This window comes from Streptomyces sp. NPDC005808 (assembly GCF_042871385.1).
GTDB lineage: Bacteria > Actinomycetota > Actinomycetes > Streptomycetales > Streptomycetaceae > Streptomyces.
In genome coordinates this window covers 1-56746 of record NZ_JBIAIK010000011.1, presented here as the reverse complement: position 1 = coordinate 56746, position 56746 = coordinate 1, and the positions used below count along the sequence as shown (strand labels likewise).

The 56746-nt window shown below is 70.3% G+C and carries 49 protein-coding genes and 2 pseudogenes (1 of these 51 cut by a window edge); 25 read left to right on the top strand and 26 right to left on the bottom strand.

The window, feature by feature from the left end; translation table 11 throughout:
- The 4 genes from ACFYPC_RS23845 to ACFYPC_RS23830 all read right to left on the bottom strand — a co-directional run.
- Positions 1-36, bottom strand: the 5' end (the start) of a protein-coding gene (locus ACFYPC_RS23845; protein WP_388679605.1) for an NUDIX domain-containing protein. The gene continues 438 nt to the left of window position 1, outside the view; only the first 36 of its 474 coding nucleotides appear in the window; it begins with the start codon at positions 34-36; the stop codon falls past the left edge of the window.
- Positions 37-70: 34 nt separating this feature from the next.
- Positions 71-1705: an apolipoprotein N-acyltransferase gene (lnt, locus tag ACFYPC_RS23840; protein ID WP_388679603.1), complete on the bottom strand. Its 1635-nt coding sequence runs from the start codon at positions 1703-1705 to the stop codon at positions 71-73.
- A 256-nt stretch (positions 1706-1961) separates the two neighbouring features.
- Positions 1962-2507, bottom strand: a complete 546-nt coding sequence (locus ACFYPC_RS23835) for a hypothetical protein (protein ID WP_388679601.1) — start codon at positions 2505-2507, stop codon at positions 1962-1964.
- A 126-nt stretch (positions 2508-2633) separates the two neighbouring features.
- On the bottom strand, positions 2634-3419 hold the full coding sequence (locus ACFYPC_RS23830) for a glutamate racemase (protein WP_388679599.1): 786 nt from the start codon (positions 3417-3419) through the stop codon (positions 2634-2636).
- Positions 3420-3477: 58 nt separating this feature from the next.
- On the opposite strand from ACFYPC_RS23830, the gene ACFYPC_RS23825 reads away from it, so the two are divergent.
- A complete protein-coding gene (locus ACFYPC_RS23825; protein ID WP_388679597.1) occupies positions 3478-4653 on the top strand; it encodes a glycosyltransferase in 1176 nt (391 codons plus the stop codon).
- Positions 4654-4657: 4 nt separating this feature from the next.
- Here ACFYPC_RS23825 and ACFYPC_RS23820 read toward each other — a convergent pair whose 3' ends face one another.
- Entirely contained in the window at positions 4658-5998 is a 1341-nt protein-coding gene (locus tag ACFYPC_RS23820; protein ID WP_388679594.1) for a TerD family protein, read from the bottom strand.
- Between the two features lie 280 nt (positions 5999-6278).
- Between ACFYPC_RS23820 and ACFYPC_RS23815 the strand changes: the two genes are divergently transcribed.
- The 4 genes from ACFYPC_RS23815 to ACFYPC_RS23800 all read left to right on the top strand — a co-directional run bounded on the left by ACFYPC_RS23815 (position 6279) and on the right by ACFYPC_RS23800 (position 11001).
- Entirely contained in the window at positions 6279-6716 is a 438-nt protein-coding gene (locus tag ACFYPC_RS23815) for a DUF6643 family protein (RefSeq protein ID WP_388679592.1), read from the top strand.
- A 63-nt stretch (positions 6717-6779) separates the two neighbouring features.
- Positions 6780-7604: an MOSC domain-containing protein gene (locus ACFYPC_RS23810; RefSeq protein WP_388679590.1), complete on the top strand. Its 825-nt coding sequence runs from the start codon at positions 6780-6782 to the stop codon at positions 7602-7604.
- Between the two features lie 195 nt (positions 7605-7799).
- Entirely contained in the window at positions 7800-8405 is a 606-nt protein-coding gene (locus ACFYPC_RS23805) for a hypothetical protein (RefSeq protein WP_388679588.1), read from the top strand.
- A 157-nt stretch (positions 8406-8562) separates the two neighbouring features.
- Positions 8563-11001: a right-handed parallel beta-helix repeat-containing protein gene (locus ACFYPC_RS23800; RefSeq protein WP_388679586.1), complete on the top strand. Its 2439-nt coding sequence runs from the start codon at positions 8563-8565 to the stop codon at positions 10999-11001.
- Here ACFYPC_RS23800 and ACFYPC_RS23795 read toward each other — a convergent pair.
- Positions 10971-13373, bottom strand: coding sequence for a hypothetical protein (locus ACFYPC_RS23795; protein ID WP_388679584.1), 2403 nt, complete (start codon positions 13371-13373; stop codon positions 10971-10973). The genes ACFYPC_RS23800 and ACFYPC_RS23795 overlap by 31 nt on opposite strands.
- Before the next feature lie 271 nt (positions 13374-13644).
- On the opposite strand from ACFYPC_RS23795, the gene ACFYPC_RS23790 reads away from it, so the two are divergent.
- Positions 13645-14475: a DeoR/GlpR family DNA-binding transcription regulator gene (locus ACFYPC_RS23790; protein ID WP_388679582.1), complete on the top strand. Its 831-nt coding sequence runs from the start codon at positions 13645-13647 to the stop codon at positions 14473-14475.
- 107 nt (positions 14476-14582) lie between these two features.
- Positions 14583-15062: an SRPBCC family protein gene (locus tag ACFYPC_RS23785; RefSeq protein WP_388679580.1), complete on the top strand. Its 480-nt coding sequence runs from the start codon at positions 14583-14585 to the stop codon at positions 15060-15062.
- A 218-nt stretch (positions 15063-15280) separates the two neighbouring features.
- On the opposite strand, the gene ACFYPC_RS23780 is transcribed toward ACFYPC_RS23785, so the two are convergent.
- On the bottom strand, positions 15281-16414 hold the full coding sequence (locus ACFYPC_RS23780) for a PLP-dependent cysteine synthase family protein (RefSeq protein ID WP_388679578.1): 1134 nt from the start codon (positions 16412-16414) through the stop codon (positions 15281-15283).
- Positions 16415-16761: 347 nt separating this feature from the next.
- Here ACFYPC_RS23780 and ACFYPC_RS23775 point away from each other — a divergent pair, with 347 nt between their 5' ends.
- Entirely contained in the window at positions 16762-17085 is a 324-nt protein-coding gene (locus ACFYPC_RS23775; protein WP_385728938.1) for a hypothetical protein, read from the top strand.
- Between the two features lie 248 nt (positions 17086-17333).
- Positions 17334-17849: an ATP-binding protein gene (locus tag ACFYPC_RS23770; protein ID WP_388679575.1), complete on the top strand. Its 516-nt coding sequence runs from the start codon at positions 17334-17336 to the stop codon at positions 17847-17849.
- A gap of 26 nt (positions 17850-17875) precedes the next feature.
- Here ACFYPC_RS23770 and ACFYPC_RS23765 read toward each other — a convergent pair whose 3' ends face one another.
- The 3 genes from ACFYPC_RS23765 to ACFYPC_RS23755 are packed head-to-tail and all read right to left on the bottom strand — an operon-like array spanning position 17876 to position 21479.
- Positions 17876-20437, bottom strand: coding sequence for an ABC transporter permease (locus ACFYPC_RS23765; RefSeq protein WP_388679573.1), 2562 nt, complete (start codon positions 20435-20437; stop codon positions 17876-17878).
- The gene (locus ACFYPC_RS23760; protein WP_388679571.1) at positions 20434-21192 is read right to left on the bottom strand and encodes an ABC transporter ATP-binding protein; all 759 of its coding nucleotides are present in this window, start codon (positions 21190-21192) and stop codon (positions 20434-20436) included. The genes ACFYPC_RS23765 and ACFYPC_RS23760 overlap by 4 nt, the downstream gene beginning before the upstream one ends.
- On the bottom strand, positions 21189-21479 hold the full coding sequence (locus ACFYPC_RS23755) for an SHOCT domain-containing protein (protein WP_388680060.1): 291 nt from the start codon (positions 21477-21479) through the stop codon (positions 21189-21191). Before ACFYPC_RS23755 ends, ACFYPC_RS23760 begins: the two co-directional genes overlap by 4 nt.
- 184 nt (positions 21480-21663) lie before the next feature.
- Here ACFYPC_RS23755 and ACFYPC_RS23750 point away from each other — a divergent pair, with 184 nt between their 5' ends.
- Genes ACFYPC_RS23750 through ACFYPC_RS23735 form a run of 4 tightly spaced genes read left to right on the top strand, consistent with a single transcriptional unit; the run spans position 21664 to position 24157 of the window.
- The gene (locus tag ACFYPC_RS23750; RefSeq protein ID WP_388679569.1) at positions 21664-22260 is read left to right on the top strand and encodes a TetR/AcrR family transcriptional regulator; all 597 of its coding nucleotides are present in this window, start codon (positions 21664-21666) and stop codon (positions 22258-22260) included.
- Between the two features lie 19 nt (positions 22261-22279).
- The gene (locus ACFYPC_RS23745) at positions 22280-22864 is read left to right on the top strand and encodes a DUF4865 family protein (RefSeq protein WP_388679566.1); all 585 of its coding nucleotides are present in this window, start codon (positions 22280-22282) and stop codon (positions 22862-22864) included.
- Positions 22861-23769 carry a phosphotriesterase gene (locus ACFYPC_RS23740; RefSeq protein WP_388679563.1) on the top strand — a complete coding sequence of 303 codons (909 nt, stop codon included), beginning with the start codon at positions 22861-22863 and terminating at the stop codon, positions 23767-23769. The genes ACFYPC_RS23745 and ACFYPC_RS23740 overlap by 4 nt, the downstream gene beginning before the upstream one ends.
- Position 23770: 1 nt before the next feature.
- On the top strand, positions 23771-24157 hold the full coding sequence (locus ACFYPC_RS23735) for a tautomerase family protein (protein ID WP_388679560.1): 387 nt from the start codon (positions 23771-23773) through the stop codon (positions 24155-24157).
- A 114-nt stretch (positions 24158-24271) separates the two neighbouring features.
- On the opposite strand, the gene ACFYPC_RS23730 is transcribed toward ACFYPC_RS23735, so the two are convergent.
- Both ACFYPC_RS23730 and ACFYPC_RS23725 read right to left on the bottom strand, forming a co-directional pair.
- Positions 24272-25510: an ROK family protein gene (locus ACFYPC_RS23730; protein WP_388679557.1), complete on the bottom strand. Its 1239-nt coding sequence runs from the start codon at positions 25508-25510 to the stop codon at positions 24272-24274.
- A 48-nt stretch (positions 25511-25558) separates the two neighbouring features.
- Positions 25559-26203, bottom strand: a complete 645-nt coding sequence (locus ACFYPC_RS23725) for an alpha-ketoglutarate-dependent dioxygenase AlkB family protein (protein ID WP_388679554.1) — start codon at positions 26201-26203, stop codon at positions 25559-25561.
- Between the two features lie 66 nt (positions 26204-26269).
- Here ACFYPC_RS23725 and ACFYPC_RS23720 point away from each other — a divergent pair, with 66 nt between their 5' ends.
- Positions 26270-27403, top strand: a complete 1134-nt coding sequence (locus ACFYPC_RS23720; protein WP_388679551.1) for a methyltransferase — start codon at positions 26270-26272, stop codon at positions 27401-27403.
- A gap of 142 nt (positions 27404-27545) precedes the next feature.
- Here the strand turns inward: ACFYPC_RS23720 and ACFYPC_RS23715 are convergent, their stop codons facing one another.
- Positions 27546-28397, bottom strand: a complete 852-nt coding sequence (locus tag ACFYPC_RS23715; protein ID WP_388679548.1) for a ketose-bisphosphate aldolase — start codon at positions 28395-28397, stop codon at positions 27546-27548.
- A 33-nt stretch (positions 28398-28430) separates the two neighbouring features.
- Positions 28431-29321, bottom strand: a complete 891-nt coding sequence (locus ACFYPC_RS23710; RefSeq protein WP_388679545.1) for an SIS domain-containing protein — start codon at positions 29319-29321, stop codon at positions 28431-28433.
- A 132-nt stretch (positions 29322-29453) separates the two neighbouring features.
- On the opposite strand from ACFYPC_RS23710, the gene ACFYPC_RS23705 reads away from it, so the two are divergent.
- The 3 genes from ACFYPC_RS23705 to ACFYPC_RS23695 all read left to right on the top strand — a co-directional run bounded on the left by ACFYPC_RS23705 (position 29454) and on the right by ACFYPC_RS23695 (position 33009).
- The gene (locus ACFYPC_RS23705; protein ID WP_388679542.1) at positions 29454-30233 is read left to right on the top strand and encodes a DeoR/GlpR family DNA-binding transcription regulator; all 780 of its coding nucleotides are present in this window, start codon (positions 29454-29456) and stop codon (positions 30231-30233) included.
- Positions 30234-30544: 311 nt separating this feature from the next.
- Positions 30545-31351 (top strand): DUF427 domain-containing protein, encoded by an 807-nt coding sequence (locus ACFYPC_RS23700; RefSeq protein WP_388679539.1) that lies wholly within the window; start codon positions 30545-30547, stop codon positions 31349-31351.
- Between the two features lie 128 nt (positions 31352-31479).
- A complete protein-coding gene (locus ACFYPC_RS23695) occupies positions 31480-33009 on the top strand; it encodes a metallophosphoesterase (protein WP_388680058.1) in 1530 nt (509 codons plus the stop codon).
- Positions 33010-33124: 115 nt separating this feature from the next.
- Here ACFYPC_RS23695 and ACFYPC_RS23690 read toward each other — a convergent pair whose 3' ends face one another.
- The 7 genes and pseudogenes from ACFYPC_RS23690 to ACFYPC_RS23660 all read right to left on the bottom strand — a co-directional run bounded on the left by ACFYPC_RS23690 (position 33125) and on the right by ACFYPC_RS23660 (position 39202).
- A complete protein-coding gene (locus ACFYPC_RS23690) occupies positions 33125-33577 on the bottom strand; it encodes a phospholipase (protein ID WP_388679536.1) in 453 nt (150 codons plus the stop codon).
- A 235-nt stretch (positions 33578-33812) separates the two neighbouring features.
- The gene (locus ACFYPC_RS23685) at positions 33813-34421 is read right to left on the bottom strand and encodes a hypothetical protein (protein WP_388679534.1); all 609 of its coding nucleotides are present in this window, start codon (positions 34419-34421) and stop codon (positions 33813-33815) included.
- Positions 34422-34622: 201 nt separating this feature from the next.
- Positions 34623-35490: pseudogene (locus ACFYPC_RS23680) on the bottom strand (MurR/RpiR family transcriptional regulator).
- A 232-nt stretch (positions 35491-35722) separates the two neighbouring features.
- Positions 35723-36643: an ABC transporter substrate-binding protein gene (locus tag ACFYPC_RS23675; RefSeq protein ID WP_388680055.1), complete on the bottom strand. Its 921-nt coding sequence runs from the start codon at positions 36641-36643 to the stop codon at positions 35723-35725.
- A 47-nt stretch (positions 36644-36690) separates the two neighbouring features.
- Positions 36691-37380, bottom strand: coding sequence for an ABC transporter permease (locus ACFYPC_RS23670; protein ID WP_388679532.1), 690 nt, complete (start codon positions 37378-37380; stop codon positions 36691-36693).
- Positions 37377-38042: an ABC transporter permease gene (locus tag ACFYPC_RS23665; protein ID WP_385728904.1), complete on the bottom strand. Its 666-nt coding sequence runs from the start codon at positions 38040-38042 to the stop codon at positions 37377-37379. Before ACFYPC_RS23665 ends, ACFYPC_RS23670 begins: the two co-directional genes overlap by 4 nt.
- Positions 38039-39202 (bottom strand): ABC transporter ATP-binding protein, encoded by a 1164-nt coding sequence (locus ACFYPC_RS23660; RefSeq protein WP_388679528.1) that lies wholly within the window; start codon positions 39200-39202, stop codon positions 38039-38041. The genes ACFYPC_RS23665 and ACFYPC_RS23660 overlap by 4 nt, the downstream gene beginning before the upstream one ends.
- A 259-nt stretch (positions 39203-39461) precedes the next feature.
- Here ACFYPC_RS23660 and ACFYPC_RS23655 point away from each other — a divergent pair, with 259 nt between their 5' ends.
- From ACFYPC_RS23655 to ACFYPC_RS23645, 3 genes are read left to right on the top strand one after another with little or no spacing between them, the layout of a single operon-like run.
- The gene (locus ACFYPC_RS23655) at positions 39462-40463 is read left to right on the top strand and encodes an ornithine cyclodeaminase family protein (protein ID WP_388679525.1); all 1002 of its coding nucleotides are present in this window, start codon (positions 39462-39464) and stop codon (positions 40461-40463) included.
- Positions 40460-42004 carry a histidine ammonia-lyase gene (gene hutH / locus ACFYPC_RS23650; RefSeq protein ID WP_388679522.1) on the top strand — a complete coding sequence of 515 codons (1545 nt, stop codon included), beginning with the start codon at positions 40460-40462 and terminating at the stop codon, positions 42002-42004. The genes ACFYPC_RS23655 and hutH overlap by 4 nt, the downstream gene beginning before the upstream one ends.
- Positions 42001-42927: an amidohydrolase family protein gene (locus ACFYPC_RS23645; protein WP_388679520.1), complete on the top strand. Its 927-nt coding sequence runs from the start codon at positions 42001-42003 to the stop codon at positions 42925-42927. The genes hutH and ACFYPC_RS23645 overlap by 4 nt, the downstream gene beginning before the upstream one ends.
- Positions 42928-42985: 58 nt before the next feature.
- Here the strand turns inward: ACFYPC_RS23645 and ACFYPC_RS23640 are convergent, their stop codons facing one another.
- Positions 42986-46402, bottom strand: a complete 3417-nt coding sequence (locus ACFYPC_RS23640; protein WP_388679517.1) for a CARDB domain-containing protein — start codon at positions 46400-46402, stop codon at positions 42986-42988.
- 623 nt (positions 46403-47025) lie between these two features.
- Between ACFYPC_RS23640 and hppD the strand changes: the two genes are divergently transcribed.
- The gene (gene hppD, locus ACFYPC_RS23635; protein WP_388679514.1) at positions 47026-48228 is read left to right on the top strand and encodes a 4-hydroxyphenylpyruvate dioxygenase; all 1203 of its coding nucleotides are present in this window, start codon (positions 47026-47028) and stop codon (positions 48226-48228) included.
- A gap of 334 nt (positions 48229-48562) precedes the next feature.
- Positions 48563-49485 (top strand): annotated as a pseudogene (locus ACFYPC_RS23630) (fumarylacetoacetate hydrolase family protein); the annotation flags it as partial.
- Here ACFYPC_RS23630 and ACFYPC_RS23625 read toward each other — a convergent pair.
- The 3 genes from ACFYPC_RS23625 to ACFYPC_RS23615 all read right to left on the bottom strand — a co-directional run bounded on the left by ACFYPC_RS23625 (position 49463) and on the right by ACFYPC_RS23615 (position 51677).
- Positions 49463-49915 carry an alcohol dehydrogenase catalytic domain-containing protein gene (locus ACFYPC_RS23625; protein ID WP_388679512.1) on the bottom strand — a complete coding sequence of 151 codons (453 nt, stop codon included), beginning with the start codon at positions 49913-49915 and terminating at the stop codon, positions 49463-49465. The pseudogene ACFYPC_RS23630 and the gene ACFYPC_RS23625 overlap by 23 nt on opposite strands.
- Positions 49912-50670, bottom strand: a complete 759-nt coding sequence (locus tag ACFYPC_RS23620) for an SDR family NAD(P)-dependent oxidoreductase (protein ID WP_388679509.1) — start codon at positions 50668-50670, stop codon at positions 49912-49914. The genes ACFYPC_RS23625 and ACFYPC_RS23620 overlap by 4 nt, the downstream gene beginning before the upstream one ends.
- 140 nt (positions 50671-50810) lie before the next feature.
- Positions 50811-51677, bottom strand: coding sequence for an oxidoreductase (locus tag ACFYPC_RS23615; protein WP_388679508.1), 867 nt, complete (start codon positions 51675-51677; stop codon positions 50811-50813).
- Positions 51678-51949: 272 nt separating this feature from the next.
- Here ACFYPC_RS23615 and ACFYPC_RS23610 point away from each other — a divergent pair, with 272 nt between their 5' ends.
- Together ACFYPC_RS23610 and ACFYPC_RS23605 are read left to right on the top strand one after the other, a co-directional pair.
- Positions 51950-52816: a helix-turn-helix domain-containing protein gene (locus ACFYPC_RS23610; protein WP_388679506.1), complete on the top strand. Its 867-nt coding sequence runs from the start codon at positions 51950-51952 to the stop codon at positions 52814-52816.
- A gap of 494 nt (positions 52817-53310) precedes the next feature.
- Positions 53311-54510, top strand: a complete 1200-nt coding sequence (locus tag ACFYPC_RS23605) for an MFS transporter (RefSeq protein ID WP_388679505.1) — start codon at positions 53311-53313, stop codon at positions 54508-54510.
- Positions 54511-54551: 41 nt separating this feature from the next.
- Here the strand turns inward: ACFYPC_RS23605 and ACFYPC_RS23600 are convergent, their stop codons facing one another.
- Positions 54552-54959, bottom strand: coding sequence for a MarR family winged helix-turn-helix transcriptional regulator (locus ACFYPC_RS23600; RefSeq protein WP_388679502.1), 408 nt, complete (start codon positions 54957-54959; stop codon positions 54552-54554).
- A gap of 85 nt (positions 54960-55044) precedes the next feature.
- On the opposite strand from ACFYPC_RS23600, the gene ACFYPC_RS23595 reads away from it, so the two are divergent.
- Positions 55045-56541, top strand: a complete 1497-nt coding sequence (locus ACFYPC_RS23595; protein ID WP_388679500.1) for an MFS transporter — start codon at positions 55045-55047, stop codon at positions 56539-56541.
- The last annotated feature ends 205 nt before the right edge of the window (positions 56542-56746 follow it).

Below are 56746 nucleotides of genomic sequence, written 5' to 3'. Positions count from 1 at the left end.
GGCCCGGATCGTACGGATGAAGTCGGGAGTAGCCATGCACCGACCCTAACGGCCCGGTTCCACCGCTCCGTTACGGTCCGGAAACGGCGGCCTGAACGCCGCTGCCACGCCGTCCGCGCACCGTCCTCGCCACGGCCCAGCCGAGCCCGCCCGCCGCAATCAGCACCAGGATCATCTCCGGCAGGATCCCCAGACGCGTGGCCGGGGTCTCGGAGGATCGCAGCGGCACCTTCTGGACGAGCGAGTCCGCCACGAACATCCCGGTCTTCTGGGTGATCTTCCCGTCCGGCATGATGACGGCGCTGACGCCGCTGGTCACCGGCACCGTGACGGTGCGGCTGTGCTCCACGGCGCGGACGCGTGACATGGCGAGCTGCTGGTAGGTCATCTCGCTGCGGTCGAAGGTGGCGTTGTTGCTGGGCACCGAGATCATCTGCGCTCCGTCGAGGACGGTGTCGCGTACGTCCCAGTCGAAGGCCGCCTCGTAGCAGGTGGCGAGGCCGACCTTGGTGCCGTCCATGGTGAAGACGCCCGCCTTGGTGCCGCGGCTGAAGTCCTGGCTCACCATGGACGTCCAGTTGCTGTTGATGGCCCCGATGAGAGAACGCATCGGGAGGTACTCACCGAACGGCTGGATCTGCCGCTTGTCGTACGTGTCGACCGGGCCCTTGTCCGGATCCCACAGGATCTGCTCGTTGTAGAGCTTGCCGTCCCGCTCGACGACACCGCCGACCGAGATGGGGGCGCCGATCTCCTTGGCCGCGCTGTCGATGACGGCGCGGGCGTCGGGGTTGGTGAACGGGTCGATGTCGGAGGAGTTCTCCGGCCACAGCACGAAGTCCGGCTGGGCGACCTTGCCCGCCTTGACCTCGGCGGCCAGCCGCTCGGTCTCCCGCGCGTGGTAGTCGAGAACGGCACGCCGCTGGGCGTTGAACTCCAGGCCCGCGCGCGGAACATTGCCCTGAATGACCGCGACGGTCGCCGTGCCGTCCTCCGCCGTGTCACTCACCAGCGACCGCGCGGCGAGCGCCCCCGCCACGGGGGCGACGACGCTGAGCAGCGCCACCGCGGCCGCCCCACGCCGTACCACCCGGGTGCGGCGGCCTTCGAGAAGCAGGCGGACGGCCTCGTACAGCCCGAAGCCGCAGAGCACGACCGCGAAGCCGAGTACCGGCGTGCCGCCCACCGCGGCGAGCGGCAGGAAGACCCCGTCCGCCTGCCCGAAGGCGATCTTCCCCCAGGGGAACCCGCCGAAAGGCACGCGCGCACGTGCGGCCTCACCCGCGATCCACAGCGTCGCCGCCCACAGCGGCCACCCCGGCAGTCGGGAGACGGCCGCGATGCCCGCGCCCACGAGCGCGACGAACACCGACTCCGCGATGACGAGTGCGATCCACGGGCCGGGGCCGACCTCGACTCCGGTCCACACGAGCAGCGGCAGAAGGAACCCGAGGCCGAACAGATAGCCGAGCCCGAGACCCGCCTTCCAGGTGCGGCCCCGGAGGGTCCAGCCGAAGACCGCGAAGGCCGGAAGGGCCAGCCACCAGAGGGTGCGCGGCGGGAAGCTGACGTACAGCAGCACGCCGGACAGCGCCGCGGAGGCCGCCGGAACGAGACGGAGGGCCAGTCCGGCCGCGCGCGACGCCGGCGCGGTCTGGGGTTCGAGCTGTTCCGGCTCGTCTACGGATGTCGCGGTGGCGGTCACTCCGGGAGTCTACGGCGCGTGACCTGGGCGCCGACAGCGTGGTCCACCCGGCCCCACACAGGAACCGGTCCGGCGCAGAGCCCGCCGTCGTCGATTCGGTCGGCGACGCGCTGAGCTGCACCGCGGTGACGACCGGCGCGGACCTGCCGGCAGGGTGCGACATCACGACCACTGTCCGACGAAGAGATCACCACGGCCCCGGGGGAACGTCCCCGCAGCGACCGTCCGGAACCGTGAACGGCGGACGGCCGAGGGGTCAGAGCGCCGTCCCCGGGGTGCTCGTCCGCAGATGGTCGCGGATGATCCGTACGGCCGCCTCCGCGTTGTCCACCGTGATCGTGAACGTATGGCCGTCCCCGAGTAGGAGCACCACGCCCTCGCCGCGCCTGACGATGACGGCGGTTCCCATCTCGGGACGCCAGCGGTAACCCCAGCCGCCCCACTGGCGAGGCGTGACCGAGGGCGCGAAATCGGCCCCTACGACGTTCGAGAGCGGGATGCGGCGACGCGGCAGCCCTATGTGGCCGCAGCGCACTTCGAGGCAGTCCTTGTCGACCTTCACGGCGACATGCACGAAGGCGAGCGTGCCGAACAGAATGAGCAGGCCTGCCGCGATGCATCCGACGACGGACATGACGAGCGGGGCGCTGCCTGACGTCCACGTGGAGTCGACGGCCAGCTCGATGCCGAGCGCGATACAGGCGGCCCCGCCGAGCGCGGGCAGCCACTGGACGCGGTTGGTCGCGCGCCCCGTCCAGATCTCCGGGTGCGAGGTGTTCTCGCCGTGGGGGTGGTCCCTCATGGCAACGAGACTACTCAGGTTCCGCAGTGCGGGCACGGCCTTGCGGAGCGTTACTGCTCCGGGTGGCCGTCCTTCGTACACAGCGCGTCCGCGGCGTAACCGAGGGTGCCCGACGGTGACCTGCGGTCAGCGCGTGGGGGTGACCGCGGACAGGAGGCGGCCTTCCTCGTAGGCAAGCGCGGAAGCGGGAAGCGCACCCTCCTGGCCACTCAGGAGCACGGTGAGCGAGCCGTCCGCGGGGGCTTCCGGAGCCGGGGACTCACCGGTCCTGCGCAGCGACTGGGCGGCGACCGCTCCGGCGGAGCCGTGCAGGACCAGCGGCGGCGTGCCGGGCCGCTGTACGGCGGCCCGGATGCGCTCGGCGACCAGCTCGTAATGGGTGCAGCCCAGGACGACGGCCCTTACATCGTCGGGGGTGCGGGCCGCGGCAGCGGCGATCGCAGCGTCGATGGCCGCCTGGTCCGCGTGCTCCACTGCTTCGGCGAGCCCGGGACAGGCCACTTCGGTGACCTGCACTCCGTCCGCGAACTCACGGATGAGACCTCGCTGGTAGGGACTGCCCGTGGTGGCGGGCGTGGCCCAGATCGCGACGGGTCCGCCCCCGGCCGCGGCCGGTTTGATCGCCGGCACGGTGCCGATGACGGGCACCCCGGGCTCCAGACGGGCGCGCAGCGCGGGCAGAGCGCGCACGGAGGCGGTGTTGCAGGCGACGATCAGTACGTCGGGGCGGTACCGCGCTGCGGCCTCGGCGACAGCGAGGGCCCGCAGGGTCACGTCCTGCGGGGTGCGCGGGCCCCAGGGCATGCTGTCGGGGTCCGAGGAGAGGATGAGATCGGCGTCGGGTCGCAGAAGGCGTACCGCGGCAGCGGCGGCGAGCAGTCCCATACCGGAGTCCATGAGCGCGATCTTCACCCGGTCACCATAGACGATCCGCCTCGACGGGCCGCTGGGGTGGGGCAGACTTCGGCGGATGAGCGCCATCGCGTGGACCGCTGCTGGATCACTGGCCGCCTGGCTCTGGCTGCTGCTCGGCCAGGGCTTCTTCTGGCGTACGGATGTGAGACTGCCGCCGCGCGGGACGCCGGACGACTGGCCGTCCGTATGCGTCGTCGTACCGGCGCGCGACGAGGCCGCCGTACTGCCCGAGAGCCTGCCGTCGCTCCTCGCTCAGGACTATCCGGGGCGGGCCGAGATCTTCCTCATCGACGACGGCAGCTCCGACGGCACCGGGGAGCGGGCCCGTGAGCTGGCGCGGCGGCACGGCGGGCTGCCGCTCACCGTCGGCTCTCCCGGGGAGCCGCCCGCGGGCTGGACGGGCAAACTCTGGGCCGTTCGCCACGGCATCGGCCTGGCACGCGCGCGTGATCCCGAATATCTGCTGCTGACAGACGCCGACATCAGCCATGCGCCGGACAGCCTGCGGGAGTTGGTGGCGGCGGCGCGCACCGGCGGCTTCGACCTGGTCTCGCAGATGGCCCGGCTGCGGGTGGAAAGCGTGTGGGAGCGGATCGTCGTGCCCGCCTTCGTCTACTTCTTCGCTCAGCTCTATCCCTTCCGCCGGATCGGCGTGCGGGGCTCGCGCACGGCTGCAGCGGCGGGCGGCTGCGTCCTGCTGCGTACGGACGCGGCCGAGCGGGCGCGGATCCCGGAGGCCATCCGGCACGCCGTCATCGACGATGTCGCGCTCGCGAGGGCGGTCAAGAGCAGTGGGGGCCACATCTGGCTGGGGCTCGCGGAGGGCGTGGACAGCGTGCGTCCGTATCCGCGGCTGCACGACCTGTGGCGGATGGTCTCGCGCAGCGCGTACGCCCAGTTGCGGCACAGTCCGCTGCTGCTCGCCGGAACGGTCGCCGGCCTCTCCGTCGTCTACCTGGTGCCGCCGATCGCCCTCTTCGTGGGCCTCGCCGCGGGGAGCGCGGGGGCCGCGACGGCCGGGGGGCTCGCATGGCTGCTGATGACGGCGACGTACCTCCCGATGCTGCGCTACTACGGGCAGCCTCTGTGGCTCGCTCCGCTGCTCCCGGTCACCGCGTTCCTGTACCTCCTCATGACGGTCGATTCCGCGGTGCAGCACTACAGGGGGCGGGGCGCGGCCTGGAAGGGCCGTACCTATACGCGTCCGGACGCCGCCTTGGACGAGCGCTGATCGCTCACTTCCTGCCCGGGGTCCAGTTCATGCCCCACCCGTAGGTGTAGTCGACGGTGCGCTGGGGGCTCACCCCGCGCTCGGGTACCAGGAACCGGGCTTCGCGCTGGACGATCAGGTCGCCGCCGTTGTTGGTGATGAGCGCGAGCGCACAGACGGTCGAGGGCACTGTGCACTCGCCGAGGGAGAAGTCGATCGGCGCGCCGTTCAGCGGCTGGAGGGTCACCGTGGCGTCCAGGTCGGCGAAGGAGCGCGCTCCTTCGTAGATGGTCACGAAGATGACGATGCGCCGGAAGCTCTGCTTGTGGTCGAGATTGATGGACAGGTTCTCACCACTCGCCGACCCACCGGTGCGGTCGTCGCCGTCGAGATGGATGTACGGCGGCTGGTGCAGCGCTCCGTATGCGTTGCCGAGCGCCTGGACAACACCCTTGCGGCCGTCGGACAGTTCGTAGAGGGCGCAGAGGTCGAGGTCGAGATCGGCGTGCATCGCGACGGCCCGGCCCAGCTTGCTGCCCCACCCCGAGAACTGCTTGCGCACCTGCCAGTTGAGGTTCACGCGCATGGCGCCGGACGTGCCGCCCTGCTTGCTCAGCGAGACCGACGGGGCCTCCTTGGTGAGCGTGATCTTGGTCAGGCGCACCGGCGCCGGAGGTGCCGCGGGCGCGGCGGGCGTCGGCGTGGTGACGGGCGGGGCAGCCGGCGTCCGCACGGTAACGGGCGGGGCGACGGGCGGACGCGTCGTGACGGGCGGGGCGATCGGCGGCTGCGCGGTCACCGGCTGGGCTACGGGCGGTGCCGCGTGCTGCGGCTCGTCCACCGTGATCCCGTAGTCCGTGGCCAGTCCTTCCAGTCCGCTGCTGTACCCCTGCCCGACCGCTCGGAACTTCCAGGCGCCCTGGCGCCGGTAGAACTCACCGAGTACGAAGGCGGTCTCGACGCTCGCGTCGGCGCTGTCGAAGCGGGCGACCTCGCTCCCCCGCTGTCCGTCGAGCACCCGGATGTACAGACCGGGCACCTGCCCGAAGGGGCCGCCGTCCGTGGAGGCGGCGAGCACCACGGTCTCGATCGCGGGCTCCACGCGCGCGAGGTCGACGAGCAGTGTGTCGGTCACCCGACCGTCCTCGCTCCGCTTGCCCTCGTGCCGCACGGCGCCGGAGGAGTGCACGGGCTGGTTGTAGAAGACGAAGTCGGCGTCCGACCGGACCCGTCCGGCGACCAGCAGTAGCGCGGAGGCGTCCGCGTCGGGCACGCCCGGCGCCGAACGCCATCCCAATTCGACGCGCAGCACGTTCGTCGGCACGGGAACATTCGATCCCTTAGGCATTGACATGTACGCCCCCATCACGTGTCTCCGCGCCGAAGGGCGCCTCGGTCGGTCCGTCGGCTGGGCTCCTGCCAAACCTAATCCCCGCAGTGACGAACTCCCAAGATCCGCACCCGAAGATTGATGGTCAACCGCCGGTAACCTGCAAGGAACTAGGCCTTTACACGATCTGAACGCACTTTGGTGCCCTTTTTTGACGAGTTCGCTCGCATTGGGGATCCCACGTCACTGCCGACACGGAAAACAACCCTCTTATCGGTCTCCCCAACCAGCACATCGTGGGCTTAACTTATGTGCCATGACCTCCCCCCGCTCCACCTATGGCGGCGGTTACTACTCCGCGCCGTCCTTCCCGGACACCCCGATCTACGACTCGCTCGTCGCCGAGCGGGGGAGCCCTCAGATCGCCCCGATCCGGGTTCCCGCCGCCTACGACTCCGGAAGCCATCTGCCCGCGCTTCCGTCAGCGCTCCCCGCTCTGCCTCCCGGCCCCTCCCAGCAAGCCCAGATGTACGGCTATCCACAGGCCCAGCAGCCCGCACCGCTGCAGCAGGCCCCGGCGCCCTACATCCCGCAGCAGGCCGGCGTCCCGCGCGGCTACCCTGGCGGCCAGCCCCAGCAGCAGCGCCCGATGGCGCCCGGCACGGGCTACGAGGCCATGCGCCCCGCGGCTCCCCGTCCCGCTCCGGCTCCTTACCAGGATCCGTACAACGGCCAGCAGTACCGCGGGTACTGAGACTGCGGGTTCTGAACTCATCCGATCGGGATTGTTGTCGGTGCCGGCTGGCACGATGGCGTCATGGGGAACACGGAGCTGCACTCGATCCATGTCCACCCGGTCAAGGCCTTCAGGGGCCGGCCGGTCCGGGAAGCCGTGGTGGAGCCTTGGGGGCTGGCCGGAGACCGACGCTGGGTAGTCATCGACGACGGGGGAAAGGTCGTCACTCAGCGCCAGCAACCACGTCTGGCACTGGCCGCCGCCGAGCTGCTGCCCGGCGGCGTGCGCCTGTCCGCGTCCGGCCGTGAGCCGGTGACCGTTCCCGTCCCCGAGCCGCTGGGCACGACCACGCTGAACATCTTCGGGACAAAGGTGGAAGCCGTCCCCGCCGACGACGCCGCGCATGCCTGGTGCAGCGACTTCCTGGGCGCCGACGTGCGCCTGGTGCACATGGATGACCCCGCCACGCGCCGCTCGATCGACGACGCCCCGCATTCCCGTCCTGGCGAGACGGTCAGCCTCGCCGACCGCTATCCACTGCTGCTCACCACGCTCGCCTCGCTGGACGCCCTCAACTCCCTCATCGCCCAGGGAGATCACGCCGAGGAAGGTCCGCTGCCCATGAACCGCTTCCGGCCGAACGTGGTCGTGGCGGGCACGGAGGCCTGGGCCGAGGACGACTGGTCGCGGATCTCCATCGGTGAGGTCACCTTCCGGGTCGCCAAGATGTGCGGCCGGTGCGTCGTCACCACCACCGACCAGGGCAGCGCCGAACGCGGCAAGGAACCGCTGCGGACCCTCGGGCGCCACCGCCGCTTCGGGGACCGGCTGATCTTCGGACAGAACCTGGTGCCCGAGACGCGTGGCACGGTACGGATCGGCGATGCCGTCACGGTCCTCGGATGAGCCTCCAGACTCCCGGTCAAGTTCCGTGAATAGGCCACGCACAATGGGAACCCGGTCCCCTGACAGGGTCGTTGAGACTTCGTGAGGCGTTCACGAACGGCCCGGGGCGGGGTGATTTCGCTCTCTCTTCCCCGGGCTCGATGCGCGAACGGCTCCGCGGTGGGTTATCACGGAAGCGGAAGGGGGTGCGGAACGGTGCGAGCAATCGGCGGACTTTGGCGTTGGCGGCACAATCCGCTGCGCCGAGGGACCGATCTTGCCGAGGCCTGGCTGGCCCTGGCGGCCGTCGTGCTGATCCTCGCCGTCGTACCCCTCGTCGGAGCCGCCGTCGGAGCTTTGGCCCACAGCGCCTTGCAGCAGTCCGTGCGGGACCAGCGTGCGGCCCGCCACGAGGTGGTGGCCACCGTTGACAGGAAGCTGTCCGACAGCCCGCTCGACCCCGACCCCGAGACAGCCTCGGGACGGGACGCCCACAGCCGCGTGATAGCCACCTGGACGGCACCGGACGGTACCTCACAACACGGCGCGGTGACGGCCGCCCTCAAGTCCCCCGTGCCCGGGGACCAGTTCACGCTCTGGACCGACCCGCACGGCCGCATAGCCGCCCGCCCGTTGGACAGTGCCACCGCGACGACACACGCCGTGCTGGCCGGATTCGGCGCTGCCGCGATGGCTGCGGGGCTCGTCGAGGGCGGCAGGCGGCTGATCGTCTGGCGCATGGTCCGCCGCCGGTACGCCCGTTGGGACCGCGCCTGGGACAAGGCGGGCCCCGACTGGGGCAGGACCGGCGCGGGCAGCTGACCGCCTTCCCACTACGGTCAACTCGCCCTCCCCGCGCACGCTACGGTGGACCGGCGAGGTCTTCGGCACCGTCGTGAGAGGCTTTCCGTCATGCCGACGGGGTTTCGTTCCGGCCTTGCAGGACCCGCATATCACGAGGTGGGGGCAGAACAGCGCCATGGCACAGGGCACGGTCCAGGTGACGCACACCGGCACCTCGCGGTGGCGGCGCCGCACGGGTGAGTACGCATCGCTGGCCGCCGCTCTGGAAGCGGCGGGCGACGGTGACGTCCTCACTGTCGCTCCGGGCACCTACCGGGAGAACCTGGTGGTCCAGCGCGCGGTGACGCTGCGCGGCCCCGAGGGATTCCCCGGCTCCGTACGCATCGCGCCGGTCGACGGAGTGCCGCTGACCGTGCGCGCCTCCGCCGTGGTCCAGGACCTGCATGTGGAGGGCCAGGACTCGGCCGCGCCCGCACTTCTCGTCGAGGAGGGCACCCCGGAGCTTCTGGACGTGCGGATCGTGACGCGCTCCGCCGCCGGGATCGAGGTGCGGGGCGGCGCCCGTCCGACGGTCCGTCGCTGCACGGTCGACAATCCGGCCGGTATCGGCATCGCCGTACTGGACGGCGGCGGCGGGGTTTTCGAGGAGTGCGAGGTCGTCGCGGCGGGCCAGTCGGGCATCGTCGTCCGTGGGGGCGGCCGTCCGCGCCTGGAGCGCTGCCGGGTCCATCACGCCTCCGGTGCGGGCCTGTCGGCGACCGGTGAGGGCTCGTCGCTGGAGGCCGTCGGCTGCGAGGTGTACGAGGTCAAGGGCTCCGGCGTGCAGATCACCGGGCGGGCCACAGGCCATCTCACCGACTGCGATGTGCACCGGACGACCGGGGACGGCATCACCCTCGACACGGACGCGGTGCTCACGCTGGCCGACTGCCGTATCCACGACATCCCGGAGAACGCGGTCGATCTCCGCTCGCGTTCGGTCCTCACGCTGACGCGCACCACCGTGCGGCAGTTCGGGCGCAATGGTCTTTCGGTCTGGGACCCGGGCACGCGAGTGGACGCCAACCAGTGCGAGATCTTCGACAGCACGGGCGACTACCCCGCGGTGTGGATCAGCGACGGCGCCACCGCGGTACTCGACTCGTGCCGGGTGCACGACGTGCCGGACGCCCTGTTCGTCCTCGACCGCGGTTCCCGCGCGGACGTCGTGGACAGCGATCTCTCGCAGGTGCGGAACACAGCAGTGTCGGTCAGCGACGGCGCGACGGCGCAGCTCGACGACTGCCGCATCCGGGACGCCGCGACGGGCGCCTGGTTCCGTGACCACGGCAGCGGCGGCACCCTGTCCGGTTGCACCGTGGACGGCACCCAGACCGGCGTGATCGTCACCAAGGGCGCCGATCCCACCATTGAGCGCTGCACGGTCACCTCGCCCGCCGAGGCGGGCTTCTATGTGTCGGCGGGCGGCCGGGGCAGCTTCCACAACTGCCGGGTGACGGACAGCGGAGGCTACGGCTTCCATGTGATCGACGGCGCCCGCGCGACGCTGAAGAAGTGCCGTACGGAGCGGTGCGCGCGCGGGGGTTACGAGTTCGCCGACGCCAATGCCGCACAGAGCGGAGGCGACGGACCGGTCATGGAGGACTGCACGAGCGACGAGAGCGCGGGACTGCGGTCCCCCGCGCACGAGATCGCCGTACAGAAGACGCCAAGTGCGACCACGGGCCTGCTCGGCGCGATCCCGGGCCAGCGCACCACCGAGCAGGAGCCCCTCGTCGCGGTGCAGGAGCCCGAGCAGCCGACACGTTCGTCGCAGGACGTCCTCGGTGAACTCGACACGCTGGTGGGCCTGGAGAGCGTCAAGCGCGAGGTGCGCGCCCTGACCGACATGATCGAGGTGGGCCGCCGCCGCCAACTGGCGGGCCTCAAGGCGGCCTCCGCCCGGCGCCACCTGGTCTTCACCGGCTCCCCCGGCACCGGCAAGACCACCGTCGCGCGGTTGTACGGCGAGATCCTCGCCTCGCTCGGCGTCCTGGAGAAAGGGCATCTCGTCGAGGTGTCCCGGGTGGACCTGGTCGGCGAGCACATCGGCTCCACGGCGATCCGCACGCAGGAGGCGTTCGACAGGGCGCGCGGCGGGGTGCTGTTCATCGACGAGGCGTACGCGCTGTCGCCCGAGGACTCGGGCCGCGACTTCGGTCGCGAGGCCATCGACACACTGGTGAAGCTGATGGAGGACCACCGGGAGGCGGTGGTGGTCATCGTGGCGGGTTACACGGCCGAGATGGAGCGTTTCCTCACCGTCAACCCCGGGGTGGCGTCCCGCTTCTCACGGACCATCACCTTCAGCGACTACGACCCCGAGGAGCTGCTGCGGATCGTGGAGCAGCAGGCCGAGGAGCACGAGTACCGGCTGGCCCCCGGGGCGCCCGAGGCGCTGACGAAGTACTTCACGGCGATCCCCAAGGGACCCGCTTTCGGCAACGGCCGCACCGCACGGCAGACGTTCGAGGCGATGGTGGAGCGGCACGCGGGGCGGGTCGCCCAGCTCACCGAGCCGAGCACGGACGACCTCACCCTCCTCTACTCGGAGGACCTCCCCGAGCTGCCCTGAGGCGGGCCGTCGTCCCGAAGACGCGGGGCGGCCGACGCGCTGCCGTCCTTCCGCGCGCGTGGAAGCGGCACCTCCGGTGTCAGCCGGGCCAGCAGCTCTTCCCTCTCGACGGCGAAGGCGGGGTCCGCCTGGTAGTCGGAGTGGCCCAGGATCGGCGCGGGCAGCGGGTGCTGTGTGGTGCGTCCGTAGGCCAGCGGATCCTTGAGGGGCTCCCGGTCCACCTCAGGCCCGCACTCCCCCGCCAGCCGGACGCTTCCGCCGATGGGGTCGCTGAGCCGGTACAGATTGCGCCAGCAGGCGACGTCACGGTGCAGGGAGGCGAGGGCGGCCGGGCCGAAGTGGGCCGGGAACCAGCGCCCGTACAGACGCTCCAGGGGTGAGCCGTAGGTGAGGAGCGCGACCCGCCTGCGTACGGACGGCTGCAGCTGCCAGGCCGCCGCGGCGGCCAGCACACTGCCCTGGGAGTGACCGGAGATGACGAGCCGCCCGCCGGTGGCGCGGGTCCAGGTGGCCATGCGCCAGGTCAGGTCTGGCACGGCGCGCTCGGCGTAACACGGCGGCGCGAAGGGGTGGGCGGCGCGCGGCCAGAAGGTGCCGACGTCCCAGAGGATGCCGATGGTACGGCGGGCCGCCGGGTCCTTGTAGGCGCGGCGGCCCCAGGTGACGAACAGGATGAAGCCGAGGCCGATCAGCCAGGAGCCGAGCGCCTGCGCGGTCTCGGCCGCGCCCTGGACGAACGCGTACGTCCCGTGGGCGGCCTCGCTGGGAGCGTCCTCGGTCGCCAGCGCGCCGGCCAGCGCGGCGGCGCCGAGCAGCCAGGTCACGGAGGAGATGACGGCAATCAGGAGGGGCGCCCTGTCGGTGAGGGAGGCCATCGCGCGGGTGCTCGCGATGTCGCGCGTACGGACGGGGTCCTGGGGCTCGCCCTCGTAGTCGAACTCCACGGCGTCCATTTCCCGCTTCCGCAGCAGCCAGGTGCGCCAGGCCAGCCAGCCGATGAGGAAGGCGAGCACGACGAGGAGTACGGGGATGGTGGATGCCTGCCAGGTCAGCAGGACGGGCGGCCCCGGGATCGAGCTCCGAGTGCCGTCCAGCCAGTCGGCGACGCGCTGGGACACCCCTCCGGACATCACGCCGCCCAGTGCGCAGGCCAGCATGGCGACGGCTGGACCGGCCAGTCCGCGCATCGCGGTACGTGTGTCGGGCCGGGCGCGGAACAGGATGTGGGCCACCACGCCCAGCACGATGACGAGCAGCCCCTGGAGGAGAGCGATACCGCCGAAGGTCATGTCGCCGGGCAGCCGCCCCTGCGAGTGCCAGCCGGGCCGCGACCAGCCGGCGTAGAAAAGGGTCAGGGTCAGCAGGATGACGGAACCCGTGGGCAGCCAGCGCACCAGGGGCTGGTCGAGTTCCTCGTCGAGGCGGTTCTCGGTGCGGCCCCTGCGGCACACCACCCACACCACGACGACGAAGCCCGCGACGAGGGTCAGGTCCAGGAGCAGGCCCAGGGTCGCCAGTACGCCGGCCCCCTGGGACGTGCGGTCGTAGCGTGCGGCGGAGGTGCCGACGGCGGCGGCGACCGTCAGCAGGCCCGCGGCGGTGTGCGCGGCACGCAGCCGGGCCACCAGCCGTCGCCCGTACCAGAATCCCGGCCGGCCGAGCCCTGACCGGCCGGTCTCCTCGTCGGGCTCCGCCTTACGGGACATCGGCTGCTGCGACTCGTAGGCACTCCAGGTCCGGTGGGACAGGTACCACAGGAGGACGGTCAGCGCCGTGGGCACCAGGGAGGCCAGGGCGAGGCGGCGGCCCGGCTGACTCCACCAGCCGTCGTCCGACGCGGCCGGTGAGAGGAACTCCAGCCAGGAGTGCTCCGCGGCGCACGCGCGCGTGCCCGCGCACTGCCAGGCGGCCAGGTCGAGGGCGACCTCGCAGGCGGCGGCGACCAGGAGCACGGTGAGGGTGAGTCCGGCCAGACGGACCAGCAGGCCGTACAGGCGGACCGTGCGTCTGCGGCCCCGGGTGGTGGGACGCATCCAGTGCGCGAGGTTGACGACCATGAAGGGGAGCAGTAACAGCCACAGGGCGCGGGAGCCGTTGCCCGACGTGAGGTTGCACCACACGTAGGCCTCGGGCACCGGTTGGCTCCGTGGGGTGTCAGGGTGCTGCTCGGCGTCGGCGTCGGCGATGCGCCGGTAGACGGCCGCCGTCTCGTCGCCGGTGACGCGCACCGTCCGTGGGTCGTCGAGCATCCCCTCGGGTGAAGCTCCGCCCACTCCGTGAACCAGGAGTTCCAGGGCGGGCGCGGCCGCTTCGGGCCGCTGTTCGGGGCTGCGGAGCTCCCCTGTCGAACCGTTTTCCCGTGCAGCTTCCACCGCTTCGCACTTCCCCCGTGCCGCATGTATCCCATGTGTCATGTGCAGGTACAAGGATCCCGCCCGCGGACGGTGTGTGCACCCGTCGTCACTGAATCTCCCCGATACGTGTGACACCACCGCGACGGGAGTCTGTACGAGCAGTGGCGCGGCTGTCGGTGACCCGTGCGAGGATGAGGCGTCCTGAAGCCCTCGGACGGGGAGAATGTCCACGTGGGAGTGGGTTCGGGCGGAGTGCCGACAGGTTTGGACGAAAGGAACCGGAGCGGACGTGAGTGAGAATCAGAACCTCCTCGCGGAGCAGCGTCGTGCCCTGATCCTCGACGAAGTACGCCGCCGTGGCGGCGTCCGCGTGAACGAACTGACCCGCAGGCTCGGCGTCTCCGACATGACGGTCCGCCGCGATCTCGACGCCCTCGCCCGCCAGGGCGTGGTGGAGAAGGTGCACGGCGGGGCGGTGCCGCTGGTCGAGGCGAGCACGCACGAACCGGGTTTCGAGGCCAAGTCGGGCCTGGAGCTCACCGCCAAGGAGGACATCGCGCGCGCCGCCGCCGAGTTGGTCGCGCCGGGCACGGCGATCGCGCTCTCGGGCGGCACGACGACATACGCGCTGGCCCAGCATCTCCTGGACGTCCCTGATCTGACCGTGGTCACCAACTCGGTGCGGGTGGCGGATGTTTTCCATTCGGCGCAGCGCGTCTCCGGCCAGCGGCAGGGCGCCGCCACGGTCGTCCTGACGGGCGGGGTGCGCACGCCGTCCGACTCACTGGTGGGGCCCGTGGCTGATCAGGCCATCGTGGCGCTCCACTTCGACGTGCTGTTCCTGGGTGTGCACGGGATATCGGTCGAGGCCGGACTGTCGACGCCGAATCTGGCGGAAGCCGAGACCAACCGGCGGCTGGTGCAGTCCGCGCGGCGTGTCGTCGTGGTCGCCGACCACACCAAGTGGGGCACGGTGGGCCTGAGTTCGTTCGCCGCACTCGAACAGGTCGACACGCTCGTCACCGACGCGGGTCTGCCGGCCGATGCCCGCGAGGAGATTTCGGAGCACCTCAGGCGCGTGGTGGTGGCCGGTGAGCCCGGAGACGGTACAGACACCTGACGGTCCGCCGGTTATGGTGCCCCTTCCCTCGCCGCCGTGCCGGTGCGGGAGCGTTCCGTCATCGCCCGTTTCCGCCCGGGACCGTGTCCCGCCAGGGGGTTTCGCACATGGCACGCCGACTGCGCCCGGTAGGACCGGAGTTCATCGAGAGCGCTCCGGTGCGTCTGGTGTTCGCCAGGGTGGTGACGGCGTCCCCGGAGGCGGTCTTCCACGCGCTCGCCGAGGATGTTCCCGGCTGGACCGAGTGGTTCTCGGCGGTGACGCTCGCCCGGCCGACCGAGGACGGCGCCGGGCGTGAGATCCGGCTCCGGGGCGGCATTCGTTTCCAGGAGACGGTCCTCGCGGCCACGGCTCCCGAGGTGTACACGTACCGGGTGGACGTCACGAACGCGCCCGGGGCCCGCGCCCTGGTCGAGGAGTGGCGGCTCACGCCGGCCGGGGCGGGCACGCGGGTCCAGTGGACCTTCGTCACGGACGGCACAGCGTTCTTCCGGCTGGCCCTGAGGCTGAGCCGGGCAGGGCTGGGACGAACGTTCCGCGACGCGGTGACGGCGCTGGACCGGCGACTGGCGTCGACGAACGGCTGACGTATGCGTGATCGTCCCGGCGGCGGCTGACCTCTCGACAACCGTCTGACCGGCACAAGACCGTCCCAGCGGCGTCTGACCTCGACAAAAATTCTCACCGGTACGAGACCGTGTCACCGGTGTCCCACCGGCGCCTGACCGTCCCACCGACGTCCCACCGGCACCTGACCACCCCACCGACCTCCCACCGGCACCTGACCACCCACCCCAGCGGCGTCTCACCCACGCCAGTCCTGCCAGACGCCCGTCTCCAGCAGCGACGCGATCGCCCTCGTGTACGGCTCGATGTCCAGCCCCTGTTCGGCCAGCCACTCGTCCGAGTAGTACTTGTCGAGATACCTGTCCCCGGGGTCGCACAGCAGCGTCACCACACTCCCCGTACGCCCCTCCGCGACCATCTCGGCGACGATCTTCAGTGCGCCCCACAGGCCGGTTCCGGTCGAGCCGCCCGCCTTGCGGCCGATGGCCCGTTCCAGCGCGCGTACGGCAGCCACACTGGCCCCGTCCGGCACCTTCATCATCCGGTCGATGGCGCCGGGCACGAAGCTCGGTTCCATCCGCGGCCTGCCGATGCCCTCGATACGCGAGCCGCAGTCGCAGGTGACGTCTGGGTCGCCGGTGGTCCAGCCCTCGAAGAAACACGAGTTCTCCGGATCGGCGACACAGATACGGGTGTCGTGCTGCATGTAGTGGACGTAGCGCGCGAGGGTCGCCGACGTGCCGCCGGTGCCGGCCGTGGCGACGATCCACGCGGGCTCCGGGAACCGTTCCAGCTCCAGCTGGCGGAAGATGGATTCGGCGATGTTGTTGTTGCCGCGCCAATCCGTCGCCCGTTCCGCGTAGGTGAACTGGTCCATGTAGTGGCCGCCGGTCTCTGCCGCGAGGGCGACGGACTCCTCGTACATCTTGCGGGAATCGTCCACGAAGTGGCACCGGCCGCCGTGGAACTCGATGAGGCGGCACTTCTCGGCGCTCGTCGTGCGGGGCATGACCGCGATGAAGGGCACGCCGATGAGCCCCGCGAAGTAGGCCTCGGAGACGGCCGTCGAGCCGCTGGACGCCTCGATGACCGGGCGGCCCGGGCGGATCCAGCCATTGCACAGTCCGTAGAGGAACAGTGAGCGGGCGAGCCGGTGTTTGAGGCTGCCCGTGGGGTGCGTCGACTCGTCCTTCAGGTACAGGTCGATGCCCCAGTGCTCGGGGAGCGGGAAGCGCAGCAGATGCGTGTCGGCCGATCGGTTGCCGTCGGCCTGCACCTTGCGTACGGCTTCTTTGAGCCAGGTCCGGTATTCCGGGTCGCTGTGGTCGACATCGAGGGTTTCGCCGGTCCGGGTCTGCTGAGGGGTGGTCACGGCGGGCTCCTTCGGGTTGTGCCGACGCCGGATCGCGAGGTCGGACACCTTCGATCATAGGCACCTTCCGCACGCTTCTCACCTGCATAAACATGCCTTTGAGCACCCCAAAGGCACCCGAGGGGCAGGAGTGTGCGGGACGGCGGGGGCGCATCCGGACAAGTACTCCCGTTCCCGTCACTGCACCGCCATGCGCACTGGTGCTCGCTGCCCGGTGCGGGCAGACTGCACCGCGGGAACAGGGACCGGCAGCACAACGCTCATCGAGAACGAGCCGGTCCCTCCCGGTGAGGTGCACACTGGATCACGGCACAGCACAGCCGAAGCGCACAAGGGGGCGGGGCATCATGGCGGAGCCGGAGTTCACGGCCACGGGCGTGCGGATCGGGAAGAGGCTGCGTTCACTCACCCGGGCCGGACAGGTCCGGATCAGTGACGGCAGGCTGGAATTGCTCACCAGTTACGGGAGCGAGATCGACAGTGCTCCCGTCCAGGCGGTGCGCGCCTCCAAGCCGTGGTTCGCGCCCGAGGACCGGGCGTTGGCGGATGTCAACGGCACCCGCTACTCACTCACCCTCGGCGAGCACGACCCCGCACCCGGCAAGCCTGGCCCGCCCTCGGCCCGCCGTTTCATAGAAGCCGTACGCAAGGCGGCAGGACGCAAGCACTGAAGTCACGGCGACGGGGCTGCGGGGCTGCGGGGCTGCGGGGCTGCGGGGCTGCGGGGGCAGAAGTACCCGCGGAGTTGCAGGACCGCACCCCTTGAGTCACTCTGTTCTCACATCACTACTCTGGGTTTACCGGCGATAACGCTGCGAACCAGCCCGCCGGCCACGTCAGCAGGCGGCCGTTGCACTCAGCCACTCTGCTGGATCCGATCTCCGTCTTCTTCCGGACCTCAATTCGGGGAGTCGCAGCCGTGATCAGCCAGCCAAGCAGGCATTGCACGGTGGAGCTCCAAGCCCTGCCGTCGCGGATCGGCCAGGTCCGCAGAATCGTATCTGCGCAGTTGCGCTACTGGCATCTGGACCCCTTGATAGACCCGGCCGCGCTCGGTGTGACCGAGTTGCTGACCAACGTCCATCGGCACGCCCAGCCCGACAAACTGTGCACCGTGAAGATCGAGCTGCTGCTCGACCGGCTCACGGTCTCGGTGCACGACCACGACCCCCGCCTTCCCGAGGTTCGGGACGCGGACTCCGCCGCCACCTGCGGACGTGGCCTCGCGCTGGTCGCCGCGGTCAGCGAGAGCTGGGGGGTGCGTCCCGACGGCGAGTCCGGCAAGGTCGTGTGGTTCACCCTTCCGGCGCCGGAGCCCGCCGTGGCGATGCCCGTCCTTTCCCCGTACGACACGGCATGCGAGGCCCCACGCCTGCACCCGGTCGGCGGTCGCAGGCCCGAACACGCTCCCGCCCGGTCCGCCGTTGCCGGCTGACCGGGCGGTGACACCCTCCTCGTACGTCATTCGGTGGCGATGGCGCGCAACACGTCCAGGCGTGCCGCCCGACGTGCCGGACGCAGGCCCGCGAGGCCTCCGGCGGCGAGGCCGACCAGGGCGACCACGACCAGTTGCACGGGCGGTATCGCGAAGGCGAAGGCGCTGTCGCTCGCGCCGTCCGAGGCCTTGACGAGCACCCAGCCGAGGAAGCCGCCGAGGGCGAGGCCGCCCGCCGTACCGAAGGCGGCGACCAGGACGGATTCCCAGCGGACCATGGCGCGCAGCTGCGCCCGGGTCTGTCCGACGGCCCGGAGCAGGCCGAGTTCGCGGGTGCGCTCGTGAATCGCGAGTGTCAGGGTGTTGGCGATGCCGAGCAGTGCGATGAGCACCGCGAGGGCGAGCAGGGCGTAGACCAGGGTCAGCATCATGTCGATGCCGCCGGCCGAGGACTGCGCGTACTCCTCACGGGTCTGCACCTCGGGACTGCCGTACTGGTCGGCGACCTTCTGCACCGCGGCCTTGCCGTCGGCCGCGCTCACGCCGTCCTTGAAGGAGACGGCGACGAGGGTGTCGGCGTCCTGGGTGCGGTGCGGGTTCCAGGCGGCGCGGGTGATGACGTAGTCGCCCGCGAGTTCCGACTGTCCATAGACCGCGCGGACGGTGAACGGCTCCTTCTCGCCGTCGATGAAGGCGAGTTGGGCCGTGTCGCCGACCTTGAGGTGTTGTTTGTCGGCCTCGTTCTCGGTGATCGCGATGCCGTCGGTGCCGAGGTCGTCGAGCGAGCCGCGTACGTCGCCGAGGTCGAAGACCTTGCCGAGAATGACCGGGTCGGTGACGGTCAAGGCCCGCCCCTTGCCGTTGACCTCGGCGACCCCACGGCCCAGGCCGACGGCGTTCTCGACCGCGGGCTGCCCGGCGATCGCGGGTGCCAGCTTCGGGCTCAGACCGCTGCCGCCCGCGCCGAACGACGGGGTGCTGACGGCGACATCACCCGCGAAGGACCGGGAGACCGTCTGGTCCATGGTGGCCTTGAGCGAGGCGCCGAAGACCGTGAACAGTGAGACGACGGCGACACCGATCATCAGGGCGCTCGCGGTGGCGGCGGTCCGCTTCGGGCTGCGCAGGGCGTTGCGCCGGGCGAGTCCGCCGGTGACACCGCGCAGCCTGTCGAGGGGCATGCCGAGGACCCGTACGGCTGTCGAGGACGCGACGGGACCGAGGACCACGAAGGCGACGAGGGCCAGGACGGCGCCCAGGCCGGCGAGCCACAGGGACGGACTCGCCAGCACGCCGAACAGCGTGATACCGATCGCGAGCGCGGCCAGACCGCCACCGACCACGGCGCGGGTGCTGGAGGCCCCGGACTGGTCGACGGCCGTCTCGCGCAGCGCGGCCAGCGGTGCGGTACGTCCGGCACGGACGGCGGGCAGCAGCGCGGAGCCGAGGCAGACGATGACGCCGACCGCGAGCGGCAACGCCATGGACAGCGCGCTGATCACCAAGTCGCCCTCAGGGAACGGGAATCCGATGGCCGGGAAGAGCGCTTGCAGTCCGGCCGCGATGCCGATACCGGCGACGAGTCCCGCGACCGACGCGATCACCGCGACGGCACTCGCCTCGATGAGCGTCGAGACGGTCACCTGACGGCGTGAGGCGCCGAGCGCACGCAACAAAGCGTTCTCACGGGTGCGTTGGGCGACGACGATCGCGAAGGTGTTGTGGATGGAGAAGGTCGCGACGAGGAGCGCAACGCCGGAGAACACCAGGAGGAAGGTGGTGAAGATGCTCAGGAACTGGCTGGAGATCATGTCGGTGTTCTCCTGGGCCGACTCCTGGCCGGTGATCGCCTCAACTCCGGTCGGCAGTACGGGCGTCAGAGCGGAGACGAGTTCCTCCTGGCTGACTCCGGGGCCGGCCCGCACGCGGATGTTCGCGGCCTCGCCGGGCTTGGCGGTGAGGTACTTCTCGGCGTCGGCCCGGGTCATGCCGGTGAAGGTCACCTGGGCCATGCCGTCCTCGCCGCCGAAGGTCGCGAGGCCCACGATCGTCACCTTGACGGGGTCGGGGGTGCGCAGCGTGGTGGTGTCGCCGATCTTCAGGTCGCCCTTGTCGGCGGCGCCTCGGTTGACGACGACCTCGCCGGACTTCGACGGGGCGCGGCCTTCGGCGAGTTGGTAGGCGTTGAGCTCCGGGTCGTCGATCCAGTTGCCCGCGAGGGTGGGCGGTCCCTGGCCGCCGATGGGCTTGCCGTTGGCGCCGATGAGCTGGCCGGCGCCCTGGATGTCGGGCACAGCGGCCGCCACGCCCGGGGTCTTCTCGATCGCCGACACCAGGCCGGTGTCGACGGGCTGCCGGACGCCTTCGCTCTCGCCGGGGGTGGTGATGGTGTCGGCGCTGCGGACGACGGCGTCGGTGCCGCTGCTCGCGTTGCCGAACATCGTGTCGAAGCCGGCGCGCAGGGTGTCGCCCATGACGAGTGTTCCGGCCAGAAAGGCGACACCGAGGACCACCGCGAGGAACGTACCGGCGAAGCGTCGCTTGTGGGCGCGCAGGGAGGAGACGCTGATGCCCAGGGAGGCGTTCATGACGGCGCCCCCTTGCCGTCGAAGGCCTTCAGCCGGTCCAAGACCCTGTCCGCCGTCGGGGATTCCATCCGGTCCACGAGGCGGCCGTCGGCGAGGAAGACGACCTCGTCGGCGTGCGCGGCGGCGACGGGGTCGTGGGTGACCATGACGACCGTTCGGCCCATCTGGCGCACCGCCCGGCCGAGGAGGCCGAGCACCTCCTCGCCGGAGCGCGAGTCGAGGTTTCCGGTCGGTTCGTCGGCGAAGACGACATCGGGCTGTCCGGCGAACGCCCTTGCCACGGCGACACGTTGCTGCTGTCCGCCGGAGAGCTCGCTGGGGCGGTGGTGGAGCCGGTCGCGCAGGCCGACGACGTCGACGAGCGCGTCGATCCACTCACGCGAACCTTTCGCCCCCGCGAGGTCCAGCGGCAGGGTGATGTTCTCCGCGACGGTCAGCGTCGGGACCAGGTTGAACGCCTGGAAGACGAAGCCGACGCGGTCGCGGCGCAGCAGGGTGAGGCGGCGGTCGTCGAGCGTGCTCAGCTCGGTGTCGCCGATGAAGGCCGCACCCGAGGTGAGGGTGTCCAGGCCGGCCGCGCAGTGCATCAGGGTGGACTTGCCGGAGCCCGAGGGCCCCATGATCGCGGTGAAGCGCCCAGCCGGAAAGCCGACGCTCACCCCGTCCAGGGCCCGCACGGCGGTGTCCCCGCTGCCGTACACCTTGACGGCGTCGGTGACACGCGCCGCCGCCTGAGTGACCGTCACGGTGGTCATGCCGCACCGCCCTTGGCCGTAGGCCCGAACTGCTCGTCCAGGACGGAGAGCCGCCGCCAGTACTCGTCTTCGTCGATCTCACCGGAGGCGAAGCGGCGGCCGAGCACGGCGATCGGCGCGTCACCCGTCGGGCGGGGGTCGGCCATGGCGCGCCACGGACCGCGACGGCCACGCCAGACGGTGCGGCGCAGGACAGTTGCGACGCCGATCACGACGGCCGCCCAGATGAGCGGGAAGAAGAGGATCCACGGCCCGGGGCCGCCGTCCCAGTTCGCCAGGGTCTGCATATCGGTCATCTCCTCTGCGGGACCGTTTCCGATCCACCGCGGGATGGGTTTTCGATGCCTTGAGCCTCGCTCCAGGAGGGGGTCCCGGTCGTCGTACGGCCAGCGGCACTGTGCGTACCTCCACGGGAGTACGAACCCTCCACTCGACTGCTCCCCCGGCCCCTCGACTTTTGTAACTACTAGTATGTACAGTACGGTCATGAGCACTCCGGAGCGGCTGATCGAGTCCACGCGCGAGCTGTTGTGGGAGCGCGGTTACGTGGGCACCAGCCCCAAGGCGATCCTGGAGCGCGCGGGCGCGGGGCAGGGCAGCATGTACCACCACTTCAAAGGCAAACCCGATCTGGCACTCGCCGCGATCCGCCGCACCGCCGAGGAACTGCGTGCTACGGCGGAGGGAGTACTGAGCGCGCCCGGATCGCCGTACGAGCGCATCGAGGCGTATCTGCGCCGCGAGCGCGACGTCCTGCGCGGCTGCCCCGTAGGGCGGCTGACGATGGACCCGGACGTGGTCGCGAGCGAGGAGCTGCGCACGCCGGTCGACGAGACGATCGACTGGCTGCGTGAGCGGCTGGCGGGAATCGTCGAAGAGGGCAAGGAACAGGGCGAGTTCGCCGCATCACTCGACGCGGAGGAGATCGCTGCGACGATCGTCGCGACCGTGCAGGGCGGCTATGTACTGGCGCGCGCCTCCGGTTCACCGGCCGCGTTCGACACGGGAGTTCGCGGACTGCTTGCCCTGCTCAGGCCGGACGGCGCCACCCAGTCGATTCCCCACTGAACCCTTCAGGAGGCACACGATGCACGCCATGCAGTACGAGCTCACGCTGCCCGCCGACTACGACATGGACGTCATCCGCGCTCGGGCGACGGGCAGGGGGCCGCTGCTCGACGACTTCCCCGGCCTCGGCCTGAAGGCGTATCTGATGCGCGAGCGCGGTGTCGACGGGTCGCCTGTCAACCAGTACGGCCCGTTCTATCTGTGGAACTCCCCGGAGGGCATGAACTCCTTTCTCTGGGGGCCGGGTTTCCAGGGTCTCGTCGACGACTTCGGGCGGCCCGAGGTGCGGCACTGGACCTGCCTGGCGTACGAGGAGGGGGTCGCCGCGGGTTCCACGGCCACGGTCGCCGTGCGGCGGCGGCAGAGCGTGCCCGAGGGGGTGCGGCTGTCCGAGGTGATGGCGGAGGCGGTTCGGGAGGCCGAGCGGCTGGCCGAGCTGGACGGTGCGGTGTGCGCGGCCGCCGTCGTCGATCCGCGTCACTGGGAGCTCGTGCACTTCTCGCTCTGGGACCACGACGTTCCGAAGGCGCCGGGTGAGGTGTTCCAGGTGCTGTACGTCAACACGCCCGAGCGCGACCGACTCCCGCGTGGCCGGCAGTGGTGACCGCGGTCCGTACCGTCCTCGGGGACGTGCTCCCCGAGGACTTGGGAGTGTGCGACGCGCACGACCACCTCTTCCTGAGCAGCCCCCGACTCGCCGGGCAGGAACTCGACGACGCCTCCGCCGCGCGGGCCGAACTGACGGCGTTCCGCGAGGCGGGCGGTGGGAGCGTCGTGCAGTGGACGCCCTACGGCATGGGCCGAGGTGCCGCGGACCTGCCGCTGATCGCCCGTGACACCGGCGTCCAAGTGATCGCCGCGACCGGACTCCACCAAGCGGCGCACTACACACCGGAGTTGCTCGCCGAACTGCGCGGCAAGCTGGCCGACGTCTTCGTCTCCGAGTTGACGACGGGCATCGGCACGTCGGGAGTCCGGGCCGGACTGATCAAGGTCGCGGGCGGCTTCCACGCCCTGGACGCGCACGCCCGCTGGACGATGACCGCGGCGGCCGAGGCTCACCACGCCACGGGTGCGCCGATCGCCGTCCACCTGGAGCTGGGCACGGGCGCACTCGACGTACTGGACCTGCTGTGCGGGGAGTTGGAGGTGCCTCCCGAGCGTGTGATCCTCGGGCATCTGAACCGCTCCCCGGACTTCGTGACCCATCGCCAGGCGGCCACGTCGGGCGCCTATCTCGCCTTCGACGGCCCCTCCCGCGCCAACCACGCCACCGACTGGCGCATGCCCGATGCCCTACGCACCCTCGCCGACGCCGGCTTCGGCGACCGTCTGCTCCTGGGCGGCGACACGACGACCGCCGCGGCTCGTTCGGTCAACGGCGGTCCGGGGATGCCGTATCTGCTGCGCCGGGTGCGGCCGAGGCTCGAACTCGCCGTGGGCGAGGGGCTGGTGGAAAACCTCTTCATCCACAATCCAGCCAGCGCCTTCGCCGTGGAGTGGTCCTGACATGCCCTTGGTTCGCTTAGACACGCTGGGAGCCGACACCGACCGCCTCGACGCGCTCGGCCGCGCCGTGCACGAGGCTCTCGTCGAGACGATCGGCGTCCCGCCCGACGACCGGTTCCAGGTCCTGGTCGGCCACGACGGCGTCCGCAGCACGCTGCGCTATGACGGCTACCTCGGCGTGCATCGCGGCGACGGCATCGTGTACGTGGCGATCACCATGCGCTCGGGACGGACTCCATCGCAGAAGCAGGCGCTCTTCAGACGGATCGCCGAGCTCGCCCAGGAGTATGCCGGCACCGAGCCACGGAACATGTTCGTCACTCTGACCGAGAACGCGTCGATCGACTGGTCGCTCGGCGACGGGGTGGCGCACTACTTCGACTCCTGAGCCACCGAAACGCCCACGGACAGGCGGAGCTTCGCCACACCCGAGCAGGTGGCCCCGCGCCGGCGGACCCTGCCCCGACCACTGGTCGAGGTGCTCGCGAGTCGCGCACGGCCCCTAGAGCGCCAACGCCCCCAACGGATCGTCCAGCACCGGCTGCCAGGCCAACTCGGCCGCTCCGACAAGGCTGTTGTGGTCCAGGGTGCAGGCGAGGATGGGTACGCCGCCGCTCTGGCCCCAGAGGCTTCGGGCGGCGACGACGGCTCGTAGGCGGCCGGGGTCGGCGTCGAGGAGGGTGCGGTGCAGGCCGCCGAGGATGATGCGGTCCGGGTTGAGGATGTTGACCAGGCCTGCCAGGCCGAGGCCGAGGCGGTCGATCAGGGCCTCGGTGGCCAGCCGGATGGCCGGGGCGGCGTACTGGTGGCGGATCAGGTCGTTGGCCTGCTGGAGCAGCGACACCTCGGGGCCGGGATCGAGGCCGGCCGCGATGAGGAAGGCCAACGGGTCCGCCTCGACGTCGAGACAACCGCGGCTGCCGCAATAGCAGGGGCGGCCCGCGGGGTTGACGGTGAGGTGGCCGACTTCGAGGGCGAGCCCCGAACTGCCCGTGTGGAGGCGGCCGTCGAGGACGAGGGCGCCGCCGACACCCCGGTGCCCGGTGGCCACGCAGAGCAGGTCGCGGGCGCCGCGGCCCGCGCCGTGCCGATGTTCGGCAAGGGCCGCGAGGTTGACGTCGTTGGCGGCGAACGCGGGCCCCTGGATTCCGGCCGCGCGCACCTTCTCGGCGAAGATCTGGCGCACCGGGGAGCCCGCGGGCCAGGCCAGGTGCAGCGGGTTGAGCGCGAGCCCTTCGGGTTCGGCGACGGCGGACGGCACGGCGAGTCCGGCGCCCACGCAACGCAGCCCCGACTCGCGGAGCAGCTCCGCGCCGACCTCGACGACGGAGCCGAGCACCTTCGCCGGATCGGCGTCGACCGTCTCGCAGCCGGGCGCGGTGGCGACGAGACGCCCGCCTAGACCGACAAGCGCGGCGCGGAATCCGTCGGCGTGCACCTGCGCGGCGAGCGCGACGGGACCGTCCTCAGCGACCTCCAGGCGATGCGAGGGCCGCCCCTGCGAACCGGCCGCCGCGCCGGGCCGCGCGTCGACCCTGATCAGCCCCAGGGCCTCCAGCTCCGCGGCCACCGCTCCCGCGGTCGCCCGGGTGACGCCCAGCTCGGCGGTGAGCACGGCACGCGTCGGCGCACGCCCGGTGTGCACAAGCTCCAGAGCGGGGCCGAGCGCCCCGCGCCCCCGGTCCAGCCGCGCCCGCGTGTTCCCTTCCCCCGCCGCCCGGGGGCCCGCCTTGCCGTTCATGAGGGCGAGTCTCCCATGATCCGCTCCTACGGTGGCCCCTCCAATCGTCTAGAGGCCACTCACCCGCAGCGTGATGTTCAGCCGTCCGGTCAGCCCCAACTCGCGCGGCGCCGTGTCCGCGTACACCCGTGGCACCCCGTGATACGCGAGCCGGGACGCCCCGCCGAACACGAACAGGTCACCGCTGCGGAGCTCTACATCGGTGTACGGCCGTGTGCGCGTCGCGGTGTTCCCGAACCGGAAGACGCACGTGTCGCCCAGGCTCAGCGACACCACCGGCGCGTCCGACCTCTCGTCGCTGTCGCGGTGCATGCCCATGCGGGCGTCGGCGTCGTAGAAGTTGATCAGTGCGACGTCGTACGCGGCCACCGAGGCCCCGGCTCCGAGGGCATCCCTGACCGCGCGGCGGCCGAGGTCGTCCAGCCACCCCGGGAACGGTTTCACGGGGCTGTCGTCGCCGTCGACGACCGTGCGGGCGTAGCCGTACGGATACCAGTGCCGGCCCAGGCAGACCTGCCGGGCGGTCATCGTGCCGCCGCCCGGGGTGCGGACCGTCCGCAGGCCGGCAGGCGGGCGGGCCCAGGCGCGGCACGCTTCCAGGAGCTGCCGTTGACGGTCGGCGTCGAGCCAGTCGGGCACGTGGACCGCGTCCGGAGCGATCTCCGTACGGTCCCGGGGGAACAACATCGACATCGGCCTGTCCTCGCCCACCGCGCTGAGCTGCGGCTCCGTTAGCCTTGACCTACGATGACCGACTCTATGGCTACACCCTGGGGCGAGTACGCACTCGCCCGTTTCCCCGAGGACACCCGCGACCAGCTGCGCGCCTGGGACGCCGCCGATACGTATCTGCTGCGGCATCTGGCGGAGAGCGGGACCCCGCTGTCGGGCTCGGTCGTGGTGGTCGGTGACCGGTGGGGCGCGCTCGCCACGGCGCTCTCGGCACACCGGCCGACGCAGATCACCGACTCCTTCCTCGCCCGCGAGGCGACGCGGGCGAACCTGGCGCGAGCCGGTGTCGAGGAGTCCGCGGTGCCTCTTCTCACCACACAGGACACACCTCCCGACCGCATCGACGTGCTGGTCGTCCGGGTGCCGAAGAGCCTCGGTCTCCTGGAGGACCAGCTGCACCGGCTGGCGCCCGGCGTGCACGAGGGGACGGTCGTGGTCGGCACGGGGATGGTCAAGGAGATCCACACCTCGACGCTGCACCTCTTCGAGCGGATCCTCGGCCCGACCCGCACCTCGCTGGCCGAGAAGAAGGCCCGGCTCATCTTCTGCACGCCGTTCCCCGGGATCGCCCGCAACTCCAACCCGTGGCCGTACAGCTACGAACTCCCCGACGGTGTCGGTGCGGTCTCCGGCCGGACCGTGATCAACCACGCGGGCGTCTTCTGCGCCGACCGTCTCGACGTCGGCACCCGGTTCCTCCTCCAGCACATGCCGCGCAGCCGCGGTCCCGAGCGCATCGCGGATCTGGGCTGCGGCAACGGAGTCGTGGGTACGGCGGCCGCGCTGGCCAATCCCGAGGCCGAGGTGCTGTTCGTCGACGAGTCGTACCAGGCGGTGGCCTCCGCACGGGAGACGTTCGCCGCGAACATCGAGGGTACGAAAGCGGAGTTCCGCGTCGGTGACGGGCTGACGGACATCGCCGACGGAAGCGTCGATCTCGTACTCAACAATCCGCCGTTCCACTCGCACCAGGCGACGACGGACGCCACGGCCTGGCGGATGTTCACGGACGCGCGCCGCGCGCTGCGGCCGGGCGGCGAACTGTGGGTGATCGGCAACCGCCACCTCGGGTATCACCTGAAGCTGCGCAGGCTCTTCGGCAACAGTGAACTCATGGCGAGCGACGCGAAGTTCGTGGTGCTTCGGGCCGTCCGGAAGTAGCGCCCCGCAGGGTGCGTGGCGAACCCCACACCGCACTACGGCGGTCCCTCATCCGCACGTCGACGGTCCCGCACCCTCGCGAGGGAGGTCGACGCCCTCGCGAGCGCGCCCTTCCTGCGGGGTGGAGCGCGGCCTCCGGACGTCACCCGCGCAGTACCCCGATGAGCCGCGCCACCGCCCCCGTCATCGCCCCCCGCGCCACGCCGAGGTACTCGCGGGAGTCCATGGCCGAGGGGTGGGCGGCGAGGAACTCCCGTACGGCGCCGGTCATCGCGAGGTTCAGGGCCGTACCGACGTTGACCTTGGCGATGCCGCCCACGACGGCCCTCGCCAGCTCATCGTCCAGCACACCCGAGGAGCCGTGCAGCACCAGCGGTACCTCCAGTACCGCCGTCAGCCGCTTGAGCAGGCGGTGATCGAGGGTCGCGGTACGGGTGGTCATCGCGTGCGAGCTGCCGATCGCGACGGCCAGGCCGTCCACGCCGGATTGGGCGACAAATGCGCGGGCCTCGGCGGGGTCGGTACGGGCGCCGGGCGCGTGGGCGTCCAGCGGAGCCGCGCCGTTCTTGCCGCCGACCTGGCCCAACTCGGCCTCTATCCAGAGCCCTTGGGTATGTGCCCAGTCGGCGGCGGCCCCGGTGGCGGCGAGGTTCTCCTCGTACGACAGCCGGGCGGCGTCGTACATCACGGAGCTGAAGCCGGCGTCGGCCGCCTGTCGGAGCAGGTCGTCGCTCTTGACGTGGTCGAGGTGCAACGCGACGGCTACACCGGCGCGTTCGGCCGCGGCGGTCGCGGCGCGGGCCAGCGGGAGGAGCCGTCCGCAGCGGAACTTGACGGCGTTCTCGCTGACTTGGAGGACGACCGGCGCCTCCGCCGACTCGGCGCCCGCGATGACCGCCTCGATGTGCTCCAGGGTGATGACGTTGAACGCGGCGACCGCGGTCCGCTCCTTGGCGGCGGCGAGGACGAGTTCACCGGTTGCGGCAAGTGGCACAACTCCTCCTTCTCATCGGGTGGTCGAGCCGACTCAGCCGGACGTCCGGGTGAGGATCACCGAGCGCGTGAGGTGACGCGGCCGGTCCGGGTTCAGCCCGCGGGCCGCGGCGGCCGCGACCGCCAGGCGCTGGACCCGGACGAGTTCGGCGAGCGGGTCGAGTTCGCCGGCCACCCACAGACCGCCGGTGGCGCGCACCTGTTCGGCCAGGCCCGGGGGCGCCTCGCCGAGCATCCAGGTGGCTGTCCCCCGGGTGGTGACGCTGATGGGGCCGTGCCGGTACTCCATCGCCGGGTAGGCCTCGGTCCAGGCCAGTGCCGCCTCGCGCATCTTGAGCCCGGCCTCGCCCGCGAGCCCGACGGTCCAGCCACGGCCCAGGAAGGTGAACTGCGCGCAGTCCATGAGCCCTTCGGGCAGCGGTTCCTTGAGGGCAGTACGGGCGTCGGCGACGACTGCGTCCGTGTGGAGACCGAGATGGGCGCGGAGCAGGGTGAGCGCGGTGGTCGCGAACCGGGTCTGCACGACGGACTGTTCGTCCGCGAAGCCGAGCACCACCACGTCGTCCGCGGAATCCACGACGGGTGTGCGCGGGTCGGCGGTGATCACTGTCGTACGGGTACGGCCCTTCAGGTCCCCTAGGAGTTCGAGCACCTCGGTGGTGGTGCCGGACCGGGTGAGGGCGACCACCCGGTCGTACGAGCGGCCGCCCAGGAACTCCGACGCGGCGACGGCATCGGTCTCTCCCTGGCCCGAGCGTTCGCGCAGCGCGGCGACGGCCTGCGCCATGAAGAAGGAGGTACCGCACCCCACGATCGCGACCCGCTCCCCCGCCGCGGGCAGTGCGCCACCGTGCGCCGCGGCCTCCTCGGCGGCGAGGATCCAGCAATCGGGCTGGCTGTTGAGCTCGTGCTCGACGTGGGTCATTGCACACCCTCCCATCGATGCTTGTTTGTGCAAGATATAGCGAGCTTTCAAGCACAAACAAGCATTCTGACGCGTGAAAGGTGCGCTAAAGGTGCGCTAGGGTCACGGAAGATCGAGGAACGGAGTGTGCGGATGTCGCGCGACGCCCGCTGGAAGACACTGCTGGATCTGCTGGTCGAGCGGGGTCGGCTGGATGTCGAGGAGGCCGCGTCCGAGCTGGCGGTGTCGGCCGCGACGATCCGGCGTGACCTCGACCAGCTCGCCGAGCAGCAGTTGCTCGTCCGCACCCGGGGCGGCGCGGTCGTGCACGGCGTCTCGTACGAACTGCCGTTGCGCTACAAGACCGCTCGGCACGCCTCCGAGAAGCAACGGATCGCAAAGGCGGTGGCCGCCCTCGTCACGCAGGGCGAGGCGGTGGGCCTCACCGGCGGCACGACCACCACCGAGGTGGCGCGCGCTCTCGCGGTGCGGCCCGACCTCGCGTCCGGTACACGCGCGCTGACGGTGGTCACGAACGCGCTCAACATCGCCAACGAGCTTGCTGTGCGCCCCCAGTTCAAGATCGTGGTGACCGGCGGGGTCGCGCGCCCTCAGTCGTACGAGCTGATCGGTCCCCTCGCCGACGGTGTACTGAGCCAGATCACCATCGACGTGGCCGTGCTCGGCGTGGTCGCCTTCGACGTCACGCACGGCGCGGCCGCCCACGACGAGGCGGAGGCCGCGATCAACCGGCTGCTCTGCGAACGGGCCGAGCGCGTGATCGTCGCCGCCGACTCCAGCAAGCTGGGCCGGCGCGCCTTCGCCAGGATCTGCGTGGCCGAGTCGGTGGACACGCTGGTGACGGACACGGCGGTGAGCGAGGAGGCGGTACAGGGGTTCGAGGAGGCGGGGGTCAGGGTCGTGGCCGTCTGACCGCCGTAACCGGCTGCCGGTGACTGACGCCCGACGCCCACAACTGGCGGCGCAGTGCCTCGCGTCCGACCCCACAACCCGACGGCACGGTGCCTCCCGTCCGACCCCCACCACTCGCTGGCACGGCGCCTCACGCCCGACCGCCGGAGCCGGCCGGCCGGCTCCGGCTTGCGTCCGGTCGCCCTGGACGGACGGCTGTGGCTCGGTGGTCGGCTCGCGGTGGGGGGCGTGGGTCGGGACACTGCTGTCGGAGGTGCCGGGCTGTGCCGCCGGGCACCTGAAGGTTCCAACCGACCGAAGGAGACCGGACGATGAGTGCATTCCCCACCGCGCGATCGGTACGGACCACGCCGGAGGGCCTCCTGTGGGAGCCCAGTGAACGCTGGGTACGCGGCCGCAAGGGCGACGTCACCGTCGTCGACAGCCATCACCCCGTCCTCGTGTGGGAGCCCGCACTGCCCGTTCCGACGTACGCCTTCCCCCGCGAGGAGGTCCGCGAGGACCTGCTCCGCCCGGCCAAGAATCCTCCGACCGGCACGCACACGGGATCGCGGATCTTCTACGACCTCGAAGTCGACGGCGAACCGGTGGAGAACGCGGCCTGGACATTCCCCGCCGACGATCTGGCCGGACACATCGCCTTCGAGTGGTTCCGGCGCAGCGGCCGGGGTCTCGACCACTGGTACGAGGAGGAGGAAGAGATCTTCATCCACCCCCGGGACCCGCACAAGCGGGTCGACGCCCTGGCGAGCAGCCGCCATGTCCGGGTCGAGATCGACGGCACGGTCGTCGCGGACACCCGGCGTCCAGTGCTGCTCTTCGAGACCGGTCTGCCGGTGCGTTACTACGTGCCGCGCGAGGACGTACGCCTCGATCTCCTCGTCCCGACCGACCACCGCACCGGGTGCCCCTACAAGGGGACGGCCGAGTACTGGTCGTGGCGGGGCGACGCCGACGTGCCCGCGAACCTCGTCTGGAGCTACCCGGAACCGCTACCCCCGGTGGCCACCATCACAGGGCTCCTGGCTTTCTACAACGAGGCGGTGGACATTACGGTGGATGGAGAGCGCGTGGAGCGCCCCGTCACTCCGTTCAGCAAAACGTTGTCGACGAGCTGACCGCCGGTCACTCGACCGGCCGGTTCCACCCACGTCGAGCCGCGCCCGGACGGAGATGTCGCGTGCCATACCTGGTGCCGCCGTCGGCAACACTGCCGGCGTTCACTGCGCGGGGGCACGCACAGGGCATGCGCTGCTGCCTGTCCGCTCCCCTCGCGTCCCTGTCCGCCCTGGCCGCCCTCCCCGCTCCCTACGAAGTCCTGCGATCCGGCGTCCTGCTGGCCCCCTCGCTGCTGCGAGCCGCCCTCCACGGCCCCGCACACCAGAACCGCCTCCATCCCCCGGATCTCCTTGCCGCCGTCCACCTGGAACTGGTCACCCTGACCGAGGACAGCGCCGTCATCACCTGGCACACCGGAATACCCGGCACCGACGACGGGACAGGCCATATGCTGCCCGCGGTCACGGAGGGCGAGGTCGTCTACGGCACTCATCCCACCCGGCTGAACCGCACCGCATCGGAAGCCCGGCCCACCGCTCACCACCACGTGGAGCTCACGGGTCTGGAGCCGGGTCAGACGTACTACTACCAGGCCCGCTCACGGGGCGTGGCCGCCACTCCGACCTCGCTGCACCTCATCCGCGGCAACGCCGTCGGCACCAACCGCTACGGACTGGGGGCGCGCGGAGGCCCGTACTCGTTCACCACCCCGCAGCCCCCGCCGGGGCGGCACCTGCTGACGATCGCCCTCTGCAACGACCTGCACGTCGGGGAGACCACCGCCGGTCTGGTGGGCGGCGTGCCCATGATGCGAGGGGTGTCGCAGGAGGCGGGGCTCGCGCCGTATCCGGAGATCATGAGCCGGGCGGTGGTCGAGGAGGCCCGGCGGCGCGGGGCGGATGTGCTGCTGGCCGCCGGGGACATCTCGGCGGGGGGCGCGCCGCGGGATCTGGCCGAGGCGAAGCGGATCCTGGACGGGTTCGGAGCCCACGGGCGGGACTACTTCGTCGTACGAGGGAACCACGACCGTCCCCGGCCCGGCCATGAGGACTCGGACGCCTTCCGGACGGGGTTCCTCGACGGCGGGGCGCCCTCGTACTTCACCCACGACCTCGGCGGGCTGCGGATCGTCGGGCTCGACACGTACCTGAAGGAAGGCAACGGCGCCGACGCGGGCGGGCTCGGTGCGGAGCAACTGTCCTGGTTCCGGGCCCGGTTGAAGGAGGACTCGGATCGGCCCACCGTGGTGTTCGGCCACCATCCGCTGACCGTACGGGACTCCGTCTTTCCCGTGACCAGGGGCCAGCAGCTCGGCCGACGCCAGGCACGGGCCGTGCTCGACGCCTACGCCGGTGCCCCCGGCGTCTTCCTCCACCACGCGGGTCACACCCACCGCAACAAGCGGACCGTCCTGCCGCAGGCTCCGCATGTGACGTTGCAGGAGGTCAGCGCCGTCAAGGACTATCCCGGCGGTTTCTGTCTGCTGCGGATCCACTCCGGCGGATTCGCCCTCAACCACTACAAGTCCAGCAGCCCGGCGGCCCGCGAGTGGGGCGAGCGCAGTCGCCGGGTGGCGGCGGGCTTGTGGCCGCACCACGCCCTGGGCCGCTCGGTCGCCGACCGCAACAGCGTCACCGCCCACGATCTGTCAGGCATCACCCGCCCGGCACCCCGACTGGCCTTTAAGGACACAGTTGGTGAGCCGGTGGCCGGTTGAACTGCCCTTCAACGAGTGCGGGACGCCGCATGCACGGCGTCCCGGAGCTCCTCGCCCGGCCGGATCTCCTCGGCCCACCAGCCGACCCACCAGCCGACCGGCCGTCTCAGCGGTCTCAGCCGAACAGCTTCACCGCCTGGTAGTAGGTCCACGCCGTACTGTCGCAGGACGTCTTCGTCGCGCCGCTGTAGTTGAGGCAGACCCTCTTGAGGTCTTCGTAGAACGCGCTGTCGAGACGCGGCTTGTTGGTGTCGAAGGTGCCCGCGGCCTTGTAGTTGCGGTAACCGAAGTCGTGCCGGGCGCAGGACGTGGAGAAGGGGAAGCCGAAGGGGTTGTCCGGCGAAGAGGAGCAGTAGTCGGTGGACCAGTCGAACGCGTACGCGGACCAGGCGGCCTGGTTCGCGCGGGCGGCGGTCCAGGTGTTGTAGCTCGACGCGCTGGTCTGGGTCCAGTTCGAGAGGACCTGGGGCTTGTCGGCGGGAGCTGCGTCGGCCGCTGTGGCGGTGCCGACGACAGTGATCAGGGCCATGGTTGAGGCAGCAAGGCCAGCGGCGACTCTGCGGTGCATCCCACACCTCCACGAGGCTGCGACCCGTCCATCGGGCCGCAGGTTCATGACAAGAGGATCGCCATCAGTGCTGTGCCTTCACACCTCAAATCTCCTAATGACCCATTAACTTTCGGCTGTGCGAGGGGATCGGGACGTGAACCCGGCGGAAGTTCGCTGGATTCCGGCCGTCGGACGAGAAGCGGCGGGGTGCGGAGAAACAACCTCCGCACCCCGCCGTCATGCACCGCCGCCGCTACGAAGCGGTCGCCGGGCTGCCCGCGGCGGGCAGCGCCGGAAGCGCGGGCACCGCGGAGGTCGCGCCGCCGAGGAGCCCGGTGACCAGGCCGAGCACCGGCCCCAGCAGGCCCGTGACCGCACCGAGCACCCCGCCCAGGTCGAGCGAGGTCAGCGCCTTGACCAGGCTGTCGATCGCCGCCTGGAGCTGGGCCACCAGATCGGAGACCGGGTCGGCCGCGGCCACCCCGGCCCGGTCCGTCGTGTTGGGGGTGAGGGCGACCCGCTCCTTCAGGCGCTGCTGGAGCGAGGCGTTCGCCGCCTCCACCGCCGTCGCGAGACCGGTCGCCTCGACCGCGTCGAGGGGGCCGCCGGCCTGCCGCGCGGTGAGGGTGGACAGCACGTCCAGCAGAGGGTCGAGCAGGGGGTCGTGGTGGTTCACCCTGTCCAGTACGTCGAGCCGCTCCAGCACTACGTCCGCATCGGCGGAGGACCATGCCGCGGCGGCACCGCCCGGAACCGTCCGGGGTACGTCGACAGCGGCAGCGGCGGTGCCGAGCGGACCGAAGACCAGAGCGGCGCAGACCAGGGGTGACAGAAGGAGTCCGCGGGAAACAAGGGCACGCATGCACAGTCCTTTCGAGAGCTGCAGTTCCTGGGGCCACCGTGGGAACCACCGCTCCGTCCCGCAACCGATCATGCAACCGCAATGCGCCGCTCTGCTTCGCCGATACGGCGCTGACCAGCACCTTCCGCCCGCAAAATGGGGCTGCCCCTATCTCGGCGGCATTCGGCTGTCAGGGGACGGACTGATCGGCGGATGACCCGTTCAGTCGACGAACAGCCCGCGCGCCGCGGCCCGCGCGTCGAACTCCTCCAGTCGGGCCTGAGCGTCCGGCAGACCGTCGCACATCACCTCCAGGAGAACCTGCCCCAGCAGGACCGGAGCGCTCACCGTGTCGAATACCAGGCCGGTGCCCACGGCCGCCGGGAGGAGCAGGTCGCTGTGCGCGGCCACCGGGGCGAACGTGCCGTCGGCGATCGTCACCACGGTCAGTCCGGTGGCACGGGCGTGGCCGAGCGCTTCCAGGAGCTCGCGCGGATGACGCGGCAGCGCGAAGCACAGAAGTGCGCTCGCCCCGGCATGCCGGGCGGTGTCGATGCGGTCGGCGAGCAACGAGCCGCCCTCGTCGAGCAGTCGTACGTCGGGATGCACCTTCGCGGCGAAGTAGGCGAAGCCGCGTGCCTGGGCGGCGGAGGCACGCAGTCCGAGCACCGGCAGCGGCCGCGAGGAGGCGAGCAGCCGGCCCGCACGTTCCACGGGCCCGGAGTCGGCGAGCAGAGAGGCCAGCTGCCGCAGGTTGTCGATCTCGGCCTGCACCGCTTGCTGGTATTGGTTGCTCGGCCGCCCGCCGGTCCACCGCGACGGCGGCAGGTGCGACCTCCCGCAGATGTCTGCGCAGCGCCGGATATCCGTCGAAGCCGAGGGCGACCGCGAAGCGTGTCACCGACGGCTGGCTCACCCCGGCCAGTTGGGCCAGCTCCACACTCGACAGGAAGGGCACGTCCGCCGCCTGGCGGACCAGACAGTGCGCGATACGACGCTGCGTCGGGGTGAGCCGACGCCCCTCGAAGAGCTGGTGCAGCCGGGCGGAGGCGCCGGGCGTGCCGGCCTCGTCGACATCGCTCTCGCTCATCTCGATCCCCCGGCCGGTCGCTCGCCACTCCTCGTCAGCCGGTCGCACGCATCCCCTCGTTCCTCGGCCCTTGTTGCCGCCTGGCCCTCGTTCCTGCCTGTGGGACGTGGGACTCACGGCCGGGCGGACGGTGACGGTGTGGTCGGATCCACGGTCGCACCGCCCGCTCCGGATCGCCATGCCCCAGGAATGGTCCGGAGACCACCCCGGTCAGCTCACGACGTTTCCCCGGTCAGCTGACGAGGCCGGCCTGCGACAGCCACTCCTTGGCCACGGTGCTGGCGTCCTCCTTGTCGTTGACGAGCTTCTTCATCATCTCCAGGAGGTCCTCGGTGGTGAGCTTGGCCGAGACACCGTTGAGCGCCGCCTTGGCCGTGTCGTCGACCGCGGACTTGTAGACCAGGGGCGTGATGTTCTGCGAGGAGAACAGGTTCTTCGGGTCCTCCAGGACCACCAGCTTGTCCTCGACGATGGAGGGGTCGGTGGTGTACAGGTTGGCGGCCTGGACCGTGTCGTTCTTCAGCAGTTCGAGCAGCGTGCTCTGGGCACCCGCGTCGAGCGGCTGGAACTTGCCGAACTCCACGCCGTAGACCGACTTCAGACCGACCGCGCCCTGCGTGCGGGTCTTGAACTCGGAGCCGGCGCCGATGGTCATGTCGCCTGCGACGGGCTTGAGGTCGGCGAGCGTCTTGAGGTTGTACTTCTCGGCGGTCTCGGAAGTGACCGTGACCGAGTCCTTGTCCTCGGCCGCGGCGGAGTCGAGTATCTCCACCGACGACGGGAGCTTCGCCTTCAGCTCGGCGTTGATCTCCGCGGTGCTGGTCGCGGTGCTGGTCTTGTCGACCGCGACGGCCAGCAGCGCGCCGTTGTACTCGGGAAAGACGCTGATGCCGCCCTTGACCACCTGGTCGTAGTAGACCTCGCGGGCCCCGATGTCGAACTTGCGGGTCACCTTCAGGTCCTTGGCCTCCAGGGCCTGTGCGTAGATCTCGGCGAGCAGCTGGTTCTCGGGGAAGTTCGCCGAACCGACGACAAGGGTCTTGCCGTCACTGTCGCCGCTGCTCCCCGTCAGCGGATTCTCGTCGCTGTCGCCGCTGCCGCAGGCGCTCAGGGACAGGGCCGCGATCAGGCCGAACGCGGCGCCACGGATCATGCTTCTCATGGGTGTTTCCTCTCTTCTGAGCCCTGGAGCTCACAAACTCATGACTTTGCTGCCGGGCCCTGAAGTCCCGGCGAGACGATGACGCGCCGCAGCGCGGTGAAAAGAGCCTGGACGAGGAGAGCCAGCACGACGACGACGGTAGAGCCGCCGATGACCAGTTCGTAGTCGTTGCGGGCAAGCCCGTCGACGATGAAGCGGCCGAGGCCGCCGAGCCCGGGGTAGGCGGCGATGGTCGCGGTGGCAACGACCTGGATCGCGGCGACCCGCAGTCCGAGGAGGATCAGCGGCAGCGCCATCGGCACCTCCACGCGCACCAGCACCTCCCACTCCGTCATGCCGACCCCGCGTGCGGCATCCCGGGTGTCCGCGTCCACACCACGGACGCCTTCGAAGGTGTTGATGAGGATCGGCGGCACCGCCAGCGCGACCAGGGCGACCAGGACGGGCGTGGTGCTGAGCCCGGCCAGCGTGACGACGAGGACCACCAGGCCGAAGGTGGGGATGGACCGCGCGAGGTTGGCGACACTGGCGACGGCGAACGCCCCGCGGCCGGTGTGTCCGACCAGGAGCCCGAAGGTGAGCCCGATCAGGGTCGCGAACAGCAGCGAGATGCCGCTGTAGGTGAGGTGTTCCAGAAGACGCCGGGGGATTCCCTCGTCGCCGTGCCACTGCTGCGAGGACGTCAACCAGTCGCCTACGAGCTGGAGTTGGTTCACCAGATCGTTCATGCCGCTGCCCCCTTGCCCCGGGCCCACGGGGTGAGCAGCCGCTGCGCCAGGACCAGTACCGCGTCGGTGACGAGTGCGAGCAGCATGATCAGGACGATCGCGGTGATGATCGGGGTCGGGAAGTCGAGCTGCAGGCCCCGGGTGATGTAGAAGCCCAGACCGCCCTGACCGATCAGCTGCCCGACTGCGACGAGGCTGATGGACGAGACAGCGGCGACGCGTACGCCGGCCACGACGACGGGTACCGCGATCGGCAGTTCGACCTGGACGACACGGCGCACGGTGCTGAACCCCATCGCGGTGGCCGCCTGCCGGACCGGTTCCGGTACCGAGGCGAGCCCGTCCACGACGTTGGGCACCAGGACCGACAGCGTGTAGAGCGTCAGCGGGATCATCACCGTGCGTTCGGTGAGCCCGGTGTAGCGGACGAAGATCATGAACATGGCCAGCGACGGGATCGCGTACAGCACGTTGGTCACGGTCAGAACCGGTGGGTACAGCCATCGCCAGCGATGGCAGAGGATGCCGAGCGGCACCGAGATGATCAGGCCGAACAGCACCGGCAGCAGGCCCAGTTGCAGATGGACACCGGTGTAGTGGCCCAGCTCGCCGAGATGGTCTCCGACCCAGTCCCACCGGACCAGCGGCTCCCCGTCGCTCATCGTTCACCCCCGGCGGTTTTCGCCGCGACGGTCTCTCCCACGGCCGACCGGTCCCCGGCCGCGCCCTCGGCCCCGTCCCCGGCCATCGCCGCGGACAGTTCGTACGCGTCCGCGACACCGATGACAGCGCCTTGCCCGTCCACGCCCACCGCGAGCCGGGAGGGCGACAGGAGCGCCGCGTCGAGGGCGGCCCGCGCCGAGTCGCCGACGAGGCTGAACGTGTGGCCGAGCGCCGCCAAAGGCGCGTCCGCGAGCGTGCCGCCCTCAGGAAGGTCGGCGACCGCGGCCCAGCCGAGCGGTCGCCGGTCACCGTCGACGACGAGCACCCACGGATCGGTCGCCGCCCGGGCCACCGCCACGGAAGTCGTCGCCGGCAGCACCGGACCGTCGCGCAACGGCAGATCGGCCGCCTTGACGAAGGACAGTCGGCGAATACCGCGGTCCTGGCCCACGAAGTCGGCCACGAACTCGTCTGCGGGATGGGCGAGGAGACGCTCGGGAGTGTCGAACTGCGCGAGCTTGCCGCCGGTTCGGAACACCGCGATGTTGTCGCCGAGCTTGATCGCCTCGTCGATGTCATGGGTGACGAACACGATCGTCTTGTGCAGTTCCTTCTGCAGCCGGATGAACTCCGCCTGCAGTTCGCCCCGCACGATCGGGTCGACCGCGCTGAAGGGCTCGTCCATCAGCAGAACCGGCGGATCGGCGCCCAGCGCCCTGGCGACCCCGACACGCTGCTGCTGTCCGCCGGAGAGCTGGTACGGATAGCGCTTGGCCATCTCGCCCGGCAGTCCCACCAGTTCCAGCAGCTCCGACGCCCTCGCCCGCGCTTTTTTCCGGCTCCAGCCGAGCAGCAGCGGCACCGTGGCTATGTTGTCGAGGATGGTGCGGTGCGGGAACAGCCCGGCGTGCTGGATCACGTATCCGATGCCGCGGCGCAGCTCAGGGGCGTTGACCTCCCGGATGTCCTGGCCCCGCAGGCTCACCGTCCCGGCCGTCGGCTCCACCATGCGGTTGACCATGCGCAGGGTCGTGGTCTTGCCGCAGCCGGACGGGCCCACCAGGACCGTGATGCCGCCCTCTTCCAGTTCCAGGGAGAGCTCGTCCACAGCTGTGGTGCCGTTTGGATAGTTTTTGCTTACCGCATCGAACTTGATCAAGGCTGTCCCTTACCCCGACTGCATATAGTCATGCAGAGTTGCCGGTGACTGAATGGCAGTCAATGCCTGTTCGTGAACGGCGCGTTACATTCCCACGAAGGCGAGGCTGGACCACCTGCAATCCATTAATTGGCGACGTTATGCACCTTTCCACTTGAACCACATTCGCCCCGAGAGTTGTCGTCGACAGTCACGTTCCGGCCGCGCCACGGTGCCGCGCCATCCTTCACCAGTCATCCCACAGGCAGGGAGCCACCCCATGGAACCGGTCCGGTTCACTTTCCTGAACGGCTCGGACATCGAGCAACTGGAGCTGTCCGACAGCGAGGTGCTCGGCGCCGTCGAGCAGGGGCTGCGGGCCCAGGGCCTCGGAGAGACGGTCATCGAACCGCGTGTCCACCTCACGCCCGATCCCGCGTTCAACGGCCACTTCAACATCCTGCGCGGTTATGTCGCCCCGCTCGGCCTGGCCGGAGTCAAGATCGTAGGGGACTACGTCGACAACTACAAGGCGGGGCTGCCCTCCGAGATGGCCCTGCTCAACCTCTTCGATCCGCGCACCGGCATGCCGCTGGCCATCCTCGACGCCACCGCCATCACCGAGATGCGTACCGGCGCCCTCACCGCGCTGGGAGCACGTCATCTGGCCCGCCCCGATGCCAAGGTGCTCGGTCACATCGGCGCCCGCGCCACGTCGTACTGGAATGTCCGCCTGCTGGACCGGATCTTCGATCTCACCGAGATACGTGTCCACTCGCGCCGTCCCGAGAGCCGCAAGGCCTTCGCCGAGCGGCTGGAACGCGACCTCGGCAAGCCCGTCATCGTGACCGAGGACTGGCAGAGCTGCGTCGAAGGCGCGGACATCGTGGTGGAGGCCTCCAGGCTGGAGCGTCCGGAGCCGCTGTTGAAGACCGAGTGGATCGCCCCCGGGGCCCTTGTCGTACCGTACGGAACGATGAGCGCCGTCGAACTCTCCCTCACCGACGTCATGGACAAGATCGTCGTCGACGACTGGGGCCAGTGCCGGTCCGGTCAGTTCGGTGCGCTGCGCGCCCATGTGGAGTCCGGCAGGCTCAGCGAGGAGACCCTGCACGGCGAGCTGTGCGAGATCATCGTCGGCGACAAGCCCGGCCGTGAACGCGCCGACGAGACAACGCTCTTCTGGCACCGCGGGCTCTCACTCTCGGACATAGCGCTGGGCGCCGCCATGCTGGCGAAGGCCGAGGAGCGCGGCCTCGGCCAGAAGCTGCGGTTCTCATGACGGACGCGCGCCACAATGCTTCAGTCGTCGTCGACGGGCGGACGCTTTCCTACGACGACGTCGTCGCCGTGGCCCACCACGGCGCCCAAGTCACCCTGGCGGCCGAGGTGTTCCCCCGGCTGGTTCGCGACCGTGCCGTCGTGGACGACGTCGTCGACCGCCAAGTGCCGACATACGGCCTGACGACAGGGCTCGGCAGCCGCTCGTCGTACGCCCTGCCGCGCGAGGAACTGACGGAGTTCAGCGTCCGTACCGTCCGGGGTCGGGCCAACGGGGTCGGCGATCCGCTGCCGGTCCCTGTCGTACGTGCCGCGCTCCTCGCCCGCGTGAACGGGATCGCGAGCGGAGGCAGCGGAGTGCGGCCGGAGATCCTGAGCCTGCTCGTCGACCTGCTCAACTCGCGGGTACATCCGGTGATACCCGAGGTCGGGTCCATCGGCGCGTCCGACCTGTGCCAGATGGCTCATGTCGGCCTGGTCGTGATCGGCGAGGGTCGCGCGGAGTTCGCCGGTGAGGTGCTCGACGGTGCGACGGCGCTGCTGCGAGCCGGTCTCGCCCCGGCCGAGCTGGGTCCGAAGGACGGCATTGTGCTGTGCAGCGCAAGCCCGTTGGCGGCGGGAAACGGCGCCCTCGCCCTCCACGAGGCGGCGTCCGTCCTCACGCTGGCCCAGGCGGTCACCACGCTGACCTTCGAGGGCTTCCGGGCCAACACCAGCCCGCTGGACGCCCGTGTGCTTGATCTGCGTCCGGCGCCGGGGCAGTCGCGGGCGGCGCGTGAGCTGCTCGCCCTGCTGGACGGCGGCGAGTTGGGCGATCCGCGGAACGCGCGGCGGGTCCAGGACCCCGTCAGCCTGCGCTGCGCGGCCCAGGTGCACGGCGCTCTGCACGCCGCGCTGGACTTCGCCATGGCCGCGCTGGAGCCGGAACTCAACGGCTGCGGTGACAATCCGGTCGTGCTGGCCGACACCGGCGAGATCCTCTCGTCCGGCAACTTCCACACTCCTGTCCTGGCCCTCGCCTTCGACACCCTCGCGCTGGCCCTGACGCAGACCGCGGCGAACTCCGCCGAGCGTATGCGGCGACTGCTCAACCCGGCCGTCAGCGGACTGCCCGCGAACCTCACCTCCTACGGCCTTGAGCGCTCGGGTTTCGCTCCGCTGTCCAAGACGGCACAGGCCCTTGTCGCCGAGGTCCGCATGCTGTCCGCACCGGTGTGCACGGACCCCCGGCACGGCGCGGACGCGGTCGAGGACGACTCGACCAACGCGGCGCTCGGGGCACGGCGGTTGACGACGATGCTCGTCCGGATGCGTCAACTGCTCGCCGTGGAAGCCTTGGTGGCCGCCCAGGCCGTGGACCTGGCCGCTCCGAGCGCCCTTGGGAAGGGGCCGGAGCTCCTGCACCGTGCGGTCCGTAAGGTCGTCCCCCCGCTGGACGACGACCGGCCCGGTGGGGTGGACGTGGAACGGGTGAGGCGCGACGTGCTGGAGTCCGACGATGTCCGAAGCGCCCTGCGCGCCATGACAGGAGGAGTCTCGTGACCAATATCGACGTGCACCAGCATCTGTGGAGCAGCTCGTTCGTGGCGGCCCTGAGGGCACGCGACAAGCCGCCGTTCCTCGACGGATGGACGCTGTACGTCGAGGGCGAGCCGCCCTACGAGGTCTCCCCCGCCGACCACGACGTTGCCCGGCGCAGGGAACTCGCCGCCGCCGACGGCCTGGGCCTGGCGCTCGTCTCGCTGTCCGCCCCGCTCGGTGTGGAGTGGCTGCCCGCCGAGGAGGCACGGCCGCTGCTGGACGCCTACCACGAGGACGCGGCCGGGCTGCCCGAACCGTTCGGGGCCTGGGCCGCCGCCTGCGTCCGGGACATCGACGCCGATGCGACAGCCGCCGTACTCGACCGGGGGTTCGCCGGACTCCAGCTTCCCGCGAACGCCCTTGCCGACGCGGCCGGTTACGCGAGGTGCGCCCCACTGCTCGACCTGCTCGAAGCGCGCGACCTCCCGCTGTTCGTCCACCCGGGGCCCGCGGCCGGGGATTCCACGGCCCCTGGCTGGTGGCCCGCGCTGGTCCCCTACGTCCAGCAGATGCACGCCTCCTGGTTCGCCTTCCGGGCCTTCGGCCGGTCTCGCCATCCGCGACTTCGGGTGTGCTTCGCGCTGCTGGCCGGGCTCGCACCTCTCCACGGGGAACGCTTCGCCGCCCGGAGCGGTGACCGGGACGAGGTGGATCCGGGCATGTTCGTGGAGACGTCCTCGTACGGTCCGCGCGCTGTCGACGCGATCGTGCGTGCCCTTGGTGCCGAAGCCGTCGTCCAGGGCACGGACCGGCCCTACGCGGAGCCACCGCGACGCCCCGGATTCGGCTTGGGCCCGGCCGCGGATCACGCCTTCCGGGTCGCCAATCCGCGGCGCCTGCTCAGCGGATCATGCGTTCCGCGAGAGACAACGACCCCAGGCTGATGGGCCCGCCCCTTTCAGGAGCGGGCCCATCAGGTGTGGCTCTGTGGCCGGGGATCCCCTACGGCTGCGGAGGCCGAAGGCCGTAGCTCAGAGCACTCTGGTTGATCACGAACTGTGAGCCGGGTTCGATGAGGATGTTCCCGTCGCGCGAGTTGGTGATGGTGACGTTGGTGAGGGTGGCACTGCCGCGGGCGCCGCCCATGGCGAGGATGCCGGATCCGTTGTTCGACTTGTCGATGGTGACGTTGGAGATCTGGGCCGTCACCGTGCCGCCGCCGGTCTTGAACTGGATACCGTCGTAGGTCGAGTCACGGATGTCGGTGTCGCGGATGACGACCCCTGGGATGTTCACCCCTTGGGCGAACAGGGTGATGGCTCCGAACTCCTGATCCTCGTTCCAGAACGCACCGCCGGTGCGGTACAGCCCGTTGTTGGCGATGAGCGTCTGCCCGGAGAAGGGCAGCGGGTCGTGGTCGGTCGCCAGCATGATGCCCGGATAGTTCATGGTGTCGTAGATCAGGTTGTTCTCGATGGTGTTGCCGTAGCCGCCGTAGACGGCGATGCCGTTGGCCCGCCACGGCAGTTGGACCGTGTTGTTGCGGAAGTGGTTGTCGTGGCCGATGTCGACCGACTGGTCCTTGACGTACTTGCTGGCCCAGACGGCAAGGGCATCGTCACCGGTGTTGCGGAACGAGGAGTTCACCACGGTCGAATTACGCGTGCCGTTGGCGAAGTTGATGCCGTCGGCGTAGGTGTTGCGCACTCGCATGCCGGTGAACTCCAGCCGGTCACCCGGTCCCCAGAGTTCGGGGATGTTGCTGTAGTCGCGGCCCACCCACACTCCGACGTTGGCGTGCTCGATCCACACGTTGCTGATCTTCGTGTCCTGGCCGAACCGGCCGTTGAGACCGACCCCGCCCTCGGCGTTGCCGTCGCCGCCGCGGATGGTGCCCGAGCCGAAGATGGCGATGTCCGAGATCTTGGTGTTGTCGTCGATGTCGAACCCGAAGTTGCCCTCGTGCGGGTGGTTGATGCCGCCCGCCTGCTGGGGCGGGGTGAGTGTGTAGAGCTGGGAGTGCCACATGCCGGCACCGCGGATGGTGACGTCGCTGATACCGACCTGGTTGTACTCACCGCGGTTGAGCGGGTCGTCGGTGAGGATCTTCTGCTCCTGGCGCCACTGGCCCGCCGGGATCCACACGCAGTCGATCTGCCCGTTCTGGTCGGCGGTCACGGCACGCTGGATGGCGTCCGTGTCATCGATACCGTCGTTCGGCACCGCCCCGTACTGCGTGATCGAGACGCAGCCGGCGGGCTGGGCGGCGGGCGGGGCCACCTGCTCCAGGTCGATCAGGTCGACGATGTAGAAGGACGCAGTGTCGCCCGCGTCGCGCTGCAGCCGGAAGGTGGTGCCCGCCGGGTAGGTCTGCGTGAGCAGCGCGCTCGACTCGTCGAAGAGCCGGCGTGCGTCGGTCCCCGGAGTGTTGGTGAGCCCCTCGGGTGAGTCGGTGTTGCCGTACAGCCAGCTGTACTTGGAGCTCAGGTTGATCTTCCGTACGAAGGTGCCGTTCGCGTAGAGACTCAGGGTGGCCTCGGTGCCCCCGCCGCCCGCCGCGTCCGGGATGGAGTTGCGTACGACGATCGAGTTGGCCGGGCTGGTGGAGGTGAACTGGACATACTGGCCGGTGGAGTTGAGGCGGACCGAGGCGCGGCCCGACGACTCGGTGGCGAAGTTGGTGTGACCGAAGGTCCGCAGCTGGTCTGAAGTCAGAAGGGTTCCCTGGTACGTACCGTCCTCCGCCTCGTACTCGATGTACGGCACTGCGGCACCGCGGCCGACCACGATCGAGCGGGAGAAGATGTTGTTGTTCTCGTTGGTCTCGGTGACGGTGTTCGTGGCGTCGGCGGTAGCGGTGAGCACGCTCGCGCCGCTCGTGGCGGTCCATGTCCCGCTGATGGTGACGTTCGCGGTGGCGCCCGCGGCGATCGCACCCGCCGTGCCGCTGAGCGTGGTGCTCCCCACCTGGACGCGTGCCACGGTACCCGCGGACGCGGGCGAGATGCCCCTGTTGTGCACCGCGACGGTGAAGGACACGGACGCGCCGGCTGCCGGACTGGCCGGGTTGGTGGTGATGCCGCTGACCTCAAGGTCGGGTCCGGGACTCTGGGTGACGGTCAGCTTGTTCGCCGCGGTACGGCTGTTGTTGGAGCTGTCCAGTTCCGGCACGGTGTCCGTCGGATCGACCACGGCGGAGACCGTGTAGCTTCCTGCAGCCCGCTTGCCCACAGCTGCGGAAACGGTCTGGGAGGCGCCCGCTGCGAGCGCGCCGACCGGGGCGCTGCCGGCGACGGTGCCGTCCACGCTGACGTTCACCGTGGTGGCGGGGGCGGCGGCCGTTCCGGAATTGCGCACGGTCGCCTGGACCGTGACGGTGTCCGACTCGGTGGGTGCGGCCGGCGTCCAGGTCAGGTCGGTGACGACGAGGTCGGGGTTGGGCGCCGCGGCGCCGATGACCTCGAACTCCGCGACCTGCGCGCCGTATCCGCTCGAATTGCTCGTGATCCTCAGCTGCACGTCCGCGTACCGGCCGCTGACGGGGATCGTGACCGAGTTGGCGTTCGAGGCGGGGTTGAAGGTGTAGTCGGCGGCGGCCTTGACCGAGGTGAATCCGCTCGCGGACTGCTCGCGTCCGAGGACCTGGATGTTCTGAGTCCTGGTCGCCCAGGCCGCGTTCGGGTTGAGCTTCACGGTGATTCCGCTGAGGTCCGCGTTGGCGCCCAGTTCGGTCGTCAGCGTCGCGGGGTGGCCGTTGGACTCCCAGTAGGTGCTCACCTGCCCGTCGTTGGCGTTGGTCGCCGTGAACGACTGGACCGACGACGAGGCCTCGATCGGCTTGTTGAGGGAGAGGTTGGTGCCGTTGACGGGCGGCTGCTCGGGTTCGCCCCCGCCGTCGGTGCCGTAGACCTCGACCTCGGACAACTGGGCCGCGCTCCAGCCGGTGTTGGCGCTCACCTGCACGCGGACATGGCGCACGCTGCGGGCGGTGAAGTCCACGGTGACCGTGTTGGCTGCGGCCGGGTCGAAGCGACGCGCGGCCGATCCGGACAGGGACGTGAAGGTGGAGCCGTCGGTGCTGCCCTCGACGGAGAGGGTCTCGGTCCTCGCCTCCCAGGCGGTGGGCAGCTTCAGGACGACCTGGTTCGCCTCCACGGTGCCGCCGAGATCGACGCGTATCCACTGCGGGAACGACCCGGCCGGGCCCTCCCAGTAACTCTGCTGGCTGCCGTCGGTGACGTTCGTGGCGGGGTAGCCGCCGAGGGAGCCGCTGGTCGTGGCGGTCTTGCCGAGCGCCAGGTTGGGGCCGCGCACGGCCGCCGGTGCGGCGGTGGCGGTGCTGGGTTGGAGACCGACGGTGACCAGGCCGGCCAGAAGCAGGCCGATGGTCGTCCGTAGGCCGAATCGCTTCCGTCTCATGGCGTCCTCGTTCCATGGCAGGGGGACGACGGGGGGAGCGTGCTGAGAGATGCGGAGGGGCCGGCCGGGGGCCGGGAAGTCAACGATGAAGCGCGAAGGTACGCGAGGTGGCAGGGGCGGACCACGGCCCGCCCTGCCGAGGATTGCCGTTGGGCAGTCGCTATTTTGCGTGATTCGATCGGCTCTTTGCTCTCGCAGGACAGATTTCTGGCTTCAGTACCGTTTGTCAATGGCATGCGCACGACGTGTAGCGCCGCCATGGCGAGGCCCATCCACACGCGACCGACTCCACCCGGCCGGGCGACTTCGCGCTCGGCACCGTCGACGACACCGAATCGACCGAGTCCGTCGCCGCCGGCCGCGGCCGCCAATTGCGCGCCGCCGGGGTGAGCCGCCAGGGCGGACCGGCGTACCCCGTCTCGCCGTACACCGCCGCATATTGCTGCACATTCTGTACAGCAATGAGCCGCCATAGCTATGCATATTGGGCGGTCTGCCCAGCATTTAGGGCAACTCTTGCACAGGTTGGCTTCAGAAGCTGTGCTGTCTGTCATCGCGGGCCGCGACTTCGGCAGGCCCGGGGCGGTCCGCCTTTCCGTCTTCGCCCGAAGGAGAGCTCCGTCATGAGCATCAAGCAGACTCTCACCAGCCAGGAGCGCCTGGCCGAGCTGGACCTGACACAGCTTCAGCAGCTGGTCGGCCTGGTCGAGTACGACGACAACAGCGACCCGTTCCCCGTGACGGGCTGGGACGCGGTCGAGTGGGTGGTGGGAAACGCCACCCAGGCCGCCCACTTCTACCAGTCGGCGTTCGGCATGGAGCTGGTCGCCTACTCCGGCCCCGCCGGCAACCGTGACCATCAGGCGTACGTGCTGCGCAGCGGAGCCATCCGGTTCGTCCTCAAGGGAGCCGTGGCCCCGGACAGCCCCCTCGCCGACGCGCACCGCGAACACGGTGACGGGGTGAGCGACATCGCGCTCGAAGTACCGGACGTCGACCGGTGCGTCCGGCACGCGCGGGCCCAGGGCGCCAGGATCCTGGAGGAGCCGCACGACATCAGCGACGAGCACGGCACCGTACGCCGGGCCGCGCTCGCCGCCTACGGGACGACTCGGCACACGCTGATCGACCGGTCCCGCTACGACGGGCCCTACCTGCCGGGATATGTGGCCCGCTCGTCTTCGTACGTGGAGCGCCCCGGTGCGCCGAGGCGGATCTTCCAGGCCCTCGATCACGTGGTGGGCAATGTCGAACTCGGCAAGATGGACAACTGGGTGGACTTCTACAACCGGGTCATGGGCTTCACGAACATGGCCGAGTTCATCGGGGACGACATCGCCACCGAATACTCGGCACTGATGAGCAAGGTGGTGGCGAACGGCAACCATCGTGTGAAGTTCCCGCTCAACGAGCCCGCCGTGGCGAAGAAGAAGTCGCAGATCGACGAGTTCCTGGAGTTCTACCAGGGCCCCGGGGCGCAGCACCTGGCGCTGGCCACCAACGACATCATCGCCTCGGTCGACGCCCTGCGCGCCGAGGGCGTGGAGTTCCTCGCGACCCCGGACTCGTACTACGAGGACCCTGAGTTGCGCGCCCGGATCGGCCGGGTGAGAGTGCCGGTCAATGCGTTGCAGCGGCGGGGCATCCTCGTCGACCGCGACGAGGACGGCTATCTGCTGCAGATCTTCACCAAGCCGATCGGCGACCGTCCCACGGTCTTCTTCGAACTCATCGAGCGGCACGGCTCGCTCGGCTTCGGAAAGGGCAACTTCCAGGCCCTCTTCGAGGCGATCGAGCGCGAGCAGGCCAGGCGCGGCAACTTCTGACCAGGGGCCGGCCGACTGCGACCACCGTGGAAACGGCGAACTCGCCGCGGGCCCGTGCCACTTGGCCCCGAGCCCGCGCCACTTCGCCTCGACCCGCGCGGCACCTCACCTCGGCCGGCGCCCCCGTCACCTCGGCCGGCTCCCACTTCACCTGGTCGGCGTCCAGCTCGCCTCGGGCGGCGTCCACCTCACCTCAGCGGGCGTCCACCTCAACTCAGCGGGCGTCCACAACACCTCGGCCGGCGCCCGCAGCACCGCTGATCCGGTCGCCGGTCCGGTCCGTCCGGGCTGCGCGACCCGCCCACCATCCTTCAGACAGCGGAAGTGACGCCCCATGACCTGGCTGGACCTGCCGACCGACGATCTGTTCGGGATCAGCAATCTGCCCTACGGGGTGTTCTCCCCGCGCGACGGCGACCCGCGCGTGGGGATCCGCGTGGGCGCCCAGGTACTGGATCTCGCTGCCGTGCTCAACGACCAGGTCTTCGCCCGCCCTTCGCTGAACGCGTTCATGTCGCAGGGCCGCGACCGCTGGACGCAGGTGCGGGCCCGGGTGACCGAACTGCTGACCGACCGCCGGCACCAGCAGGCCGTCACGCCACATCTGCACCGGCTCCAGGACGTGCGGCTGAGCCTGCCCTTCGAGGTCGCCGACTATGTCGACTTCTACGCCAGTGAGGATCACGCGACGAATAGCGCAAGAGTCCCGAAGCCGCGTCACCCGTCTTCGGCCCCTCCCAGCGGCTGGACATCGAGGCGGAGGTCGGTTTCGTCATCGGCACCGGCTCGCGTCAGGGGGAGCCGGTGTCCGGGGCCGATTTCCGCGACCGCGTCTTCGGGATCTGTCTGGTCAACGACTGGTCGGCGCGCGACCTGCAGGCCTGGGAGTACGTTCCCCTCGGACCGTTCCTGGGCAAGTCGTTCGCCACGTCGGTCTCGCCGTGGATCGTCCCGCTCGACGCGCTGGACGCCGCCTGGACGACCCCGCCTCCGCGCGATCCCGAACCACTGCCGTATCTCGCCGACGCCGGCAAGCAGGGACTGGACCTGGACCTGACGGTCCGCCTCAACGGTTTCCTCATCTCCACGCCCCCGTTCGCCTCGATGTACTGGACCGGCGCACAGATGCTGGCTCACATGACGGTCAACGGAGCCTCCACCCGCACCGGGGACCTCTACGCGTCGGGTACCGTCAGCGGCCCTCGTGCCGACGAGTGCGGTTCCCTCATCGAACTCAGCGAGGGTGGCGCCCGCCCGGCTTCGCCTCGACAGCCCGGACGGCCGCGTAGGCGGTGGAACCGGCCACGAAGAGGGAACCCGCCTCGTCCCAGCCGACGTTCGCGGGCTTGGGCGTCACCTGCGTCGCCGGCACAACGACGTAATCCGCCTGCGCGGCACGGTTGTTGGTGAATCCGAGCACCTCCGCGCCGACTTCGGGACCGGACACCGCAGCGCCCACGGCGATGACCCGGCCGGCGAAGTCGCTGCCCTGACCGGAGGGGAACGCGGCCGGCCAGATTCCGTGCGCGAGGCCTTCCCTGACGGGGACTTCCCCCAGGATTGATACCCGCGCTGACAACTTCGACGACGACCTCGTCGGCCGCCGGGGTGGGGATGTCGACTTCGGCGACGTACAGAACGTCGAGAGAGCCGTAGTGGTCGTAATGGACAGCTCTGGGCATGTCACTGCTCCTTGGCGTAGGCGGCCGGGAGCGGTCGCAGCAGGGTCTCGGGGAGGACGGCGCCTGCGCCGCCGTCGACGGGGATGGTCGCGCCGTTGATGAAATCGGCCTTGTCACTGAGGAGGAAGGTGGTGAGGTGGGCGACGTCGTCCGGGGTACACAGGCGCGGGCTGGGGTAAGCGCGCCGTAGTTGCTCCAGCACGGCGTCGTCAGCCAGAGGCTCGTTGCGGGGTACGGGTACGAAGCCGGGCTCGACGAGGTTGGTCCGCATCCCTTCGGGGCCCCATTCCACGGCGAGGGAACGGCTGATGCCCCGCAGCGCGGCCTTGGCCGTGGAGTAAGCGGCCATGCCGGCCTCGCCGAAGCCGGCATGGATGGAGCCGACGAGGACGCAGGCGGTGGTCCTGGCGGGCTGTCGGTGCAGGAGTTGGGCGGCCTTGAGCGCGGAGGTGGCGCCGGCGGCGAAGACCTGCTGCATGGCGGCGGGATCGAGTTGGGTCAGGGGGACGCGGGCGTCGGCGAAGACGGAGTGGACCAGTGCGTCCACCGGGCCGATGCGGGCGGCGACGGAGAACACCTCTTCCAGGTCTTCGGGCTTGGCGGCGTCACCGAGCACGGGGGTGACGTACTCATCGCGCATGGCGAGGACGTTCTCGCCACGGGCGACGGCTACGACATGCCGCCCGTGGGCGACTTGGTCTGCGGTGACGGCGCGGCCTATGCCGCCCGAGGCTCCGAGTACGACGACAACGGAACGCATGTGATCTTCCCTTCACTGCTTTGCGCACCCGGTGTCCCTCGGGCCACCGGGCCGCATACGAACTGTTGTGTCGTGTGCGGCCCGTGCCGGTGGTCCAGGGCATCCAGGCGTGGGCTGCCCATGCCCCCAGAGGCTGGGGGCTACTTGCCGATGGCGTCGAGTTCGGCGACCGCGTCCGCGGGCAGGACCAGGCCGGCGGCGGCGACGTTCTCGCGCAGGTGGGCGATGGAGGAGGTGCCGGGGATCAGGACCGTCGTCGCGGACCGCTGGAGCAGCCAGGCCAGGGCGACCTGCTGCGGGGAAGCGTCCAGGTGGGCGGCGACCTTGGTGAGCGTGTCGGACTGGAGCGGGGTGAAGCCGCCGAGCGGGAAGAACGAGGCGAAGGCGATGTTCTCGGCCGCACAGCGGTCGACGAGGTCGTCGTCCTGGCGGTTGGCCAGGTTGTAGAGGTTCTGCACGGTGACGACGGGGGCGATGGCCTGCGCCTCGGTGAGTTGCGCCGAGGAGACGCCGCTGAGGCCGAGGTGGCGGATGAGCCCCTGCTCCTGGAGCTGGGCCAGGGCGCCGAACTGCGCGGCGATGGAGTCGTCGGAGGTGCCCTCGACGGAGCCGAGGCGGAGGTTGACGACATCCAGGAGGTCCAGGCCGAGGTGCTGCAGGTTCTCGTGGACCTGGGCCTTGAGGTCCGCGGGCTCCAGCGAGGGGATCCAACCGCCGTCATCACTGCGGCGGGCGCCGACCTTGGTCACAATGTGCAGGTCAGCGGGGTAAGGGTGCAGTGCTTCCTTGATGAGCTCGTTCACGACGACGGGGCCGTAGAAGTCACTGGTGTCGATGTGGGTGACGCCGAGGCCGATCGCCTCGCGCAGCACGGCGAGGGCCTGGTCGCGGTCCTTCGGGGGCCCGAAGACGCCCGGTCCGGTGAGCTGCATGGCGCCGTAGCCCATGCGGCTGATGGTGAGGTCGTCGGCGAGCGTGAGGGTGCCACCGGGGGTGGAGCTGGTCATTGTTCGGCCCTTTCGTCATGTCGCACGCCGTGTGTCGCACGTCGCACGTCGCGTGTCGCGTCTCGCGTGTCGCGTCTCGCGTGTCGCGTCTCGCGTGTCGCGTGTCGCGTGTCGCGTGTCGCAGAGGAGTTCCCTGACATCCCTGGCTCGTTCGGAGGGATACGGGTTCTGATACGACTCTCGGGCCCGTCCGGTTTCTGTGGGAGTACCCCGGTGTTCCTGGGAGTGTCAGGGACAGTCACCTGCGGGACATCCGGCCTACCGTGGTCGTCATGGACAGCACGAATGCGCTTGGTGAGTTCCTGCGCGCCCGACGGGAGCTGGTTCAGCCGGAGGACGTGGGGCTGCGCGGCACGGGGCTGCGTCGTGTGCCCGGCCTGCGACGGGAGGAAGTCGCGATGCTCGCCGGCATCAGCTCGGACTACTACCTCCGGCTGGAGCAGGGGCGCGACCGCCACCCCTCGGTCCAGGTCCTCGACGCGCTCGCGAGCGTCCTGCACCTCGACACCGACGCGACGGCCTACATGATCGGCCTCACCCAGGCCCGGTCACGCAAGGCCCCCCGGCCGAAGCCCGAGAAGGTACCGGCGGGCATCCTCCATCTGCTCGACCAGCTGCAGATGCCGGCGATCGTCCAGGGGAAGTACCTCGACGTCCTCGCCGCGAACCCGATCGCCCGTGCGCTTTCCCCGAACTTCGCCCCGGGCGTGAACCGGCTGCGCGCGGCCTTCCTCGATCCACGGGAGCGGGAACTCCACCGAGACTGGACGACCGCGACGGTCGCCGTGGTGGCCGGACTGCGCGCCGTCGCGGGAACCGAGCCCGACGACCCCCGCATGGCCGCGCTGGTGGGAGAGCTGTCCCTCAAGAGCGACCGCTTCCGGCACCTGTGGGCACGCCATGACGTGCGCCGCGGCGAGGGCGCGCGGAGCCTCCTGCACCATCCCGAGGTCGGCGACCTCGACCTGTACCGCGAGAAACTGGCCGTCACCGGGACCGACGGCCAGGTCCTGGTCGTCTACCACGCCGAGCCGGGATCGGATTCCGCCCGCTCCCTCGCCCTCCTCGGTTCCCTGGCGGTCGGCACGTCCGACGAGCTCAGGAGCGGCACACCCACCCGCACCGGCGCCGAGGACTGAGAGAGCGACGCACTCAGGTTCGACGGCACAACCTCAACCGGGCTGGTCACCGCCCAGTCGGCAACCGGGCTGGTCACCGCCCAGTCGGCAACCGGGCTGGTCACCGGCCAGTCGGCAACCGGGCTGGTCACGGGCCAGTCGGCGCGACGGCTTCGACGACCGCGTCACGAGCGGGGAAACCAGTCATCAGCCTGAAGCCCGGCACGGAATCCGCCTCGGTCTCCCTACTGCCTGGACGCCGACCTCGCCTCTGCCCGAGCCGACCGCCCCCACAGACGCTGCCGACCTCACCGTCAAGCAGCACGGAGCTCCGCTTCCGTCGACTGGGACCAGTCAGTGAGACCAGCCAGTGAGACCAGTCCGTGAGACCAGCCAGTCAGGAAAGCCCAGGCCACAACTCCGCAATGGAGCATGGCGACCGCGAAGCCGCGTTGCCGTAGCCTCTGTCACCCGATCCCCTTGCCCTCCCCCTGGCTTCAACCTAGCCTGACTTTGTGCCGCAAATAAACAAAACCAGGACGGACGACACCGCAGCAGACAGCACGCTCGCCCGCCTCCGGGTGATCATCACCGTTTTCTTCGCCCTCGACGGCTTCCTCTTCGCCGGCTGGGTCGTCCGCATCCCCGCGATCAAGGACCAGACCCACGCCTCCGCCAGCACCCTGGGCCTGGCGCTTCTGGGAGTCTCCGTCGGTGCGGTGCTCACGATGATGATCACCGGACGACTCTGCCGCCGCTACGGCAGCCACCCCATCACCGTCCTCTGCGCCGCCCTCCTCTCCCTCAGCATCGCCCTGCCCCCGCTCACCCACTCCGCCCTCGCTCTCGGCGCCGCGTTGTTCGTGCTCGGGGTGGGGTACGGCGGGCTCAACGTCGCCATGAACAGCGTGGCCGTCGACCTCGTGGCCGCGCTGCGGCGACCGGTGATGCCGAGCTTCCACGCGGCGTTCAGCCTGGGAGGCGTGGTCGGAGCGGCGCTCGGCGGTCTGGTCGCCGGACAGGTGTCGCCCACCCGCCACCTGCTGGGGCTCACGGTGATCGGCCTGATCGTGTCGGCCGTGGCGGGGCGCGCGCTGCTGCGGTACGAGCCCCTGGCGCCGCCGGATCACATGCGGCACGAGGAGGTTGCGGAACGGCGCCTCGACGGCCGCACCCGCTGGCTGGTCGTCGTCTTCGGCCTGATCGCGCTGTGCACGGCGTACGGCGAAGGGGCCCTCGCGGACTGGGGCGCACTGCACCTGGAGCAGGACCTGGACGCGCACCCCGGCGTCGCGGCCGCGGGCTTCTCCTCCTTCGCCCTCGCGATGACCATCGGGCGCCTGAGCGGAACGGCGCTGCTGGAGCGGCTGGGCCGGACCCGGACGTTGGTGGCGGGCGGTACGACAGCGGCGCTCGGCATGCTGCTCGGCTCACTCGCACCTTCGCTGTGGGCAGTTCTGCTCGGCTTCGCCGTCACCGGTCTCGGGCTCGCCAACATCTTCCCCGTCGCCATCGAACGTGCCGGGGCACTCGCGGGACCGAGCGGGGTCGCGACCGCGTCCACCCTCGGATACGGCGGCATGCTGCTCGGGCCGCCCGCGATCGGGTTCATGGCCGACTGGTACTCGTTGCCCGTAGCGCTCACAAGCGTGGCGGCCCTCGCGGCAGTGGCCGCGCTGATCGGTTTCGCGACGCGGCGCGTCGCCATCGACTGAGGCCCGGCTAAAGCCACTTACCGCCGAGGCGGCCAGCCGAGTCAGTCGCCCGAGTCGCCACCCGCCAGCATCCGCGTCAGCACCGCACGCTGCACCGGCAGAACCTCGCCATGCAGGTCGCGCCCCTTCGGCGTGAGGCAGACACGCACACCGCGCCGGTCCTCCGCACACATCCCGCGCGTCACCAGACCGTCCCGCTCCAGGCGGGCGATCAGCCGGGACAGCGCGCTCTGGCTCAGATGGACACGCTCGGCGATCTCCTGCACGCGGTACGAGGCGCCGCCGTCCGACGCGGTGCTCCCGGCCAACACGTCGAGCACCTCGAAGTCACTGGCACCGAGGCCGTGTGGGTGGAGTTCACGGTCCAACTCACAGAGGGTGCGCGCGTGCACCGCGAGGATGTCGCGCCACTCGTTCACGAGCACCTGCTCGGCCTTCTTCGCCGCCATGGGCGAACGGTAGCAAAAAAACTCAATTGTTGCATCGGAATTAAATGCGTTTGCATTGAATGCATGCGCATGTATTGTCTCCGGCATGACCTCTCCGCTCACCACCTCCACAATCGAGGGACGCTGGACCCCTCGGCTGTGGGGCACCCTGCTGGTGCTCTGCGCCGCGATGTTCCTGGACGCGCTGGACGTGTCGATGGTCGGCGTCGCCCTGCCGTCCATCGGCTCCGAACTCGATCTCTCCACCTCGACGCTCCAATGGGTCGTCAGCGGCTACATCCTTGGCTACGGCGGACTGCTCCTCCTCGGCGGACGTACCGCCGACCTCCTGGGCCGACGCCAGGTGTTCCTCGTGGCCCTGGGTGTGTTCGCGCTCGCCTCGTTGCTCGGTGGACTCGTCGACTCGGGCCCGCTGCTCATCGCCAGCCGCTTCATCAAGGGCCTGAGCGCGGCGTTCACCGCGCCCGCGGGCCTGTCGATCATCACCACGACCTTCGCCGAGGGCCCGCTGCGCAACCGCGCCCTCTCCATCTACACCACCTGCGCCGCCACCGGCTTCTCCATGGGCCTCGTCCTGTCCGGCCTGCTCACCGAGACCAGCTGGCGTCTCACCATGCTGCTGCCGGCACCCATAGCCTTGATCGCCCTGTTCGCCGGCCTGAAGCTCCTCCCACGCAGCGAACGCGAGAGGAACCACAACGGCTACGACATCCCCGGTGCGATCATCGGTACCGCCTCGATGCTCCTGCTCGTCTTCACCGTCGTGCAGGCACCGGAGAGCGGCTGGGCCTCGGCCCGTACGCTGCTGTCCTTCCTCGCGGCCGCCGTCCTGCTCACCGTGTTCGTGCGGATCGAGCAGCGCTCGGCCGGTCCGCTGATCCGGCTCGGCGTACTGCGTTCCGGCACCCAACTCCGCGCCCAGCTCGGGGCAATGACGCTCATGGGCTCGTACGTCGGATTCCAGTTCCTGGTCACGCTCTACATGCAGTCCCTGCTCGGCTGGTCGGCGCTGCACACCGCGCTCGCTTTCCTGCCCGCCGGCGCGATCGTCGCACTGTCGGCGACGAAGATGGGGGCGATCGTCGACCGGTTCGGCACTCAGCTACTGATCGTCGTCGGCTTCGCGCTGATGATCACCGGATACGCGCTCTTCCTTCGGGTCAGCCTCGACCCGGACTACGCGACGCTGATCTTTCCGTCGATGGTGCTGATCGGAGGGGCCTTCGCGCTGATCTTCCCCTCGCTCAACATTCAGGCCACCAACGGCGTCGAGGACCACGAGCAGGGGATGGTCTCGGGGCTGCTCAACACCTCGGTCCAGGTGGGCGGCGCGATCTTCCTGGCCGTCGTGACGGCGGTCGTGGCCGCGAACTCCTCCGGGGACTCCTCGCCGCAGGCCGTCCTGGACAGCTACCGGCCCGGCCTGGTGGTGGTGACCGCGATCGCCTTCGTGGGCCTGCTGATCACCCTGCCGGGGCTGCGGACACGGCATACGCGGGAGTCGATCGTGGTCGTCAAGTCGGTCCAGCAACCAGCCACCCAGGAGGAGGCGGGCGCGGAACGCGTGGCGGTCCGCGACTGAGGGGGACGCCTCAACGGGCGTGGGGGGGGGGGGGGGGGGGGGGGGGGGGGGGGGGGGGGGGGGGGCGCCGGGGCGGGGGGGGGGGGGGGGGGGGGGGGGGGGGGCCGGGCCTGACAGGGCTGACAGGTCTGACAAGGCTGACACGACTGACTGGCTGACGGCGTGGACGACGGGGGGCGTGACCAGGGCGTGACCGGAGCCGACT

Excerpts from the sequence above, each read along its gene's own strand:
- ACFYPC_RS23600 (WP_388679502.1), bottom strand. The coding sequence starts at position 54,959 with ATGGCGGCGAAGAAGGCCGAGCAGGTGCTCGTGAACGAGTGGCGCGAC.
- ACFYPC_RS23800 (WP_388679586.1), top strand. The coding sequence starts at position 8,563 with ATGGCACAGGGCACGGTCCAGGTGACGCACACCGGCACCTCGCGGTGG.
- hppD (WP_388679514.1), top strand. The coding sequence starts at position 47,026 with ATGAGCATCAAGCAGACTCTCACCAGCCAGGAGCGCCTGGCCGAGCTG.
- ACFYPC_RS23640 (WP_388679517.1), bottom strand. The coding sequence starts at position 46,402 with ATGAGACGGAAGCGATTCGGCCTACGGACGACCATCGGCCTGCTTCTG.
- ACFYPC_RS23620 (WP_388679509.1), bottom strand. The coding sequence starts at position 50,670 with ATGCGTTCCGTTGTCGTCGTACTCGGAGCCTCGGGCGGCATAGGCCGC.
- ACFYPC_RS23700 (WP_388679539.1), top strand. The coding sequence starts at position 30,545 with ATGAGTGCATTCCCCACCGCGCGATCGGTACGGACCACGCCGGAGGGC.
- ACFYPC_RS23775 (WP_385728938.1), top strand. The coding sequence starts at position 16,762 with ATGGCGGAGCCGGAGTTCACGGCCACGGGCGTGCGGATCGGGAAGAGG.
- hutH (WP_388679522.1), top strand. The coding sequence starts at position 40,460 with ATGACGGACGCGCGCCACAATGCTTCAGTCGTCGTCGACGGGCGGACG.
- ACFYPC_RS23765 (WP_388679573.1), bottom strand. The coding sequence starts at position 20,437 with ATGAACGCCTCCCTGGGCATCAGCGTCTCCTCCCTGCGCGCCCACAAG.
- ACFYPC_RS23825 (WP_388679597.1), top strand. The coding sequence starts at position 3,478 with ATGAGCGCCATCGCGTGGACCGCTGCTGGATCACTGGCCGCCTGGCTC.
- ACFYPC_RS23725 (WP_388679554.1), bottom strand. The coding sequence starts at position 26,203 with ATGTCGATGTTGTTCCCCCGGGACCGTACGGAGATCGCTCCGGACGCG.
- ACFYPC_RS23675 (WP_388680055.1), bottom strand. The coding sequence starts at position 36,643 with ATGATCCGTGGCGCCGCGTTCGGCCTGATCGCGGCCCTGTCCCTGAGC.
- ACFYPC_RS23665 (WP_385728904.1), bottom strand. The coding sequence starts at position 38,042 with ATGAGCGACGGGGAGCCGCTGGTCCGGTGGGACTGGGTCGGAGACCAT.
- ACFYPC_RS23615 (WP_388679508.1), bottom strand. The coding sequence starts at position 51,677 with ATGACCAGCTCCACCCCCGGTGGCACCCTCACGCTCGCCGACGACCTC.
- ACFYPC_RS23720 (WP_388679551.1), top strand. The coding sequence starts at position 26,270 with ATGGCTACACCCTGGGGCGAGTACGCACTCGCCCGTTTCCCCGAGGAC.
- ACFYPC_RS23755 (WP_388680060.1), bottom strand. The coding sequence starts at position 21,479 with ATGCAGACCCTGGCGAACTGGGACGGCGGCCCCGGGCCGTGGATCCTC.
- ACFYPC_RS23810 (WP_388679590.1), top strand. The coding sequence starts at position 6,780 with ATGGGGAACACGGAGCTGCACTCGATCCATGTCCACCCGGTCAAGGCC.
- ACFYPC_RS23760 (WP_388679571.1), bottom strand. The coding sequence starts at position 21,192 with ATGACCACCGTGACGGTCACTCAGGCGGCGGCGCGTGTCACCGACGCC.
- ACFYPC_RS23610 (WP_388679506.1), top strand. The coding sequence starts at position 51,950 with ATGGACAGCACGAATGCGCTTGGTGAGTTCCTGCGCGCCCGACGGGAG.
- ACFYPC_RS23735 (WP_388679560.1), top strand. The coding sequence starts at position 23,771 with ATGCCCTTGGTTCGCTTAGACACGCTGGGAGCCGACACCGACCGCCTC.
- ACFYPC_RS23690 (WP_388679536.1), bottom strand. The coding sequence starts at position 33,577 with ATGCACCGCAGAGTCGCCGCTGGCCTTGCTGCCTCAACCATGGCCCTG.
- ACFYPC_RS23655 (WP_388679525.1), top strand. The coding sequence starts at position 39,462 with ATGGAACCGGTCCGGTTCACTTTCCTGAACGGCTCGGACATCGAGCAA.
- ACFYPC_RS23695 (WP_388680058.1), top strand. The coding sequence starts at position 31,480 with ATGCGCTGCTGCCTGTCCGCTCCCCTCGCGTCCCTGTCCGCCCTGGCC.
- ACFYPC_RS23705 (WP_388679542.1), top strand. The coding sequence starts at position 29,454 with ATGTCGCGCGACGCCCGCTGGAAGACACTGCTGGATCTGCTGGTCGAG.
- ACFYPC_RS23595 (WP_388679500.1), top strand. The coding sequence starts at position 55,045 with ATGACCTCTCCGCTCACCACCTCCACAATCGAGGGACGCTGGACCCCT.
- ACFYPC_RS23745 (WP_388679566.1), top strand. The coding sequence starts at position 22,280 with ATGCACGCCATGCAGTACGAGCTCACGCTGCCCGCCGACTACGACATG.
- ACFYPC_RS23835 (WP_388679601.1), bottom strand. The coding sequence starts at position 2,507 with ATGAGGGACCACCCCCACGGCGAGAACACCTCGCACCCGGAGATCTGG.
- ACFYPC_RS23785 (WP_388679580.1), top strand. The coding sequence starts at position 14,583 with ATGGCACGCCGACTGCGCCCGGTAGGACCGGAGTTCATCGAGAGCGCT.
- ACFYPC_RS23710 (WP_388679545.1), bottom strand. The coding sequence starts at position 29,321 with ATGACCCACGTCGAGCACGAGCTCAACAGCCAGCCCGATTGCTGGATC.
- ACFYPC_RS23730 (WP_388679557.1), bottom strand. The coding sequence starts at position 25,510 with ATGAACGGCAAGGCGGGCCCCCGGGCGGCGGGGGAAGGGAACACGCGG.
- ACFYPC_RS23820 (WP_388679594.1), bottom strand. The coding sequence starts at position 5,998 with ATGGGGGCGTACATGTCAATGCCTAAGGGATCGAATGTTCCCGTGCCG.
- ACFYPC_RS23685 (WP_388679534.1), bottom strand. The coding sequence starts at position 34,421 with ATGCGTGCCCTTGTTTCCCGCGGACTCCTTCTGTCACCCCTGGTCTGC.
- ACFYPC_RS23750 (WP_388679569.1), top strand. The coding sequence starts at position 21,664 with ATGTACAGTACGGTCATGAGCACTCCGGAGCGGCTGATCGAGTCCACG.
- ACFYPC_RS23670 (WP_388679532.1), bottom strand. The coding sequence starts at position 37,380 with ATGAACGATCTGGTGAACCAACTCCAGCTCGTAGGCGACTGGTTGACG.
- ACFYPC_RS23815 (WP_388679592.1), top strand. The coding sequence starts at position 6,279 with ATGACCTCCCCCCGCTCCACCTATGGCGGCGGTTACTACTCCGCGCCG.